At 72.1% G+C, this 56,975-nt stretch carries 51 protein-coding genes and 1 pseudogene (2 of these 52 cut by a window edge); 31 read left to right on the top strand and 21 right to left on the bottom strand.

The window, feature by feature from the left end; genetic code table 11:
• Window positions 1-743, top strand: the 3' portion of a protein-coding gene (cydC, locus tag ABD332_RS18090) for a thiol reductant ABC exporter subunit CydC (RefSeq protein WP_344503113.1). The gene continues 829 nt to the left of window position 1, outside the view; 743 of the gene's 1,572 nt are visible here — the last part of the coding sequence; its start codon lies beyond the left edge, outside the window; it ends in the stop codon at window positions 741-743.
• A gap of 132 nt (window positions 744-875) precedes the next feature.
• Window positions 876-1,559, top strand: a complete 684-nt coding sequence (locus ABD332_RS18085; protein ID WP_344503112.1) for a permease prefix domain 1-containing protein — start codon at window positions 876-878, stop codon at window positions 1,557-1,559.
• Window positions 1,560-1,562: 3 nt separating this feature from the next.
• On the opposite strand, the gene ABD332_RS18080 is transcribed toward ABD332_RS18085, so the two are convergent.
• A complete protein-coding gene (locus tag ABD332_RS18080) occupies window positions 1,563-1,895 on the bottom strand; it encodes a PadR family transcriptional regulator (protein WP_344503111.1) in 333 nt (110 codons plus the stop codon).
• Between the two features lie 184 nt (window positions 1,896-2,079).
• Between ABD332_RS18080 and ABD332_RS18075 the strand changes: the two genes are divergently transcribed.
• Window positions 2,080-3,402: a hypothetical protein gene (locus ABD332_RS18075; RefSeq protein WP_344503110.1), complete on the top strand. Its 1,323-nt coding sequence runs from the start codon at window positions 2,080-2,082 to the stop codon at window positions 3,400-3,402.
• A gap of 10 nt (window positions 3,403-3,412) precedes the next feature.
• On the opposite strand, the gene ABD332_RS18070 is transcribed toward ABD332_RS18075, so the two are convergent.
• The 4 genes from ABD332_RS18070 to ABD332_RS18055 form a co-directional block, all read right to left on the bottom strand.
• Window positions 3,413-4,267: a hypothetical protein gene (locus ABD332_RS18070; RefSeq protein WP_344503109.1), complete on the bottom strand. Its 855-nt coding sequence runs from the start codon at window positions 4,265-4,267 to the stop codon at window positions 3,413-3,415.
• A 64-nt stretch (window positions 4,268-4,331) separates the two neighbouring features.
• Window positions 4,332-5,234: a CPBP family intramembrane glutamic endopeptidase gene (locus tag ABD332_RS18065; RefSeq protein ID WP_344503108.1), complete on the bottom strand. Its 903-nt coding sequence runs from the start codon at window positions 5,232-5,234 to the stop codon at window positions 4,332-4,334.
• Between the two features lie 5 nt (window positions 5,235-5,239).
• A complete protein-coding gene (locus ABD332_RS18060; RefSeq protein WP_344503107.1) occupies window positions 5,240-5,950 on the bottom strand; it encodes a CPBP family intramembrane glutamic endopeptidase in 711 nt (236 codons plus the stop codon).
• Window positions 5,951-6,029: 79 nt separating this feature from the next.
• The gene (locus tag ABD332_RS18055) at window positions 6,030-7,274 is read right to left on the bottom strand and encodes a L,D-transpeptidase (protein ID WP_344503106.1); all 1,245 of its coding nucleotides are present in this window, start codon (window positions 7,272-7,274) and stop codon (window positions 6,030-6,032) included.
• Window positions 7,275-7,722: 448 nt separating this feature from the next.
• Between ABD332_RS18055 and gltB the strand changes: the two genes are divergently transcribed.
• The 9 genes from gltB to ABD332_RS18010 all read left to right on the top strand — a co-directional run bounded on the left by gltB (window position 7,723) and on the right by ABD332_RS18010 (window position 20,789).
• Complete coding sequence (gene gltB / locus ABD332_RS18050; RefSeq protein WP_486303842.1) at window positions 7,723-12,273, top strand: glutamate synthase large subunit; 4,551 nt, start codon at window positions 7,723-7,725, stop codon at window positions 12,271-12,273.
• The gene (locus tag ABD332_RS18045) at window positions 12,266-13,738 is read left to right on the top strand and encodes a glutamate synthase subunit beta (RefSeq protein WP_344503104.1); all 1,473 of its coding nucleotides are present in this window, start codon (window positions 12,266-12,268) and stop codon (window positions 13,736-13,738) included. Before gltB ends, ABD332_RS18045 begins: the two co-directional genes overlap by 8 nt.
• Window positions 13,739-13,796: 58 nt before the next feature.
• Window positions 13,797-14,573 carry a neutral zinc metallopeptidase gene (locus ABD332_RS18040; RefSeq protein ID WP_344503102.1) on the top strand — a complete coding sequence of 259 codons (777 nt, stop codon included), beginning with the start codon at window positions 13,797-13,799 and terminating at the stop codon, window positions 14,571-14,573.
• Window positions 14,574-14,745: 172 nt separating this feature from the next.
• Window positions 14,746-15,150, top strand: coding sequence for a hypothetical protein (locus ABD332_RS18035; protein WP_344503101.1), 405 nt, complete (start codon window positions 14,746-14,748; stop codon window positions 15,148-15,150).
• A complete protein-coding gene (locus tag ABD332_RS18030; protein WP_344503100.1) occupies window positions 15,150-16,229 on the top strand; it encodes a hypothetical protein in 1,080 nt (359 codons plus the stop codon). The genes ABD332_RS18035 and ABD332_RS18030 overlap by 1 nt, the downstream gene beginning before the upstream one ends.
• Window positions 16,230-16,267: 38 nt before the next feature.
• Window positions 16,268-17,296, top strand: a complete 1,029-nt coding sequence (locus tag ABD332_RS18025) for a S8 family serine peptidase (RefSeq protein ID WP_344503099.1) — start codon at window positions 16,268-16,270, stop codon at window positions 17,294-17,296.
• 151 nt (window positions 17,297-17,447) lie between these two features.
• Window positions 17,448-18,521, top strand: coding sequence for a WXG100 family type VII secretion target (locus ABD332_RS18020; RefSeq protein ID WP_344503098.1), 1,074 nt, complete (start codon window positions 17,448-17,450; stop codon window positions 18,519-18,521).
• The gene (locus ABD332_RS18015) at window positions 18,518-19,597 is read left to right on the top strand and encodes a S8 family serine peptidase (protein WP_344503097.1); all 1,080 of its coding nucleotides are present in this window, start codon (window positions 18,518-18,520) and stop codon (window positions 19,595-19,597) included. The genes ABD332_RS18020 and ABD332_RS18015 overlap by 4 nt, the downstream gene beginning before the upstream one ends.
• Before the next feature lie 31 nt (window positions 19,598-19,628).
• Window positions 19,629-20,789, top strand: a complete 1,161-nt coding sequence (locus ABD332_RS18010; RefSeq protein WP_344503096.1) for a mechanosensitive ion channel family protein — start codon at window positions 19,629-19,631, stop codon at window positions 20,787-20,789.
• Here ABD332_RS18010 and ABD332_RS18005 read toward each other — a convergent pair.
• Entirely contained in the window at window positions 20,786-21,892 is a 1,107-nt protein-coding gene (locus tag ABD332_RS18005; protein WP_344503095.1) for a low temperature requirement protein A, read from the bottom strand. The genes ABD332_RS18010 and ABD332_RS18005 overlap by 4 nt on opposite strands.
• 102 nt (window positions 21,893-21,994) lie before the next feature.
• On the opposite strand from ABD332_RS18005, the gene pyk reads away from it, so the two are divergent.
• The 4 genes from pyk to ABD332_RS17985 all read left to right on the top strand — a co-directional run bounded on the left by pyk (window position 21,995) and on the right by ABD332_RS17985 (window position 25,410).
• On the top strand, window positions 21,995-23,425 hold the full coding sequence (gene pyk / locus ABD332_RS18000) for a pyruvate kinase (RefSeq protein ID WP_344503094.1): 1,431 nt from the start codon (window positions 21,995-21,997) through the stop codon (window positions 23,423-23,425).
• Window positions 23,426-23,444: 19 nt separating this feature from the next.
• On the top strand, window positions 23,445-24,323 hold the full coding sequence (locus tag ABD332_RS17995; RefSeq protein ID WP_344503093.1) for an acyl-CoA thioesterase: 879 nt from the start codon (window positions 23,445-23,447) through the stop codon (window positions 24,321-24,323).
• 3 nt (window positions 24,324-24,326) lie between these two features.
• Window positions 24,327-24,782 (top strand): RrF2 family transcriptional regulator, encoded by a 456-nt coding sequence (locus ABD332_RS17990; RefSeq protein WP_344503091.1) that lies wholly within the window; start codon window positions 24,327-24,329, stop codon window positions 24,780-24,782.
• Between the two features lie 127 nt (window positions 24,783-24,909).
• Window positions 24,910-25,410 carry an NADPH-dependent FMN reductase gene (locus tag ABD332_RS17985; protein WP_344503090.1) on the top strand — a complete coding sequence of 167 codons (501 nt, stop codon included), beginning with the start codon at window positions 24,910-24,912 and terminating at the stop codon, window positions 25,408-25,410.
• A gap of 60 nt (window positions 25,411-25,470) precedes the next feature.
• Here the strand turns inward: ABD332_RS17985 and ABD332_RS17980 are convergent, their stop codons facing one another.
• Both ABD332_RS17980 and ABD332_RS17975 read right to left on the bottom strand, forming a co-directional pair.
• On the bottom strand, window positions 25,471-25,695 hold the full coding sequence (locus tag ABD332_RS17980) for a hypothetical protein (RefSeq protein ID WP_344503089.1): 225 nt from the start codon (window positions 25,693-25,695) through the stop codon (window positions 25,471-25,473).
• Between the two features lie 49 nt (window positions 25,696-25,744).
• Window positions 25,745-26,200 carry an RrF2 family transcriptional regulator gene (locus tag ABD332_RS17975; RefSeq protein ID WP_344503088.1) on the bottom strand — a complete coding sequence of 152 codons (456 nt, stop codon included), beginning with the start codon at window positions 26,198-26,200 and terminating at the stop codon, window positions 25,745-25,747.
• Between the two features lie 224 nt (window positions 26,201-26,424).
• On the opposite strand from ABD332_RS17975, the gene ABD332_RS17970 reads away from it, so the two are divergent.
• The 3 genes from ABD332_RS17970 to xylB all read left to right on the top strand — a co-directional run bounded on the left by ABD332_RS17970 (window position 26,425) and on the right by xylB (window position 30,366).
• Complete coding sequence (locus tag ABD332_RS17970; RefSeq protein WP_344503087.1) at window positions 26,425-27,654, top strand: ROK family transcriptional regulator; 1,230 nt, start codon at window positions 26,425-26,427, stop codon at window positions 27,652-27,654.
• Between the two features lie 134 nt (window positions 27,655-27,788).
• A complete protein-coding gene (gene xylA / locus ABD332_RS17965; RefSeq protein WP_344503086.1) occupies window positions 27,789-28,949 on the top strand; it encodes a xylose isomerase in 1,161 nt (386 codons plus the stop codon).
• Between the two features lie 4 nt (window positions 28,950-28,953).
• On the top strand, window positions 28,954-30,366 hold the full coding sequence (gene xylB, locus ABD332_RS17960; protein WP_344503085.1) for a xylulokinase: 1,413 nt from the start codon (window positions 28,954-28,956) through the stop codon (window positions 30,364-30,366).
• Between the two features lie 451 nt (window positions 30,367-30,817).
• On the opposite strand, the gene ABD332_RS17955 is transcribed toward xylB, so the two are convergent.
• The 4 genes from ABD332_RS17955 to ABD332_RS17940 all read right to left on the bottom strand — a co-directional run bounded on the left by ABD332_RS17955 (window position 30,818) and on the right by ABD332_RS17940 (window position 34,672).
• Window positions 30,818-31,078, bottom strand: a complete 261-nt coding sequence (locus ABD332_RS17955; protein ID WP_344503084.1) for a DUF4235 domain-containing protein — start codon at window positions 31,076-31,078, stop codon at window positions 30,818-30,820.
• A complete protein-coding gene (locus tag ABD332_RS17950; RefSeq protein WP_344503083.1) occupies window positions 31,075-31,461 on the bottom strand; it encodes a DUF3618 domain-containing protein in 387 nt (128 codons plus the stop codon). Before ABD332_RS17950 ends, ABD332_RS17955 begins: the two co-directional genes overlap by 4 nt.
• Complete coding sequence (locus ABD332_RS17945; RefSeq protein ID WP_344503082.1) at window positions 31,458-31,937, bottom strand: phage holin family protein; 480 nt, start codon at window positions 31,935-31,937, stop codon at window positions 31,458-31,460. Before ABD332_RS17945 ends, ABD332_RS17950 begins: the two co-directional genes overlap by 4 nt.
• Window positions 31,938-33,181: 1,244 nt before the next feature.
• The gene (locus tag ABD332_RS17940; RefSeq protein WP_344503081.1) at window positions 33,182-34,672 is read right to left on the bottom strand and encodes an MFS transporter; all 1,491 of its coding nucleotides are present in this window, start codon (window positions 34,670-34,672) and stop codon (window positions 33,182-33,184) included.
• Window positions 34,673-34,721: 49 nt separating this feature from the next.
• Here ABD332_RS17940 and ABD332_RS17935 point away from each other — a divergent pair, with 49 nt between their 5' ends.
• From ABD332_RS17935 to ABD332_RS17925, 3 genes are all read left to right on the top strand, one after another.
• A complete protein-coding gene (locus ABD332_RS17935; RefSeq protein ID WP_344503080.1) occupies window positions 34,722-35,549 on the top strand; it encodes a TetR/AcrR family transcriptional regulator in 828 nt (275 codons plus the stop codon).
• Window positions 35,546-36,100 (top strand): hypothetical protein, encoded by a 555-nt coding sequence (locus ABD332_RS17930; protein WP_344503078.1) that lies wholly within the window; start codon window positions 35,546-35,548, stop codon window positions 36,098-36,100. The genes ABD332_RS17935 and ABD332_RS17930 overlap by 4 nt, the downstream gene beginning before the upstream one ends.
• 152 nt (window positions 36,101-36,252) lie before the next feature.
• Window positions 36,253-37,092 carry a DUF1028 domain-containing protein gene (locus tag ABD332_RS17925; protein ID WP_344503077.1) on the top strand — a complete coding sequence of 280 codons (840 nt, stop codon included), beginning with the start codon at window positions 36,253-36,255 and terminating at the stop codon, window positions 37,090-37,092.
• A gap of 10 nt (window positions 37,093-37,102) precedes the next feature.
• Here ABD332_RS17925 and ABD332_RS17920 read toward each other — a convergent pair whose 3' ends face one another.
• Window positions 37,103-37,990 carry a LysR family transcriptional regulator gene (locus tag ABD332_RS17920; protein ID WP_344503076.1) on the bottom strand — a complete coding sequence of 296 codons (888 nt, stop codon included), beginning with the start codon at window positions 37,988-37,990 and terminating at the stop codon, window positions 37,103-37,105.
• An 87-nt stretch (window positions 37,991-38,077) separates the two neighbouring features.
• On the opposite strand from ABD332_RS17920, the gene ABD332_RS17915 reads away from it, so the two are divergent.
• A complete protein-coding gene (locus ABD332_RS17915) occupies window positions 38,078-39,544 on the top strand; it encodes an aspartate aminotransferase family protein (RefSeq protein WP_344503075.1) in 1,467 nt (488 codons plus the stop codon).
• On the opposite strand, the gene ABD332_RS17910 is transcribed toward ABD332_RS17915, so the two are convergent.
• Window positions 39,541-40,164, bottom strand: coding sequence for a response regulator (locus ABD332_RS17910; RefSeq protein ID WP_344503074.1), 624 nt, complete (start codon window positions 40,162-40,164; stop codon window positions 39,541-39,543). The genes ABD332_RS17915 and ABD332_RS17910 overlap by 4 nt on opposite strands.
• Window positions 40,154-41,617 (bottom strand): GAF domain-containing protein, encoded by a 1,464-nt coding sequence (locus ABD332_RS17905; protein ID WP_344503073.1) that lies wholly within the window; start codon window positions 41,615-41,617, stop codon window positions 40,154-40,156. The genes ABD332_RS17910 and ABD332_RS17905 overlap by 11 nt, the downstream gene beginning before the upstream one ends.
• Before the next feature lie 125 nt (window positions 41,618-41,742).
• On the opposite strand from ABD332_RS17905, the gene ABD332_RS17900 reads away from it, so the two are divergent.
• The 4 genes and pseudogenes from ABD332_RS17900 (at window position 41,743) to ABD332_RS17885 (ending at window position 45,401) form a co-directional block, all read left to right on the top strand.
• A complete protein-coding gene (locus tag ABD332_RS17900; protein WP_344503072.1) occupies window positions 41,743-42,402 on the top strand; it encodes an SDR family NAD(P)-dependent oxidoreductase in 660 nt (219 codons plus the stop codon).
• Window positions 42,399-43,424, top strand: a complete 1,026-nt coding sequence (locus tag ABD332_RS17895) for an S-adenosylmethionine:tRNA ribosyltransferase-isomerase (protein ID WP_344503071.1) — start codon at window positions 42,399-42,401, stop codon at window positions 43,422-43,424. Before ABD332_RS17900 ends, ABD332_RS17895 begins: the two co-directional genes overlap by 4 nt.
• A 969-nt stretch (window positions 43,425-44,393) precedes the next feature.
• Window positions 44,394-44,597, top strand: a pseudogene (locus ABD332_RS17890) (hypothetical protein); the annotation flags it as partial.
• 417 nt (window positions 44,598-45,014) lie between these two features.
• Complete coding sequence (locus ABD332_RS17885) at window positions 45,015-45,401, top strand: RidA family protein (protein WP_344503070.1); 387 nt, start codon at window positions 45,015-45,017, stop codon at window positions 45,399-45,401.
• Here the strand turns inward: ABD332_RS17885 and mug are convergent, their stop codons facing one another.
• Window positions 45,402-45,971: a G/U mismatch-specific DNA glycosylase gene (gene mug / locus ABD332_RS17880; protein ID WP_344503069.1), complete on the bottom strand. Its 570-nt coding sequence runs from the start codon at window positions 45,969-45,971 to the stop codon at window positions 45,402-45,404. It lies immediately after the preceding gene.
• Window positions 45,972-46,019: 48 nt separating this feature from the next.
• On the opposite strand from mug, the gene ABD332_RS17875 reads away from it, so the two are divergent.
• Both ABD332_RS17875 and ABD332_RS17870 read left to right on the top strand, forming a co-directional pair.
• Window positions 46,020-46,445 carry an ester cyclase gene (locus ABD332_RS17875; RefSeq protein ID WP_344503068.1) on the top strand — a complete coding sequence of 142 codons (426 nt, stop codon included), beginning with the start codon at window positions 46,020-46,022 and terminating at the stop codon, window positions 46,443-46,445.
• A 16-nt stretch (window positions 46,446-46,461) separates the two neighbouring features.
• On the top strand, window positions 46,462-46,872 hold the full coding sequence (locus ABD332_RS17870) for a RidA family protein (protein WP_344503067.1): 411 nt from the start codon (window positions 46,462-46,464) through the stop codon (window positions 46,870-46,872).
• A gap of 106 nt (window positions 46,873-46,978) precedes the next feature.
• On the opposite strand, the gene ABD332_RS17865 is transcribed toward ABD332_RS17870, so the two are convergent.
• Window positions 46,979-47,644, bottom strand: coding sequence for a pentapeptide repeat-containing protein (locus ABD332_RS17865; RefSeq protein ID WP_344503066.1), 666 nt, complete (start codon window positions 47,642-47,644; stop codon window positions 46,979-46,981).
• Window positions 47,645-47,752: 108 nt separating this feature from the next.
• On the opposite strand from ABD332_RS17865, the gene hrpA reads away from it, so the two are divergent.
• The gene (gene hrpA, locus ABD332_RS17860; protein ID WP_344503065.1) at window positions 47,753-51,847 is read left to right on the top strand and encodes an ATP-dependent RNA helicase HrpA; all 4,095 of its coding nucleotides are present in this window, start codon (window positions 47,753-47,755) and stop codon (window positions 51,845-51,847) included.
• Between the two features lie 257 nt (window positions 51,848-52,104).
• Here hrpA and ABD332_RS17855 read toward each other — a convergent pair whose 3' ends face one another.
• The 3 genes from ABD332_RS17855 to ABD332_RS17845 form a co-directional block, all read right to left on the bottom strand.
• Window positions 52,105-53,304 (bottom strand): MFS transporter, encoded by a 1,200-nt coding sequence (locus ABD332_RS17855; RefSeq protein ID WP_344503064.1) that lies wholly within the window; start codon window positions 53,302-53,304, stop codon window positions 52,105-52,107.
• A gap of 38 nt (window positions 53,305-53,342) precedes the next feature.
• On the bottom strand, window positions 53,343-54,347 hold the full coding sequence (locus tag ABD332_RS17850; RefSeq protein WP_344503063.1) for a hypothetical protein: 1,005 nt from the start codon (window positions 54,345-54,347) through the stop codon (window positions 53,343-53,345).
• Between the two features lie 134 nt (window positions 54,348-54,481).
• Window positions 54,482-55,024, bottom strand: coding sequence for a hypothetical protein (locus tag ABD332_RS17845; protein WP_344503062.1), 543 nt, complete (start codon window positions 55,022-55,024; stop codon window positions 54,482-54,484).
• 210 nt (window positions 55,025-55,234) lie between these two features.
• On the opposite strand from ABD332_RS17845, the gene ABD332_RS17840 reads away from it, so the two are divergent.
• Window positions 55,235-56,788: a hypothetical protein gene (locus ABD332_RS17840; RefSeq protein WP_344503061.1), complete on the top strand. Its 1,554-nt coding sequence runs from the start codon at window positions 55,235-55,237 to the stop codon at window positions 56,786-56,788.
• A gap of 68 nt (window positions 56,789-56,856) precedes the next feature.
• Here the strand turns inward: ABD332_RS17840 and ABD332_RS17835 are convergent, their stop codons facing one another.
• Window positions 56,857-56,975: the end of a GNAT family N-acetyltransferase gene (locus ABD332_RS17835; RefSeq protein WP_344503059.1), read on the bottom strand. The gene runs 430 nt beyond the window's last position; the window shows 119 of its 549 coding nt (coding positions 431-549); its start codon lies off the right edge, out of view — the gene reads right to left on this strand; its stop codon occupies window positions 56,857-56,859.

Below are 56,975 nucleotides of genomic sequence, written 5' to 3'. Positions count from 1 at the left end.
CCGCCGTCCGGCAGACCGAGCTGCGCGGCGGCCTGCACCGGGTCCGTGCCCTGCTCGCCACCACCGTCGACGACCTGCCTTCGGACGAGCACGACGGGCCGCTGGCCGGCACCGTGGACCTGGCGCTGCGGGGCGTGACCGTCCGGTACGGCGACGACCTGCCGCCCGCCCTCACCGACGTCGACCTCGCGCTGCCGGCGGGGAGCCGGGTCGCGGTCGTCGGGGCCAGCGGGTCCGGCAAGTCGACGCTCCTCGCCGCGATCGCCGGCCGGGTGCCCCTCGCGTCCGGCACCGTCGACGGCATGCCCGGCGGGGCAGCGGCGTGGCGGGTGGCCGGGGGCGTGTTCGCCGACGCGCACGTCTTCCACGCGACGGTCCGCGACAACCTGCTCCTCGGCCGCGACGGGTTCGACGACGCGGCGCTCCGGCAGGCGCTCGTGGACGCCGGGCTGCCCGAGTACGCCGACCGGCTCGACGACCTCGTCGGCGAGGACGGCGGGAAGCTCTCCGGCGGCCAGCGGCAGCGGCTGCTCCTGGCGCGGGCGCTGGTGGCGGCGCCGCCCGTGCTGCTGCTGGACGAGCCGACCGAAGGCCTCGACGCCGGCGCGGCCGACGCCGTCCTCGACAGCGCGCTGCGGGCGGCGGGGGAGCGGACCGTGGTCGTCGTGACGCACCGCGCGGCGGAGCTCGGCCGGTTCGACCGCGTCGTGCGCGTGGAGGAAGGCCGGACGACCAGCGGCTGACGCCGCCGGGACCGTGCGCGTCGGCAGAAGGCCTGACGAGCGGCGGGTGGGACGTGCGGGTCAGGAGAAGGCCGGACGAACGGCGGTTGACGCCGGACAACCACCATGTGGGAACCTTGAGCGGTGGACGGGGTGACCCATGGAGCCGGCCCGATCGACGTCTATGTCGACGGCCTCGCCGCAGCGCTGCGTGGGCCGCGCCGGCACCGGCAGGAGATGATCACCGAGGCGCGGGACAGCCTGTTCGACGCCGCCGAGGCCTACGCGGACGAGGGCCACGACCCGCTCGACGCGCAGCGCCTGGCCGTCGCCGACTTCGGCACCCACCCGCAGGTCGTGCCCGGCTATCAGACCGAGCTCGCCGCGCTGCAGGGCCGCCGCACCGCGACGTGGATCGCGCTCGTGCTGCCGGTCATGACGCTGCTCGAGCCGCTCATGTGGTGGAACACGAAGTGGAGCTCCGACGAGCGCGCCAGCCACGTCTACTGGGTGCTCGTCGACCACTTCCAGTACACGTCGTTCCTCGCCGCGGCGGCCGCCGGGCTCGCGATCGTCGGGTTCGGGTGGGGCAGCCGGTTCCTGCGCGACGGCATGCGGTATGCCCGCCTCGTCGGCCAGGCGACGGTCGTGTTCCTCGGCATGCACGCGCTGCTGGGCCTGACCGTCTTCGCGTTGAGCCTCCACCAGTGGCCGGCCGCCGCGACCTGGCCGCCGGTGCTCATCGGCATGGCCGTCAACACCGCCGCGTTCGGCTATGCGGGGTGTCTGGCGATCCGGTGCGTGTCGGCCACCAGTACATCGGCGGCAAGGGCCTGAGGGTCAGGCCGTCGCGGGCGGTGGGAGGAGGACCGCGCCGATCGTGGCCGTGAACTCCTGCCACGCCGACCGCTCCTCCGCCAGGACCTTCCGGCCGGCGCTGGTCAGCCTGTAGGTGCGGCGCTCGCGACCGCCGACCGTGGACCAGGCGCTCTCCACATACCCCGCGCGCTCCAGCCGGCGCAGCGCGGGATAGACCGTGCCCGTCGGCAGCGCCAGCGAGCCGCCGCTGCGCTCCTGGAGGGCCTCGATGATCGCATAGCCGTGGCGGGGCTCGCCGTCCAGCACCGCGAGCAGGAGTGCGTCGAGATGCCCGCGCAGCGCGTCCGCCTTCATGTGTAGCGAGTCTACGGGTTTGGCGCCCCCGACGCCATTTCCCGGCGCCCCCGGGCCTGGCCGTTCCCGGCGTCCGGGACCGGCCACCTGGCTTGGCCGGACGTGGTTTACCGGGGGCGCGTCTGGGAAGACCGCGGTTGGGTGATCGGGTGACCGGTGGACGGACCGGAGGTCGAGGAGCGGTATGAGGCGGCGGGTCGAAGCCACGCAAGACGTCGAGGCGCTGTGGCCGAACGGGCTGGGCACCACGCTCGCCATCGCGTCGGGCCGCGCGCTCGCGTACCGTGGCGGCGTCGCCCGCCCGGTCGTCGCCGCTCCACAGTGGACAATGGATCGGTCGGGCCGGATCGGCGCCCCGCCGGGCAGCCGGTCCGACGGCGCCGGCCGGCACGCCCGCCGCGAGCTCGACGCCGAGGACGTCGCCGCGTGGTTCGTCGGCCAGCTCCCCGAAGGCTCCTACAACGGCCTCGTCGTCGGCTCCCCGCACGGGGCCGCCGTCCACCTCGCGATGGCCCTCGGCGTGCCGTGGCTGCCGGTCGCGTTCGAGGTGCCGACCCCCGAGGTCGCCGCCGGCGAACGACCCGCGCAGGACGGTGAGCGCCTCGCCCGGGACATCCTCACGGACAACCCCGATGTCGGCATCCGGCAGGTGTACGACCCGGTGTGGCGCGGCTGGTCGGGTGCCGCGACCGCCTACGCGGTGGTGCGCTGGCGCCGGCTGCCGCTGGCGTACCGCCGGCTCATCGCCGAACGCCTGAACCCCGACGCCCCGATCGTCGTGGTCCGGGACGTCAGCCGCTGGCAGACGTCCGCCGGTGACGACGGCTACTCCTTCCAGCTCGGCAGCCGCGCCAGCGGCCTCGGCCCCGGCGACTACCGCGACGACCGGTCACTGCGCGGCCGGTCCCCGCGCGCCGACAGCGACGGCGAACGTGCCGTCGACCGCGGCCTGGTCGAGGACCTTCGCCGGTACGGCTCAGCGCACGGCCACCCCATCCGCCAGGTCCTCTACCGCCACCCCGACGTGCTCAGCGGCGCCGTCGCCGACCTCTACCGGGGCTGGCTGCGCGCCGGCACCCGCACCGCCGCCCGCCTCGTCGTGGAATGCGGCCGGCTCCTGGACCCCTGGCACGTCCTGCGCGCCGGCCTCGTCCCGTACTGGTGCGAGCACCCCCTGCGCTCGGCGGTCCGCTCCCTGTCGTGGTGGCTGGCCGGCAGCGAACCCTTCACCTCCGTCGACGTCTTCGCCGAACCCCCGGGCATGCCGCTGCCGACCGTCGCGCGGCTGGAGGAGTGGCAGGCCGTCGCGGCCTTCGCCACCCGCCACGGCCTCGTCGACCGCCGCTGCGCCCGCGCCTACCCTTCGGGCGTCGTGCCGGGCCACCACGCCACCCAGGTCCTGCGGATGCACCCCTACGACCTGCCCTACCTGCCGTTCCTGACCGTCCCGGCGGCCCTGTCCGCCATGACCCACAGCGCCCAGACCGACGGCCTCCTGGTCCTCTGACCGCGATGCGTCAGGGGGAGTCCTCGGACTTCTCCTTGTTCTTCTGGACCTTGCTGATGACGTCGTGGAGGGGCTTGGTGCCGCTGCCGACGACGATGCCGGTGACGATGGCGTCGATCCAGACGGGGATGCCGTCCCAGGACTCGCCGGCGATGGAGTGCAGCAGGTACAGGCCGCCGGCCGAGGACGCGACGGTGGCCACGGCGGTGGCGATGCCCCAGGAGACGAGGCCGCGGCTGGCCCGGCCCTTCTCCATCATGGACTTCGCGTGGGCGACCTGGATCAGGTCGTCGAGGGTCGCGTCGTGGTACTTGTTGGCGAGGTTGGCCACGGCGGCCTCCAGCTCGCCGCGGGCGTGCTTGCCGGGCAGGAACCTGGCGAACGGCTCCAGGATCCGCTCGACGGCGGTGGCGAACGCGAACAGCACCGCGAAGAACGTCGTCGCGTCGGGCAGGTGGATCGCCTGGGCGTTGATCTTGTAATGCCAGAGCGCCCAGGAGCCGAGGCCGCCGGCGGCGACCAGGAGGAACGCCGACACCAGGGAGAGCACCGACGCGGGCTGCGGCGGGACCGCGGCGGCCTCGCCGCCCGGCGTGGGCTCGGGCGGGCCGGCCGCGGCGATCGCGATCCCCACCTCGTCGCCCTGCACGGCGGCCCCGGCGCCCTGCACGGCATCCCCGGCGCCCGGCGCGGCGGCCTCGGCGCTCGCGGACTGGGTGGAGGCGCCCGGTGAGAACGGGGCGGACTGGGCGGGCACGTGGGCCCGGCCGACGGCGGGAGCCTCGGCGGCGGGCGTCACCGAGGCGGCCGCGACGACGCGGCTGGAGTGGGGACCGAGCACGTTCGTGCGACGGACGAGAGCCATGGCCGAGACGCTAGCGCCGCATCGATCAGCATGCGATATCCGATTGCCGATATCGACCCGGCGCTCACTCCGGCGTCGCGCTGCGTAACGTCAGCGGCCCCGGGTTGACAGCCGGCGAGGCAGCAGGCGAGGCAGCCGGGGCGGCGGCCGGGGCGGCGGCAGGCGAGACGGCGGCAGGCGTGGCGGCCGGTGCGGGGGCAGGCGATGGAGGCCGGCGTTCGACCCACCGCGCCACCAGCGGCCCGGCGACCAGGGCGGCCACGTCGAACACGGAGTGCACGACGATCGGCGCGAAGAGCCCCCCGGTGAGGTCGTACAGCAGCGTGAACAGCGACCCGAGCACCGTCGCGCCCAGGGCGCCGCGCCAGCCCTGGTACAGGTGGGCGGCGCCGAACAGCAGCAGCGACAACCCCGCGGCCACCCATGCGTCCAACCCGAGGATCCCGACGCCGGCGGCGATGAACAGCCCCCGGTACACCACCTCCTCGCCGATGCCCACGGACACGGAGAGCAGGCCCGCCAGCCAGCGCTCGGCCGCCGTGACCGGCTGCAGGAACCGGATTCGCGCCAGGGTCTCCTCGCCGCCGCGCCGGCCGAGCATGCGGGCGCCGTCGCGGCGGGCCCGCGCGAAGCGGGCGTGGTTGACGACCACGACCAGCGTGAACCACGCCGAGAAGCCGGCCGCGAGCGCGACGTCGCCGGCCCCGATCGGGCGTAGACCCAGGGCGGCGAGGCCGACGCCGTCCGTCGCCGCGACGGCGGACGCGGTCAGCGTCAGCGTGATCGAGGTGATGATGCCGCCGCGGTACAGGCGGATCCTGCCGCCCGGGGTGGCGACGAGGCGTTCGCGGGCGGCGCGGGCCTTCGCCGTCGCCGCGCGGATGCCGCCGGCGGTGGTCACGAGCGCGACGAGCAGCACCAGGACGGTGGCGGCCGGATCGAACCCGGGGGTGACCCATTCGAACATGCCGTTCATGATGCGGCCGCCCGCCGGGCGAGCAACATCGGCACGAGCAGCAGCGACACCAGGTCGACCGTGATGTGCAGGGCGATCGGCACGAGCAGGTTGCCGGTCAGCGCGTAGAGGACGGTGAACACGACCGCCGCCCCGGTGGTGGCGACCACGCCCCGCAGGCCCTGGTAGCGGTGGCCGAGCCCGAACAGCAGCGCCGAGAGGACGGCCGCCGCCCACGCGGGGAGGCCGAGGACGCCGACGCCGGCGGCGATGAACAGGCCACGGAACACGATCTCCTCGCCGGTCCCGGCCGCGACGGCCCCGGCGGCCGCCCAGCGTCGCTCCAGCGGCGTCGTGGGCCGCAGGAACGCCAGCGGATCGTCGTCCGGGTCGATGGGGCCGGCGCGGACGGTCAGCACCGCGGCGGTGCCGGCGGCCGCGGCGGACAGGGTCAGCGCGATCGCGGCGTCGCCGAGGGTCACGGGCCGCAGGCCGAGGTCGGTGAGGGTCAGGCCGGGGCCGACGAGGACCGTCTCGAGGGCGATGAGGGCGGTCAGGGTGTTCGTCGCCGCCGACCGGCGGAACGCCGTGACGAGGCCGCCGGCGGCGATCCGCGCCCGCATCCGGTCCGGTGATGCCCGCAGGACCGTGACGGTCAGGACGGCGATCACCAGCACCGTGAGGATCACCTCGGTGGCGTGGAACGTCGGGTCGATCCAGTCGAGCACGGCAGCCATCATGAGACAGCGAAGGGGCCGCTGTCAGCCCACCGTCGCGGTGGGCGGGACAGCGGCCCCTTCAAAGGCGTCACGCGGAGGGCGACACGGTCACCGAAGGACTGGCGCTCGGGTCCGCGGCCGGCGCGGCCGGCGGCGGGAGGGCGCTGCCCTTGACGTACTCGTCCCAGGTCTTGTCCCAGTCGGTCCAGCCGTTGCCCCAGGCGAGCTTGCGCGGGGTGTTCTTGACGATGTGGATGTCGCCGATCTTCGTCAGGTCGAACAGGAACTTCGCGTTCTTCTGCGAGACGTTCGTGCAGCCGTGCGAGACGTTGCGCTTGCCCTGGTCGCCCTCGGACCACGGGGCCGCGTGGATGTACTCGCCGCCGCTGGTCATGCGCTGCGTCAGGTACACGGTCTCGCGGTAGGGGTCGGACGGGTCGGTCGACACGAACAGCTCGGACTGCTGCTTGTCCATGATCACCATGGCGCCGCTGGAGCTCGGCGTCTTGGCCTTGCCGAGGCTCACCGGGATGGTCTTGATGACCTCGCCGTTCTTCTCCACCGTCATCTGGTGGGTCTTGTCGTCGGTGACCATGACGATCTTGTCACCGATGGTGAAGTTGGTCGTGACGTCCTTGGTGCCCCAGCCGGTCTTGGTCAGCTGCAGGCCACCCGTCGCCAGGCGGACGCTGACCTTCGTGCCGGTCTGCCAGTACTCCTTCGGGCGGAAGTGCACCTCGCCGCCGTTGAACCAGTACCAGGTGCCGACCTGCGGAGGCGTGCTGGTGACGAGCAGCCGCTTCTCGACGCTCGCCCGCAGCTCCTGAGGGACGCTGGAGCCGAAGCGGACGACGATCGGGATGGCCACCCCGTAGACCTTGTTGTCGGACAGGGCGGTCGACACGTTGACCGTCTTGCCGGGCTTCGCCATGGTCGTGAACGAGACCTTCTTCCCGGCGGTGTCGCCGGCCGAGGTCACGGTCGCCGTGTACTGCGTGCCGTATTTGAGCTGCTTCGCCGGGATCCAGGTCGTGCCGTCGGAGCGCAGGCCGCCGTCGACCGCCGCACCGGAGGCGTCCGTCAGGGTGACCGACGCATTCGCGCCGGGCGCCGCCTGCAGGGCGAGCTCGGTGGCGGTGGAGACGCCGGTCGCGCCGTCGGCGGGCGCGGTGAGGGTCGCGGTTGGCTGCGCGGCGGACGCGGAAGCCGAGGGGCCGCCGGCACTGTTGCTGTTGTCGCTCCATTTGGGCTTTTCGTCAGCGCTGCAAGCAGAGAGAGCGATCAGGCCGGCAAGGGCGGTGATCGTGGCCAGTGCGCGTGCGGAGACTCCCATGTCCACACCTCCTTCGTTGGGCTAGCGTTGTTGAGGTCGAGCATGCGCCGGTGAACTACGCCGGTGTATCCCAGGTTTGTGCCAGCCGGTTCAACTCGTCGCCGAACTGGTGGCGGGCGATCTTGCCGTGCATCATCGTAGGAAGTAACGGACGGCCCGAGCCATCCGCTCCTTGGACGTGTTCCAGACTGCCGGAGGTTGCGTCCCGATTCGGTAACGGACCATCCGCAGCGCCCCTACCTGCGGCTCGTGGGATTTGTCACGATCTCACGTTGTAGGCCGTCCGGCGGTACAGGCGGTACGTTGGTCGGCATCGTGCGTGGCGGCCGGTCGGGACAACACATGAGGATCGCGCCGCAATCTTCGCGTACACTGGCAAGACTGCTCCGTAAGGTGTTTTTAGGGCCGACGTTGTCCCGACTCGCAATCGATGACGTCAGGAGGCCCGATGGGTTACCCGGGACCGCAGCCGCAGGGTCTGTACGACCCTGCTTTTGAGCACGACGCCTGCGGGGTCGCGTTCGTGGCCGATATCCACGGCCGCCGGTCCCATGACGTCGTGCACAAGGGGCTGTCCGCGCTGCTGCGCATGGACCACCGAGGTGCCCGCGGGGCCGAGCAGAACACCGGCGACGGTGCCGGCATCATGATCCAGATCCCGGACGCGTTCCTCAGGGACGTCACCGCCGGGACCGGGATCGACCTGCCGCCCGCCGGCTCCTACGCGACCGGCCTGGCGTTCCTGCCCGTCGACGACGAGGCCGCCCAGCGCGCGATGCGCGTCCTGGAGAAGTACGCCCTCGTCGAGGGTGCCCACGTGCTCGGCTGGCGCGACGTCCCGACCGACGCCTCCGACCTCGGCGCGACCGCGCTCGCCGCGATGCCGCGCATCAAGCAGGTCTTCATCAGCGCGGAGAGGCTCGGCGCGCCTGGCGCCGTGCTGTCCGACCTGGACCTGGACCGGGTCGTCTACTGCGTGCGCAAGCAGACCGAGCGGGAGACCCGCGAGCGCGGCATCCAGCTCTACCTGCCGTCGCTGTCCTCGCGCACCATCACCTACAAGGGCATGCTCACCCCCGACCAGGTCGTGTCGTTCTTCCCCGACCTGTCCGACGAGCGCGTCACCTCGGCGATCGCGCTGGTCCACTCCCGCTTCTCGACCAACACGTTCCCCTCGTGGGAGCTGTCGCACCCGTACCGGCTGATCGCCCACAACGGGGAGATCAACACCATCCGGGGCAACCGGAACTGGATGGCGGCCCGCGAGGCCCTCCTGTCGACCGAGAACCTGCCCGGCAACATCCGCCGGCTCTTCCCGATCTGCACGCCCGAGGCATCCGACTCCGCCAACTTCGACGAGGTGCTCGAGCTGCTGCACCTGGCGGGCAGGAGCCTGCCGCACGCGGTGCTCATGATGATCCCCGAGGCGTGGGAGAACGACCCTCGGATGGACCCGCTCCGCAAGGCGTTCTACCGCTTCCACGCCTGCCTGATGGAGCCGTGGGACGGCCCGGCGAGCGTCGCCTTCACCGACGGCACGGTCGTCGGCGCGGTCCTGGACCGCAACGGGCTGCGCCCCGGCCGCTGGTGGCAGACCGCCGACGGCCTCATCGTGCTCGCCAGCGAGGCGGGCGTGCTCGACCTCGACCCGGCGACGATCGTGGCCAAGGGCCGCTCGGCGCCCGGCAAGATGCTGCTCGTCGACACCGCCGCCGGCCGCATCAAGACCGACGACGAGATCAAGTCCGAGCTGGCGCAGGCCGAGCCCTACGAGGACTGGCTGCACGCCGGGCTCATGGACCTCGACACGCTGCCCGAGCGGGAGCACGTCGTCTACACGCACGACTCCGTGCAGCGCCGCCAGCAGACCTTCGGCTACACCGAGGAGGAGCTGAAGATCCTCATCGGGCCGATGGCGCGGGCCGGCGCCGAGCCGCTGGGCTCGATGGGCACCGACACGCCCGTCGCCGTGCTCTCGACGCGGCCGCGGCTGATGTACGACTACTTCACGCAGCTCTTCGCCCAGGTCACGAACCCGCCGCTGGACGCGATCCGCGAGGAGATCGTCACCAGCGTCGCCGCGACCATCGGCCCCGAGGGCAACCTGCTCAGGCCCGGCCCGGCGTCCTGCCGGCAGATCGCCCTGCCGTACCCGGTCATCGACAACGACGACCTCGCGAAGCTGCTGCACATCGACGACGACGGCGACCTGCCCGGCTTCAAGGCCGTCCGGGTGTCCGGCCTGTACCCGATCCGCGACGGCGCGACCGGTCTCAAGCGGCGCCTCGTGGAGATCATGCGCGGCGTGTCCGAGGCGATCGAGGACGGCGTGCGGGTCCTGGTCCTGTCCGACCGCGACTCGACCGTCGACCTGGCGCCGATCCCGTCGCTGCTGCTCACCGCCGCCGTCCACCAGCACCTGGTGCGCGAGCAGACCCGCACCCAGGTGTCGCTGGTCGTCGAGTCCGGCGACTGCCGCGAGGTGCACCACGTCGCGCTGCTGTCCGGGTTCGGCGCCTCGGCGGTCAACCCGTACCTCGCCTTCGAGAGCGCCGAGGACCTCATCGCCACCGGCGCGCTGCCCGGCGTCGACCCCGAGAAGGCGATCTACAACTACGTCAAGGCGCTCGGCAAGGGCGTCCTGAAGATCATGTCGAAGATGGGCATCTCGACCGTCAGCTCGTACTGCGGCGCCCAGGTCTTCGAGGCCGTCGGTCTCGACCCGCGCCTCGTCGAGCGGTACTTCACCGGCACCCCGAGCAAGATCGGCGGCATCGGCCTCGCCGAGATCCACGCCGAGATCGCCGCGCGGCACGCCCGCGCCTACCCGGCCAACGACGCCGAGCGGGCGCACCGCCGGCTCGAGGTCGGCGGCGAGTACCAGTGGCGCCGCGAGGGTGAGCTGCACCTGTTCAACCCGGAGACGGTGTTCCTTCTCCAGCACGCGACCCGGTCCAAGCAGTTCGACGTCTTCCAGCGGTACACCGCGAAGGTCGACGAGCTCGCGGGCCAGGCCGGATCCCTGCGCGGCCTCTTCGAGCTGCGCACCGGGGTCCGCCCCGCCGTGCCGATCGAGGAGGTCGAGCCGGCCACCGAGATCGTCAAGCGCTTCGCGACCGGCGCCATGTCCTACGGCTCCATCTCCATGGAGGCGCACGAGACCCTCGCCATCGCGATGAACAACATCGGTGGCAAGTCCAACACCGGCGAGGGCGGCGAGGACGCCGAGCGGCTGCACGACCCGCGCCGCCGCTCCGCCATCAAGCAGATCGCCAGCGGACGCTTCGGCGTGACCACCGAGTACCTGGTCAACGCCGACGACCTGCAGATCAAGATGGCCCAGGGCGCCAAGCCCGGCGAGGGCGGCCAGCTGCCCGGCAACAAGGTGTGGCCCTGGATCGCCAAGACCCGCCACGCCACCCCCGGCGTCGGGCTGATCTCCCCGCCGCCGCACCACGACATCTACTCCATCGAGGACCTCGCCCAGCTGGTCTTCGACCTGAAGAACGTCAACCCGGCGGCCCGCGTCCACGTGAAGCTGGTCTCCGAGGTCGGCGTCGGCACCGTCGCCGCCGGCGTGGCGAAGACCAAGGCCGACGTCATCCTCATCTCCGGCCACGACGGCGGCACCGGCGCCTCGCCGCTCAACTCGCTCAAGCACGCCGGCACGCCGTGGGAGCTCGGCCTCGCCGAGACCCAGCAGACGCTGCTGCTGTCGGGGCTGCGTGACCGGGTCAGCGTCCAGGTCGACGGCCAGCTCAAGACCGGCCGCGACGTCGTCATCGCGGCGCTGCTCGGCGCCGAGGAGTTCGGCTTCGCGACCTCGCCGCTCATCGTGTCGGGCTGCATCATGATGCGCGTCTGCCACCTCGACACGTGCCCGGTCGGCATCGCCACCCAGAACCCGGCGCTGCGCAAGAAGTTCAACGGCTCGCCCGAGTTCGTCGAGAACTTCTTCTGGTTCATGGCCGAGGAGGTCCGCGGCTACCTGGCCGAGCTGGGCTTCCGCACGCTCGACGAGATGATCGGCCACACCGAGCTGCTCGACGTCCGCTCGGCCGTCGACCACTGGAAGGCCGGCGGGCTCGACCTGACCCCGCTGCTGCACGTTCCTCCGCTCGCCGACGACGCCGCCCGGCGCCAGACCACCAAGCAGGACCACCGCCTGGAGCGGGCGCTGGACAACCAGCTCATCGCCGCGGTCACGCCCGCCCTCGACGAGGGCACGCCGATCAAGCTGGAGATCGCCGTCCGCAACGAGCACCGCTCCGTCGGCGCGATGCTCGGCGGCGAGATCGTCCGCCGGGTCGGCGGCGCGGGCCTGCCCGACGGCACCGTGGACGTCACGCTGCGCGGCACCGCCGGGCAGTCCTTCGGCGCCTGGGTCCCGCACGGCGTCACCCTCCGGCTCCTCGGCGACGCCAACGACTACGTCGGCAAGGGCCTGTCCGGCGGCAAGCTCGTCGTGACCCCCGACCCGACCGCCACGTTCGTCGCCGAAGACCAGATCATCGGCGGCAACACGGCCCTGTACGGCGCCACCGGCGGCACCCTGTTCATGCGCGGCAAGGCGGGGGAGCGGTTCGCCGTGCGCAACTCCGGCGCGACCGCCGTCGTCGAGGGCGTCGGCGACCACGGCTGCGAGTACATGACCGGCGGCACCGTGGTCGTGCTCGGCCCCACCGGGCGGAACTTCGCCGCCGGTATGTCGGGTGGCGTCGCGTACATCTGGAACCTCGACCAGACGCTGGTCAACGCCGAACTGGTGGACCTGGAGCCGGTCACCGACACAGCCCTGCTGCGGTCGCTGGTCGAGTCGCACCTCGCCGAGACCGGTTCTGCGGTGGCCGGGCGCATCCTGGACAATTGGGACACTTCCGTGGCAGCCTTTACGGCGGTCGTGCCGCGCGACTACAAGCGCGTCATGGAGGCCAGGCGGTCCGCCGAGGCGGCCGGCCGCGACGTCGACGAGGCGGTCATGGAGGTGGCGCGTGCCTGACCCGAACGGTTTCCTGCGGTACGAGCGGCGCCTGCCCGCCCGCCGCCCCGTCCCGGTCCGGCTGCGCGACTGGCGCGAGGTGTACCCGCCCGCGTCCGACGAGCTAATCGCCGAGCAGGCGACCCGCTGCATGGACTGCGGCATCCCGTTCTGTCACGACGGCTGCCCGCTCGGCAACCGCATCCCCGACTGGAACGACCTCGTCCGCACCGGCAACTGGGACTTCGCCATCGAGGCCCTGCACGCGACCAACAACTTCCCGGAGTTCACCGGGCGGCTGTGCCCCGCGCCGTGCGAGGCCGCGTGCGTCCTGTCGATCGCCGGCGGCCAGCCCGTCACGATCAAGCAGGTCGAGGTCGAGATCATCAACCGCGCGGTCGCCGCCGGCCGGGTCACCCCCCGTCCGGCGCCCGAGCGGTCCGGCAAGAGTGTCGGCGTCGTCGGCTCGGGCCCCGCGGGGCTCGCCGCCGCGCAGCAGCTGGCCCGCGCCGGTCACGACGTCGTGGTGTACGAGCGGGACGACGCCCTCGGCGGGCTCCTGCGCTACGGCATCCCCGACTTCAAGCTGGAGAAGGGGCACATCGACATGCGGCTGGACCAGCTGCGCGCCGAGGGTGTCCGCTTCGAGACCGGCGTCAACGTGGGCGTCACCGTCTCCGTCGACGACCTGCGGGCCCGCCACGACGCGCTCCTGCTCGCCTGCGGCGCCCTGGCCGCCCGCGACGTCGAGATCGAGGGCCGCGGGCTTTCCGGGGTACACCTCGCGATGGAGCACCTCGTCGAGGCCAACCGGGTCGTCGCCGGGCGCGTGCCGTCCGCGTCGATCTCCGCCTTCGACAAGAACGTGATCATCATCGGCGGCGGCGACACGGCGGCCGACTGCCTCGGCGTCGCGCACCGGCAGGGCGCGAAGTCCGTGCTGCAGCTCGACCAGTACCCGGTGCCGCCGTCCACCCGCGACGAGGCGCGCGACCCGTGGCCGACGTGGCCCTGGATCCTGCGCAACTACCCCGCGCACGAGGAGGGCGGCGCGCGCGCCTTCGCGGTCGCCGTCACCGCCTTCGAGGGCAACGACGACGGCGAGCTCACCGGCGTGCGCATCGCCGAGGTGCAGGTGTCCAGAGTGGACGGCCGGCGGGTCGTCACCGAGATCGCCGGCACCGAGCGGCTCTACCCCGCGGAGCTGGTCCTGCTCGCGATCGGCTTCGAGGGCACCGAACCCGGCCCGCTGCTGACCAACCTCGGCCTGACCCGCAACCGCCGCGGCGGCATCGACACCGACGCCGACTGGCAGTCGGCCACGCCGGGCGTCTTCGTCGCCGGCGACATGCACCGGGGCGCGTCACTCATCGTCTGGGCCATCGCCGAGGGCCGCTCCGCGGCGGCGTCGATCCACGCCTACCTCGGCGGCGACGGCACCCTGCCGGCACCGGTCGAGCCGAGCGCGGGCGCCCTGACCGCCTGACGGGTTGCTAATCGGGAGCGGTCCTGTTCGCGGGGCCGCTCCCGGGTACCCCTCGGCCATGAAACGCCCGCTCATCCTCTCGCTGCTCGTCGTGGGCCTCGCGGTGCTCCCCTCCGAGGCCGCCTTCGCCGACACCACACCGTTCTGGGCGCCGACCATCCCGTCCGCGCCGCCGTTCCCCGCTCCGCGTCCCTCGTCCACGCCGGGTTATCCGGGTTATACGGCGCCCACGTACTCCTCCCCGCCACCCGTGCGGGCCGCGGCGCCCGACTCCACGTTCGCCAACGACGTCCGCATCGCGGTGAAGGTCGTCGAACGCTACTGGAGCTCCCGGATCGTCGGCTTCAAGCCCGTCTCCCGCATCGTGCCCTACCGCATCGACGGCGAGGTCATGTGCGGCTCCCAGCCGATCCCGACGCAGAACGCCGCCTACTGCCCCATCGGCGACTTCATCGCGTACGACGTGAACTGGTCGGAGGAGGTCTACAAGGACCTCGGCGACGCCTTCGTCTTCTACCTCCTCGGCCACGAATACGGCCACGCCATCCAGCAACGCCTCGGCATCGAGTACGCCTTCACCATCTACCAGGAGCTCCAGGCCGACTGCTTCGCCGGCGCCTACATCGGCGACTCCATCAAGGTCGGCGACTTCACCCTCGAGGACGGCGACCTGGACGAACTGCGCAACGGCCTCCTCTCCGTCGCCGACCCCGACGACGAACCCTGGTTCCAGGAAGGCGCCCACGGCTCAGCCGCCCAACGCACCGGCGCCTTCTTCGACGGCTACGAACAGAGCCTCGAAGCCTGCGACATGCCCTCCTCCTACCACGGCTGACCCTGCGGTACCGCTCTGCGGGTTGCGCTGTCACGCTTTGCGGGTTTGCGCTGTCACGCTTTGCGGTTTGCGCTGTCACGCTTTGCGGTTGGTGCGAAACGGGGCGTCTTGAGGTTCTGAACGTGCGGTACCGTCACGTCTGTCTATTGCACATCGTGGCGGGGAGGACGCGGTGAGTGATCATGCGGCGGGGTTCAGCGTCGACCTGGAGGCCGTCCGGTCGTTCGGAGCCGGCTTGCGGGCCGATCTGAGCGGCCATCTGTCGCCGGAGCACGACCAGATCCTGCGCACGTTCGTCGACACCCCGACGTTCGGGACCCGCACAGCCAGCCCAGACGTGCAGGCGGCGGCGACCCTGTACCACCGGAAGCTCATCGAACTCCTGGACCTGATGGACGCCTTCATCCACAACGGCGCGGTGTTCGTGCAGGCCGCCGAGGAGGTCGCGGCAGCGTACTCCCACGCGGACACACTGAGCGGCGACCAGTTCAAGACCGCGCTGGCCGTCGCCTCAGCCAAGGTCGACGACGCGCTGTGGGCCGCCCAGCACGACCCGAGGACTGGCAGGTCACTCTGATGGCCGAGTCGTACCAGCGCTGGCGCCTGCCCCAACTCTGGGAGATGCTGACCGCCGACGACCCCGAACATGCCCACCTGCACCTGGCCACCTTGCGCCGCCAGCAGACCGCCCTGGAAACCCAACGCGACCGCCTGCGGCTCCTGCGAGACCACCTCGCCGAAGGGTGGCCTCCGGAGAAGAGCGAAGCGGCGAGCGCGTTCATCCAGCGACTCAACGACATGATTCGAGCCATGTCTCTGACCGCGGTGGGTGCGGCGGAGGTGCGGAGCCGGGTGGCTCTCGTCGTTGATGCGCTGGGTCAGGCTCGCGCTGAACTTGCGCCGCTGGCTGAGGAGTATCGGCGAACGGAGCATCTGCCCGACCAGCGGGTGGGGGAGCAGGCGCGGAGGCTGCTGGACGAGCACGCTCGGCGCATTCTCAGGGAAGCCGATGCGGCGGTGGCGGATCCTGCGGCCGGGATGGATGTCCAACTGCCTGTCTACGAGCCGTTCGGGATGCAGACCGATGTCGTTGCTCCGCCAAGTGGTGGGGTGGGTGGCGGAGGCGCCACAGGTGGAAGTGTCGCGAGGCTCGGGGGAGGCGTTCCTGCGATGCCGCGGTTCGATCCGCCCCGGCCCGCTGTGACTCTGCCCGGGGAGGAGTTCGGGCTGGCGGTCGGGCCTGCGGAATCTGTACAGGCGACGCCGAGAGACATTCTTCCTGCGGCTGGCACGGCTGCGGGACCCGGTGGTCCGGCCGCGCCGTCGCTGTTGGGTCCGGGACGGGTGCTGGGCGGTGTGAGGCTTCCGGTCGAATCGACGATGCCGGGTTCGGCCGCGGCGGGTGGCATACGCGGCGTCAACAGCGGTGGGGGACTGGCCGGTCGGCCGGTGGCGGGTGCGCCAGGGGTTGGTGGCGCGGCCATGCGTGGAGCGGCCGGCGTCGGCAATCGCGACAGCTCCGCCAGCACGCGTCGCGCACCACGGGAGGGTGCGGGCGAGCAATGGTCGGTGGAGCAGGGGGTGCCGCCGGTGATCGATGTTCCGCCGGTCCGTGCGCATGATCCGGGCCCGGGCGTCCTCGGACTTGACCGTTGAAGGCGGTTCGCTGGGCAGTGGTGCTCTGCCTGTTGTCGGTGACGACCGTCGTCGGGTTTCAGCGGCTCGCGGCGGCTGACAGCATTCGTGACCGGCAGTGGCATCTGCAGGCGCTGCGGATTTCGCAGGCCCAGGCGATCAGCCGGGGTGCGGGGGTTGTTGTCGCGGTCACGGACACCGGTGTCGACGACCGCCACGGAGAGCTGGCCGGCGCGGTACTCAACGGCAAGGAGTTCGGAGAGCAGCCGACCGGCAACGGCAAGGCTGACACGGACGGACACGGCACGGCCATGGCCGGCCTCATCGCCGGGCGTGGCCTTCCCAACAACGCCGGAGTGCTCGGTATCGCGCCGGAGGCGACCATTCTGCCTGTGCAGACGCTGCACAGTGAGTTCGGTGGTTCGCCGATCGATCTGGCGGACGGCATCATGTGGGCGATCGGCCAAGGCGCGAAAGTCATCTGCATCGCGGCAGGGACCAGCGAATATTCGCAGGTGAAGGATGCGGTCGCGGCCGCTGCCAAGGCGGATGTCGTGGTGGTGGCGGGGGTTGGTAATGCGCCGAAGAGCAAGCAGGTGGGGTTTCCGGCGAAGTTGCCCGGGGTGGTGGCGGTGGCGGGGACGGACAGGGACGGCAACCATGCGGCGATCTCCGCTGTCGGGCCGGAGGTGGTGTTGGCGGCGCCGGCGGTGGAGATCGTTTCGATCGGGGCGTTCGGGAAGTACGTGGCAGGGGATGGGACGAGCAACGCGACGGCGATTGTGGCTGGGGTGGTGGCGTTGGTGCGGGCGAAGTTTCCGCGGTTGTCTGCTGGGGAGGTGGTGCGGCGGTTGACGGCTACCGCGACGGATCGGGGGAAGCCGGGGCGGGATGAGGAGTTCGGGTTCGGGATTGTCGATCCGGTGGCGGCGTTGACGGCTTCGGTGCCGAGTGTGGTGCCGTCGGTGGCTTCGTCTGGGGTGGGGGTGCCGGAGGAGCGCGCGGGGTGGTCGGGGGTTGTGTGGTTGGTTGTCGGTGGTGGGGTGCTGCTGGTGTTTGTGGGGCTACTAATCAGGCGGCGGCGGTAGCGGGTGTCGCGCTGTGCGGGTGGTGCGAATCGAGGGCGTTGTGAGGTTCTGAGCGTGCGGTACCGTCACCGTTGTCTATTGCGCATCGTGGCGGGGAGGACGCGGTGAGTGATCATGTGCCGGTTGGGTGGTGTGTGGTGGGGCCGGTCTGATGGGTGAGACGTACAAGCGGTGGCGGTTGCCGCAGTTGTGGGAGATGGTCGCGGCGGACGACGAGGCCGATGCTCACGTGCACCTGGCGACGCTGCGTCGTCAGCAGACCGCTCTGGAGACGCAGCGCGACCGCCTGCGGATCCTGCGGGACCAGCTCGCCGAAGGGTGGCCTCCGGAGAAGAGCGAAGCGGCGACCGTTTTCGTCCAGCGGCTCAACGACATGATCAGGGCAATGTCGCAGACGGCGATAGGCGCGGCGGATGTCCGCACGAATCTGAGCCTGATCGTCGATGCGATGCATGAAGCGCGCACGCAGCTGGACTCTCTGATGCAGGAGTTTCAGAAGACCGCGAGCTTCCCGGATCCGCGGGCCAGGCAGCATGCCCGCACGGTGCTGGACGAGCGCGCACGCCGGGTTCTCATTGCTGCCGATGAGGCTGTTGTCGAGCCTACGGGTGGTCTCGATGTCGCGCTTCCCACCTATCAGCGGATCGACCTTCAGGCAGAGATTCCGCCGCCGTTGGTTGCCCCGGGTGGACCGGGCGTGGGACGTCCGGCCGCAGGTGGCGGGGGCAGCGGCTTGGGACCCCTGCGGTTCGATCCGCCTGAGCCGATCGTTGGACCGTCGCAAGATGGGACGGTGGTGCTTACCGGTGGAAGCTCGGACGCGGTGGGGCGTGGTCCGGCCGTCGTGTTGCCGGGTGTGGTCGATGGCACGCAATCGCTGGGTAGTGCCGGGAGTGCGTTCGGTCCGGGTCGGGTCCCGGGTGCCGTCCCTGTGATGAGGCCAGGGGTGCAGGGCGAGAACGGCGCCGCGAATGGCGGGCAGCTGCGAGGCGTGATCGGTGGGTCTTCGGGGGAGGCTCGGGCTAACAGGGCGCCGCTGACATCGCCGATTGGTCGCGCCGGAGGGCACCGGGACACGTCATCCGAGGGGTATGCGGATCGTCGGAGCAGTTCTCAGGGTCGCGGCGAGGCGTGGTCGGTTCCCAGTGGCGTGGCTCCGGTGATTGAGCCACCGGAAGTCCGTCGCCATGAATCGGGACCAGGTGTGCTTGGAATCGACCGTTGAGAGCGGCGCGTCCGGCGGCGATAGCGTGCGCGGTCGGATTCCTCGGCGGGGTTCTGGCACCAGTGCCGGCGGCGGCTGACAGCATCCGCGACCGTCAGTGGCATCTGGCGGCGCTGCGGATCTCGCAGGCTCATGAGGTGAGCCAGGGGGATGGGGTGTTGGTCGCCGTCACCGACACCGGCGTGGACGATCGCCACGCGGAGCTGGCCGGTGCGGTGATTGCCGGCAAGGAGTTCGGTGAGCAGCCGACGGGCAATGGCAAAGCGGACACGGATGGCCATGGCACGGCCATGGCCGGTCTCATCGCGGGCCGAGGGTTGCCCAACGGTGGCGGAGTGCTGGGTATCGCACCGAGGGCGATCATTCTGCCGGTGCAGACGCTGCACAGCGAGTTCGGAGGATCGCCCGTCGATCTTGCCGACGGCATCACGTGGGCGGTCTCGCAAGGCGCGAAGGTCATCTGCGTGGCTGCCGTCACCGGCGAGTATCCCGAGGTGCGTGTGGCGATCGAGCGTGCGGTCAAGGCGGATGTCGTGGTGGTGGCGGGGGTCGGTAATACGCCGAAGAGCAAGCAGGTGGGGTTTCCGGCGAAGTTGCCCGGGGTGGTGGCGGTGGCGGGGACGGACAGGGACGGCAACCATGCGGCGATTTCGGCTACCGGGCCGGAGGTGGTGCTGGCGGCGCCGGCGGTGGAGATCGTTTCGATCGGGGCGTTCGGGAAGTACGTGGTTGGTGAGGGGACGAGTGACTCGACGGCGATTGTGGCTGGGGTGGTGGCGTTGGTGCGGGCGAAGTTTCCTGAGCTGTCCGCGGCTGAAGTGGTGCGTAGGTTGACGGCGACGGCCGTCGATCGGGGGAAGCCGGGGCGGGATGAGGAGTTCGGGTTCGGGATTGTCGATCCGGTGGCGGCGTTGACGGCTGAGGTGCCGGCGGGTGGGGCTCAGGTCACGGGGGTGCCAGAGGCGGGTCGGGAACGAGGGCCGACGGGTGGGGGTGGAGGTGTCGGGTGGGTCGTGGTGGCGGTGGTGGCGGTTGGCGGGGTGGTTGGCTGGTGGGTGCGACGCAGGACACGTTAGGCGGCCAGGGGGCCCGGGTACTTAGCGCCGAATGCGAGACACGCTCATCGACACGCTCAAGCCGCTGGGGATTGCGCTCGGGGCGGCGCTCGTTGCGTTGGTGGTGGTGCAGGGGGTGCATCTGGTCCTGCTGTGGGTGGGGCGGCGGTCGGGGTTGCTGACCGAGCTGGCGAACAGGGCGCACCGGCCGACGCAGTGGGTGGTGGTGCTGTCGGTGATCTACTTCTCGGTTCGCTGGACGGCGGACGGGGCGGACTGGCGGCCCACGTTCCTGCACGTGGAGCAGCTGCTCATCATCGGTACGGCGGCATGGCTGGTCGCCGGGTTGCTGGTGGTGGCGGAGGATGCGGCGCTGGCGCGGTTCAGGACGGACGTGCCGGACAACCGGCAGGCGCGGCGGGTGCACACGCAGGTGGTGATGATCCGGCGGGTGACGGTGGCGACGATCGCCGTGATCGCCGGTGCGGTGATGCTGATGACGTTCCCGCAGGCGCGGATCCTCGGGACCAGCGTGCTGGCGAGTGCCGGGTTCATCGGCATCATCGCGGGTCTGGCGGCGCAGAGCGTGCTGCGGAACCTGTTCGCGGGGCTGCTGTTGGCGTTCAGCGACGCGGTGCGGCTCGGGGACGTCGTGATCGTCGAGTCGGAGTGGGGGCGGATCCAGGAGATCACGCTCTCGTACGTCGTGGTCCACGTGTGGGACGACCGGCGGCTGATCCTGCCGACGTCGTACTTCACGGAGAAGCCGTTCCAGAACTGGACGCGGACGGAGGCGGCGCTGCTCGGGGACGTCATGCTCGACGTCGACTGGTGGCTGCCGGTGCCGGAGGCGCGGGAGGAGCTGCGCCGGGCACTGGAGTCGACGGACCTGTGGGACGGGCGGGTGTCGGTGCTGCAGGTGGTGGAGGCCACCGGCACCGCGATGCGGCTGCGGGCGCTGGTGAGCGCGACGGACGCACCGAAGCTGTGGGACCTGCGGTGCTTCATCCGGGAGCACATGGTGACGTGGATCCGGGACGCGCACCCGTCGTCGCTGCCGCGGACGCGGGCGGAGGTGACGTCGGCGCTGCCGCTGCACGCGACGCTGACGGGGCAGACGCACACCGCCGACGGCGACGCGCGGGTCTTCAGTCACAGCGTCGACGGCCGGGCCCGCGCGGAGGCGTTCACCGGCGGGGAGCGCGAACACTAACAGCGCTGGGCGACGCGCGAGCGCAGCAGGATCAGCCGGGCGGCCACCAGTACCGACGCCACCACCGCTGTCACGACCAGCGACGGTCCCACGAAGGTGGCGGCCAGGATCAGCGCCGCGGCGGTGGGCTCCAGCCAGGTGCGTGGGCGGATGTGCAGGAACCACAGCGCCATCAGCAGTGTGGCCACCGGGATGGTGACGGGCGCGCCGGAGAGGTCGGGCCGGTCGACGATGACCGCGATGCCCGCCCCGATCGCCGCCGCCGACGCGAACACGACGTAGTGCCCGTATCCCCAAACGAACGCGTGCCGGTTGTCGACGAGGATCCGGTGGGCGGGCTGATCGAAGTACAGCCACCAGAACGCGAACACGATGACCAGCCCGCTCGCGGCCACCCACCACAGCCGGTCCTGCACGAAGCCCGCCTGGACCGCCACGGTCGTGGACAGCACGATCTCGCCGAGCACGATGATGAACAGCAGTCCGTAGCGCTCGGCGATGTGGTGCGGGTGCCACGGGGTGGGGTGGTAGCGCTCCGCCCACATGGGCACGGCCAGCTCCGCGGCGACCATGACGACGAAGAGCACCAGGTGCATGGTGCCGTGGGTGAGCAGGATCAGCGCCCAGCCCACCATGCAGGCGGTCACGCCGAACGCCATCCGGCGGGCCGTGCGCCGGGTCTCGTCCCGGGCGGACGCCCTGAGCCACTGCGTGACCAGGGCGGCGCGCATGATGACGTACCCGACGGTGACGGTGCCGAAGTGCCCGTGGAACGCGTCGGTGACGCCGGCGGCCAGGACGAGCACCCCGGCGATCTGCACGAGGGTCGTCAGCCGGTACGCGACGTCGTCGGTGTCATAAGCGGACGCGAACCAGGTGAAGTTCATCCAGGCCCACCAGATGGAGAAGAACACCGTCAGATAGGCGACGATCCCGTGCGCCACGTCACCCTCGGCGATCGAGTGGTGCAGCAATTGCCCCGCCAGCGCGATGGCGACCACGAAGCACAGGTCGAACAGCAGTTCGAGCGGCGTCGCGACGCGGTGCGGCTCGTGGGTGTCGCGGATGCCCATCGGCCGGTGCCACTGGGAGCTGGATGACATCGTCCGATTATCTCCGGGAACGGCAGGTGGACGGTGTCTCAACTGATGGCGCCACCGTGGGTCGGCCGAATCGTCACCGGGCGGAGGGGCTAGCCTCAACGTGTGACTCGACGCGCAAAAATCGTCTGTACGCTCGGACCCGCCACATCGTCGCCCGAGCGGATTCGCGGCCTCGTCGACGCCGGGATGGACGTCGCGCGGCTCAACTTCAGCCACGGCAGCCATGAGGACCACGCCGCGGTGTTCACCCTCGTCCGTGAGGCCGCCGCTGCCGCCGGCCGTTCCGTGGGCATTCTCGCCGACCTCCAGGGTCCCAAGATCCGGCTCGGTCGCTTCGCCAACGGACCGCACGAGTGGCGCACCGGAGACACGGCCGTCATCACCAGCGACGACGTGATCGGCACCGCCGACCGGGTCTCGTGCACCTACACCAAGCTGCCGCAGGAAGTGAAGGCCGGCGACCGGCTGCTGATCGACGACGGCAAGGTCGCCGTCGAGGTCACCAGCGTCGAAGGCAACGACATCACCGTCCTCGTCACCGAGGGCGGCATGGTCTCCAACAACAAGGGCGTCTCGCTGCCCAACGTCGCGGTGAGCGTCCCCGCCCTGTCCGACAAGGACGCCGAGGACCTCCGGTTCGCGCTCCAGCTCGGCGCCGACTGGATCGCACTGTCGTTCGTGCGCTCACCCGACGACATCAAGCTCGTCCACGAGATCATGGACGAGGAGCGGGTGCACCGCCCGGTCATCGCCAAGGTCGAGAAGCCGGAGGCGGTCGCCGCCCTCGAGCAGATCGTCTCGGCCTTCGACGGCGTCATGGTCGCCCGCGGCGACCTCGGCGTCGAGATGCCGCTCGACCAGGTGCCGCTCGTGCAGAAGCGGGCCGTCCAGCTGTGCCGCGAGTCGGCGAAGCCGGTCATCGTCGCCACGCAGATGCTCGACTCCATGATCGAGAATGCCCGCCCGACCCGCGCCGAGGCGTCCGACGTCGCCAACGCCGTGCTCGACGGCGCCGATGCCGTCATGCTCTCCGGCGAGACCAGCGTCGGGCGCTACCCGATCCTGACCGTCTCCACGATGGCCCGGATCATCGCGACCACCGAGGGCGGCTCGCTGTCGGTGCCGCGGCTGCAGCACGACCCCCGCACCCGCGGCGGCGCGCTCACCTCGGCCGCGTCCAACATCGCCCGCAACATCGGCGCGAAGGCGCTCGTCGCCTTCTCGCAGACCGGTGACACGGTCCGCCGCCTCGCCCGGCTGCACTGCGAGCTGCCGCTGCTCGCGTTCACGCCCGAGCCGACGGTGCGCAACCAGCTGGCCCTGTCGTGGGGCGTGCAGACGTTCGACGTGCCGTTCGTCCAGCACACCGACGAGATGTTCCAGCAGGTCGACATGGCCATGGTCGGCCTGCCCTGGCTCAGCGCCGGTGACGACGTCGTCATCGTCGCGGGCTCCCCGCCCGGCACCCCCGGCTCGACCAACACGCTGCGGGTCCACACGCTGGGAGCACTGTCACACGACCAGAGCGAGTAGGAACCTCTAGATTGCAGGAGTGGACGAGCATGCGACTGGACAGGCGGCGGTAGACGCCCTCGTCCGACTCCTTGACCTGGAAGCGCTGGGGGACGACCGGTTCCTGGGCATGAGCCCGCCGGTCGGCCCCCAGCGTGTGTTCGGCGGGCAGGTCGCCGGCCAGGCGCTCGTCGCCGCCGGCCGCACCGTCGACCCGGAGCGCCAGGTGCACTCGCTGCACGGGTACTTCGTCCGCCCCGGCGACCCGGCGGAGCCCATCACGTACGCGGTGGAGAACATCCGCGACGGCCGCACCTTCTCCGTGCGCCGCTCCGTCGCCCAGCAGCACGGCAAGGTCATCTTCTTCATGTCGGCGTCGTTCCACGTCCCCGAGGACGGCCTGGACCACCAGGAGGCCGCGCCCGCCGACGTGCCCCCGCCGGAAGAGGTGCCGACCATGGCGGAGCGCCTCGCCAAGTACCCGGAGCGCGCCGGCATCTGGTCGATGATCCAGCGCCCGATCGACGTGCGCTATGTCGGCGAGCCCGGCTGGGTCCGCCCCGGCGACCGCCCCGCCTCCCCGACGCAGCGCGTCTGGATGCGCCTGGACGGCAAGCTCCCCGACGACCCGCTGCTGCACGCGTGCGCGCTCACGTTCGCCTCCGACCTCACCCTGCTGGACTCGGTGCTCGCCGTGCACGGCGCCGTCTGGGGCCCAGGCGGCTACGGCGGCGCCAGCCTCGACCACGCCCTGTGGTTCCACCGCGGCTTCCGCGCCGACGAGTGGTTCCTCTACGACTCGATCAGCCCGTCGGCCTCCGACGCCCGCGGCCTCGCCACCGGCCGCATGTTCACCCGCGACGGCCGCCACATCGCGACCGCCGTGCAGGAAGGCCTGTTGCGGCGCGTGGGAGGATGAGTCATGCGCCTTTCAGCCCGGGTCGACTATGCCCTCCGCGCGGTGGCGGAGCTGGCGTCCTCGGCCGGTGACGGCAAGCTGGTGACCGCCGACCGTCTCGCGTCGGCCCAGCAGATCCCGCCCAAGTTCCTCGAGAGCATCCTCCTGCAGCTGCGCCGCGGCGGCATCGTCGTCGCCCAGCGCGGCCCCGAGGGCGGCTACCGGCTGGCCCGCCCCGCCGGCGAGATCAGTCTCGCCGAGATCATCCGTGTGATCGACGGCCCCCTCGCCAACGTCCGCGGGCAGCGCCCCGAGGACCTCGGCTACCACGGTGCCGCCTCCGCCCTGCAGGACGTGTGGATCGCCCTGCGCGCCAACGAGCGACTCATCCTCGAAACGGTCACCATCGAGGACGTCGTCACCGGCGAGCTCCCCGAGCGCGTCCGCGACCTCGTGGCAGACCCGAGAGCCTGGGTCTGATCGCTTTTCCATGATCCGGAAGACTTTGTGTCGTCATAGCAGCACAAAGTCTTCCGGATCATGAGGAAGAGGCCACAAACGGTAGACGCTATTTCCGATCGGTGCGGTAGGAGATAGGATCGGCGGCATGATCGTTGTGCTTTCGGGGAATCCGCGGCCGCACTCTCGTACGTTGCACCTGGCGGAGGAGGTCGGGGCGGCGCTGGCGGAGCGGCTCGGGCAGCCGGTGCCGCACACCATCGACGTGGCCGCCCTGGGCACGCGGCTGCTGCAGACCGGGGACGGCGCGGTCGCCGACGCGCTCAGCAGGCTCCGGCGGGCGAGCGTGCTGGTGGTGGCGACGCCGACGTACAAGGGCACGTACACGGGCGTCCTGAAGGTCCTGCTCGACCAGCTGCCCGCCGAAGGTCTCAAGGACGTCGCCGCGGTGACCGTCGTGACCGCCGGCGTCCGCCCGCAGGCCGACGCGACCGAGCGGCACCTGCGCGAGCTGCTCGGCGAGCTCGCCGCGGTCCCGGTGACCCCCGGCCTGGCCGTCGTCGAGTCGGAGCTGGCCAACGCGGGCACCGCCGCCGCCGAGTACGTCACCCGGATCGCCGACGAGTTCACCGCCGACACGACCGCCTGAGCGCCGGAAGACGACACGACCGCCTGGGCGCCGGAAGACGACGCGGCCGGGAGGCGCGGGTCAGCGGCTGATGAGGTTGCCCGCCATGGCGAGCGGGGAGTCGTCGGCGGTGTCGGCCTGGTCGCTGAGGACGTTCAGCGAGCGGGCGATGCTCACCAGCGCGTAGGTCTGCGTGACCTGCAGCGTCCGGTCCATCTTCAGGTCGTCGGCCATGTCCAGCTCGTCGCGGATGGCGTGCAGGAAGCCCTCGGCCGCCTGCAGGTAGGGGTCGTGCGCCTTAGACATGACCTGAGCGTAGGGCGGGAACCCGCCGCTCACCCGCTGTTCAGGAGTTTCAGCGCGGCTGCCAGGCCTGCGGCGGGGTGGTGAGCCGCCTGATGTGGGCGGGCATCCGGCCGCGGACGACGTCGGCGAGGCTGACCTCGTCGAGGACGTTGCGGACGGCGGCGCGGACCGCGACCCACAGCTGCTGCAGGTGCTCGGCGGTGCCCGAGTACATGGCCTCCTCGGGCCGCACGCCACGGACCTCGGCCAGGGGGCCGTCGACGGCGCGGAGCACGTCACCGACCATGATCTCCGATGGCTGGCGGGTCAGCACGTACCCGCCGTCGACGCCGCGCTGGCCGCGGACGAGGCCGGCCCGGCGCAGGTCCCCGAGGACGGCCTCGAGAAACTTTCGTGGCATCTCCTGCTCGTCGGCGAGGCCGGCGGCCGAGACGACCGCGGGATAGGCGGCCGCCAGGCCGAGCGAGGCGCGCACCGCGTAGTCGCCGCGTGCCGAGATGTGCATGACTGAGACTGCCTTCCCGCAGAGAGTGTCGCCGTGCCCGCGACGGGCCGTCGGAGCCTGCCGCGGGGCCAGCTTTGTGGAGCTAGCCGGTGGGGAATGTCCGATACCAATGTAGGGTGCGCGCCTCCGGGTGATCGCCGGGGTAGCGTTGTCGGATTATGCGACCAGACGAACGTGTGGGTGAGCGCTCACCCGAGCCCCGCCGCGGTGCCGATCACAACGTGATGCGCGAGGTCAACCGTTCGCTGGTGCTGGCACTGGTCAAGGAGGGCGGGCCGGTCTCCCGCGCGAGCATCGCCAGGTCGACGACCCTCGCGAAGCCGACGGTGTCGGCGATCGTCGACGAGCTCATCGCCGACGGGCTGGTCCGCGAGATCGGGCCGGGGTCGACCGCGGTGAGCGGCGGGCGCCCGCCGATCCTGCTGGAGTTCAACGCCCGCTCCCAGTTGGTGGTCGGCGCCCACATCGGCGCACGGCGCACCACGGTCGCGATCGGCGACGCCGCGGGGGAGGAGATCGCCCGGCGGGAGTTTCCTACTCCGACTGCGCTCGCGGCCGGTACCGACGCCGCAACCGCGACAGGAGGCGGGGTGGCGCCCGCGGAGGCGCTGCGGATGGTGGCGGCCGAGGCGCGCGCCGCGATCGAGAGCACGGCGCTGCCGTCGGCCCGGCTGGCGGCGGTCGGCGCGGTGCTGCCCGGGCTCACCGACTTCCACACCGGCGTCTGCCTGCTCGCGCCCAACCTCGGCTGGCGTGACGTGCCGGTCCGCGACATCCTCGCCGCCGAGCTCGGCGCCCCCGTCTACGTGCACAACGCGGGCCAGGCCGCCGCCGTCGCCGAGAACCTGGAGGGTGCCGGCGGCCGCGTCGGCGATCTGGCGCTGCTGTACGCCGGGACCGGCCTCTCCGCCGGCGTCCTGTCCGACGGCCGGGTGTTTCACGGCGTCGGCGGCACGGCCGGCGAGATCGGCCACAACGCCGTCCCCGGCAACGAGGAGCCCTGCAACTGCGGCAACGTCGGCTGCCTGGAGACGGTCGCGTCCGGCCCGGCGATCGTCCGGGCCGTGCGGCGGGCGCTGAAGGACGGCGCGACGTCGAGCCTGGCGGACCTGGAGACGTTCGACGCGCGCGACGTGACCGCGGCGGCCCGCGCGGGCGACGCCCTGGCCGCGTCGGTGATCGCCGAGGTCGGCGCGCACCTGGGCCTGGCCGCGTCGTGGCTGATCAATGCGTACAACCCGGCGGTCGTCGTGGTCGGCGGCGGTCTCGCCCCGATCGGCGACCTGCTGCTGGACCCCCTGCGGGCCGCCGTGGCCCGGCACGCCCTGGCGCCGGCGCTGCGCGGCGTCGAGATCCGCGCCTCGGTGCTGGGCCCGGATGCCGAGGTGCGGGGCGCGGTGCTGCTCGCGTTGCAGCACTCGGAGACGTACTACAGAGTCGTCTTTCGGGCCTGAAACGCGGTAAAACCCGAAAAAAGGGATAGTGGGAGACGTCTGAAACAGGTTAGTTCTGTTATTGAACTAACCCCGTCCGGCGGCGTAGGGTGCAAGGCGTCCGCCAACGAAACACCCCCGCTAAGAGGTAGCGAATGAACGATTACCAGCCCACCCGTGACGACAAGTTCTCGTTCGGGCTGTGGACCGTCGGCTGGCAGGCGCAGGACGTCTTCGGCGGGCCGACCCGGGCGCCGCTCGACTCGGTCGAGGCCGTGCACCGCCTGTCCGACCTCGGCGCCGCGGCCGTCACGTTCCACGACGACGACCTGTTCCCGTTCGGCAGCGACGACGCGACCCGCGACCACCTGATCAACCGGTTCAAGGACGCGCTCAAGGCGACCGGCATCCGGGTCGAGATGGTCACCACGAACCTCTTCAGCCACCCGATCTTCAAGGACGGCGGGTTCACGTCCAACGACCGCGCGGTCCGCCGGTTCGCGATCAAGAAGGTGCTGCGCAACATCGACCTCGCGGCCGAGCTCGGCGCCGAGACCTACGTGCTGTGGGGCGGCCGCGAGGGCGCCGAGTCCGGTGGGGCCAAGGACGTGTCGGCGGCGCTCGACCGGTACCGCGAAGGGCTCAACCTCCTCTGCGCGTACGTGCGCGACCAGGGCTACGACATCCGCTTCGCTCTCGAGCCGAAGCCCAACGAGCCCCGCGGCGACATCCTGCTGCCGACGATCGGTCACGCCCTCGCGCTGATCTCCACGCTCGACGAGCCGGACCGGGTGGGCCTCAACCCCGAGGTCGGGCACGAGGAGATGGCCGGGCTCAACTTCGCCCACGGCATCGCCCAGGCGCTCTGGCACGGCAAGCTCTTCCACATCGACCTCAACGGCCAGCACGGTCCCCGCTTCGACCAGGACCTGCGCTTCGGCGCCGGCAACCTGCGCGGCGCGTTCTGGACCGTCGACGTGCTGGAGACCGGCGGCTACACCGGCTACCGCCACTTCGACTACAAGCCGCCGCGCACCGAGGACTACGACGGCGTGTGGGAGACCGCGCGGGCCTGCATGCGCAACTACCTGATCCTCAAGGAGCGGGTCGGGTCGTTCCGGGCGGACCCGGAGGTCGCGGCGGCGCTCGAGGCGGCGCGGGTCAACGAGCTCTACGAGCCGACCCTCGGCGAGGGCGAGACGATCGAGTCGCTGCGGGCCGAGGAGTTCGACGTCGACAAGCTCGCCGCCCGTGGCGGCGCGTTCGAGTACCTTGACCAGCTGGCGATGGAGCACCTGCTGGGCGTCAGGTCATGACGGCATGACCCGACGTCTCGTGGCGGGCGTCGACACGTCCACGCAGTCGACGAAGGTGCTCGTCTGCGACGCCGACACCGGTGAGGTCGTGCGGGAAGGTCGCGCCGGGCACCCCGACGCGACCGAGGTCGACCCGGCCCACTGGTGGCGGGCGTTCGGCGAGGCGACCGGCGACGGGCTCCTCGACGACGTCAAGGCGATCGGCGTCGGCGGGCAGCAGCACGGCATGGTGCTGCTCGACGAGGCCGGCGACGTCGTCCGCGACGCCTTGCTGTGGAACGACACCAGGTCCGCGGCGGCCGCCACCGACCTGATCGCCGAGCTGCCCGGCGGGGCCGCCGACTGGGCCGCCGCGACGGGGCTCGTGCCGGTCGCCAGCTTCACCGTCACGAAGCTGCGGTGGGTCGCCGAGCACGAGCCGGACAACGCCGCCCGCGCGGCGAGCGTCCTGCTGCCGCACGACTGGATCACCGACCTGCTGCGCGCCGACCGCGGTGCGGGTAGCCCGACGACCGACCGCGGTGACGCGTCCGGGACGGGGTACTGGTCGCCGGCGGACGGCTCGTACCAGATGCGGCTCCTGCAACTCGCGTTCGGCAGGGAACTGGCCGTGCCGCGGGTCGCCGGGCCGGCCGAGGTGGTGGGTGAGACGGTCGCCGGTGCTCTTCTTGCGCCGGGCACCGGCGACAACATGGCCGCGGCGCTCGGGCTCGGACTGCGCCCGGGCGACGTGGTCGTGTCGCTGGGCACCTCGGGCACCGTCTTCGGGGTGTCGGAGCGGCCGGTCACCGACGTCAGCGGGACGGTCGCCGGGTTCGCCGACGCGACCGGCCGGCACCTGCCGCTCGTCGCGACCCTCAACGCGGCCCGGGTCCTGTCGACCGCCGCCGCGCTGCTCGGGGTCGACCTGTCCACATTGGACCGGCTGGCCCTCTCGGCGGCGCCGGGGGCGGGCGGGCTGACGCTGCTGCCCTACCTCGACGGCGAACGCACCCCGAACCTGCCCGACGCCCGTGGCCTGCTCAACGGCATCACCCGCGGCAACGCGACCCCGGCGAACCTGGCCCGGGCCGCGGTCGAGGGGATGCTCTGCGGGCTCGCCGACGGCATCGACGCGGTGCGCGCCCTGGGCGTGCCGGTGGAGCGGGTCCTGCTCATCGGAGGTGCGGCGGCGTCGGCGGCGGTACGGGAGGTCGCTCCCGCGCTGTTCGGGGTGCCGGTCGGCGTGCCGGATCCGGGGGAGTACGTCGCGCTGGGAGCCGCCCGGCAGGCGGCGTGGGTGCTGGACGGGGGCGCGGAGCCGCCCGCGTGGCGCGTTCCGGGAGCGGCCTCGGCCGATGCACCGGCGCCGCAGTCGGCGGAGACCCGGAAGGTGTACGCCGACGTCCGGGACCGGGCTCAGGCGCTGCTGCGGTAAGCGGTACTGCCCGCGGGTGTTTGGTGAGGCACCCGATGGGGAGGCGGGCCGGGACGGTTTGTTGGGGCGTCCCGGCCCGAGCCGCGCGTCTGGCCGGCCCTGTGTCTTCCTGCTCGACCCGCCGGACCGGTGGTGCCGCGTGTCTGGGGTTCCGGTGCCGGACCGTCCGCCCGAACGGCCCGGCACCGGACTCCCGCGCGCCGGCACCGCTCCCTCGTGCGGTGCCGGCGCTGGATCACGCTTGCAGGACAGACTCTGGGCCGCTCGTGTTGCGCGGGACGGTTCGAGGACGGGAGTGCGTGCGTTGCCGGCTTCTTCGTGTCCTCCGGGCGGTGGACACGAAGAAGGGCCTCCCCGCTCGGGGGAGACCCTTCTCACGCATGCCTGTTCAATCGGGCCGGTCGCCGGTTCGGTCGGGCCGGTCGCCGGTCGCCGGTCGCCGGTCGCCGGTTCAGTCGGGCCAGTCGCCGGTGAGGCGCCGTACGCCCGCCGCGCCGCCGCGGTCGATCGCGGCCTTCACGACGGCGAAGATCGCGCCCTGCAGCGCGGCCGCGGCGAGCACCTCGCCCCAGCCGTAGTCCCGCGAGGTCGCCTGCGGTGCCTCGTCCTCACCGGAGAGCCGCTTCCAGATCTGCTTGAACACGATCCCCGCCGCGACGCCGCCGGCCACGCTGAACGCGATGCTGAACGGCTTGTACAGGACCTTGTTCACTCGTTCCCCTTCCGGTAACCGACCAGCGCGGCCAGGATGAGCAGCCCGGACGCCACCACCCACGGCGCGGGGCGATCCCGGACCGACTGGACCATCCGCTGCAGCGTGAGCTCCAGCGTCAGGCGAGGGTTGGTCCGCAGCTCGCGACTGGCGTACGCGGCGTTGACCGCGACCTGCTCCACACCCTCCCGCATCCGCAGCTTCGCCGCGTTCACGGAGGTGGAGACGGCGTCCTGCGCGCGGGTCTTCACGTCGGCCTTGGCCGCGAGGGCCTCGACGGTCTCACCCAGCCCCGCCCGGGTCCGGGCGATCTCCTGCCGGAGCGCCTCGGGATCGGTGGGGGCGTGCCCGTCGTGACTGTTCTTCGAGTGCGTCGCGGTCATCGGTGCCCCCCGTTCTTCACGGAGTGCGTGATCGTGTCGATGTCCGCCTTGACGCTGGCGACCGCGTCCTGCGGCACCGGCGACCCGGCCTTGCTCACCTGCGACTTGCCGAGCAGCGCGAGGACCCCGGCGACGGCCAGCAGGACCACACCGACCAGCAGGGCCGACAGCCACGCCGGAATGACCGCGGCGAGAGCGATGATGACGGCGGCGAGGACAGCACCCACGCCGTAGAGCGCAACGAGGCCGGCTCCACCGAACATGCCGACACCCATCCCGGCCCGCTTGCCCTTCTGCGCCAACTCGACCTGGGCCAGCTTCAGCTCGTCCCGCACCAGGGTGGAGACCTGTTCGGCGGCAAGCTTGACCAGGTCCGCCGTCGAGCGGTGGTCCGTTGCCGAGGTGGCAGTCCCCGCGATGGTCGGGGGTTGCACGCGCGGCGCGGTGGCCGGCCGGTCGTTCACGGTGTACGTCATGGCTTCTCCTCTCGCCCGCATGTACGTGTTTCCCCGCGAACGCCCGGGTTAACCCACGTCACGCCACCTCCCGGACCGGACGGGGAGCCCCTGTCCGAGGCCGCCGCGCCGCCCCTCCGGACGATGAGCAGGCCGCTCAGGCAGGGCGTGGGCGGGTGCCTCGGACCGGGTGAGGCAGCCCGCTCGGTGCGGGTGAGGCATGCGCCTCCAGCCGGGTGTAGGCCGGCGTCTCGGACCGGATGTGGGCGTGGTCCGGCGCCTCCGGCGACGTGCGGGGATCTGCCCGCCGCCGATGGACTGGGCAAGCCCGGCGTCTCGGGCGGGGCGTGGGTGAGGGCCTCGGGCGGGGAATGGTCAGGGGTCTCGGGCCGGCCGTGGGCGGACGCCTCGGACCGGGTGAGGGCAGGCCGCTCGGGCTGGGTGAGAGCACGCGTCTCTGGTCGGGTGTACGCCGCGCCTCGGGCTGGATGTGGGCGTGGTCCGGCGCCTCCGGCTAAGTGCGGGGCCTTGCCCGCCGCCGACGTCCTGGACCAGCCGGCATCTCGGGCCGGGCGTGGGCCGGCAGGAAGAACGACAGGTCCGCGGCGAGTGCCGGCAGCCCGAGCTCCAGCCACAGCACCCGCCGCAGTCCCCCGGATGTCCCCGTGAATATCGGGGTTACCCACGTCACGCCACCTCCGTGCCCGCCTCCCGGACCGGGTGGGGAGCCCCGGCCCGAGGCCGTCGCGCCCGCCGCCTCCAGACTCGGGCCTGGTGCGGGCGGGCGCCTCGGGCCGGGTGAGGGCAGGCTGTTCGGGCTGGGCGTGGCTGGCGCCTCCGGCTAAGTGCGGGGGACCTGCCCGCCGCCGATGGCCTGGGCCAGCCGGCGCCTCCGGCTAAGTGTGGGAACCCTCGGGCTGCGTGTGGTCCGGCGTCTCGGGCCGGGCGCGGGCGTCCAGGAGGATCGACGGGCCCGCGGCGAGTGCCAGCAGCCTGAGCTCCAGCCACGGCACCTGCCGCAGCTCCGACTCTCCCGTGAATGCCCGGGTTAACCCACGTCACGCCACCGCCCCGCCCGCCTCTGGACGGGCGGGGAGACCCTGTCCGAGGTCACCGCGCTGCCCCCTCCGGACGAGGGCCGGCCGTGGGCAGGCGCCTCGGACTGGGCGTGGGCAGGCCGCCTCGGACCGGGTGAGGGCCGGCGCCTCCGGCTCAGTGTGGGGACCTGCCCGCCGCCGATGGCCTGGGTCAGCTGGCGTCTCCGGCTAGGTGTGGGCCGGCGCATCCGGCCGGGCTTGGGTGAGCGCCTCGGGCTCGATGTGGTCAGGGGTCTCGGGCCGGGCGCGGGCGGGCAGGAGGAACGACAGGCCCGCGGCGAGCGCCAGCAGGCCGAGCTCCAGCCACAGCACCTGCCGCAGCCCCGAGTCGAAGTCGCCGCCCGCCCAGGCGAAGAACGCCGTGCCGAGCGCGGCCACGCCGATCGCGCCGCCGACCTGCTGGGCGGCGGTCAGGGTGCCGGACGCCGAACCGACCTCGTGCTCGTCGACGGCAGCCAGGACGATGTCGAAGTACGGCGCCATCGAGCAGCCCATGCCGACGCCCAGCACCAGCAGCGAAGGCAGCAGCGCCACGGACGACACCGGACCGTCGGTGACCGTCAGGGTGACCAGCAGCGCGACCACCCCCGCGGCCAGCACGGCGGTGCCGCCGACCAGGAGCCGCCGGCCGCCGAGCTTGGCGCTGAGCACGTGCCCCGCCACCGCGCCGACGGCCGTGCCGAACGCCCACGGCGACTGGGTGAGACCCGCGCGCAGCGGCGAGAAGCCGAGGCCCAGCTGCAGATAGATGCTGAGGATGAGGGTGAGGCCCATCAGGCCGGCGAAGAAGATCAGGCCGACGAGCAGGCCGGCCGTGAACCGTTGCTTGGCCAGCAGGCTGGGCTCGATGAGCGGGCTGCGTCCCTCGCGGTGCAGGCGCTGCTGGTACCGCTGAAACACCCAGAACATGGGAACGGCCAGCGCCATCATCGCCCAGGCCCACCAGGGCCAGCCGAGCTCGCGCCCCTGCACCAGCGGGAAGACGAGCAGCAGTAAGGACGCGCTGAGCAGGACCGTGCCGGTCAGGTCGAGCCGGAGCTTCGCCTCGTCGCCGGGGGTGGGCCGTGGCAGCACCAGCCAGGCGCCGATCAGCGCCGCGACGCCGACGGGCAGGTTGATGAGGAAGATCATCCGCCAGCCGGTGCCGAACAGGTCGGCGTCGACGAGGACGCCGGCGAGGATCGGGCCGCAGACCGCGGACAGGCCCATCACGGGGCCGAACGCGCCGAACGCCGCGCCGATCTGCTCCGGCGGGAACGCCGCTTTGATCAGCCCCAGGCCCTGCGGGATGAGGACGGCGCCGGCGAGGCCCTGCAGGATCCTGCACACCACGAGCGACGCCGGGCCGGGCGCGATGGCGCACAGCAGCGACATCAGGGTGAATCCGGCGGCACCGGCGAGGAACATGCGGCGGCGGCCGAAGATGTCGCCGAGTCTGCCGCCGGTGACCAGGCCGACGGCGAACGCGAGGGTGTAGCCGGCGGCGAGCCACTGCAGGAAGGCGGTGCCGCCCTCGGGGCCCACCAGATCGGCGCGTATGGACGGGCCGGCGATGGCGATGATCGTGGCGTCGAGAAGGTCCATGACCTCGGCGGCGAGGACCACGGCGAGGACCGCCCAGCGCCAGCGGTACGTTTTCGAACGCTGTTCGTTGTTCACGAACACCGTTCTACTCGCGAACACTGTTCGTGTCAAGTACGATTGACGGGTGCCATCCGTCCCCGATTCCAGTGCCGTGCCCTCGTCCAGCGCCGTGGTGGAGACCAGCGCTCTGCACGGATCGGCGGTGCCGGCGCCGCCCTGGCGGACCCGGCGGAAGGCGCCTGCGGCGCGGCAGCCGCTGAGCGCGGAGGCGGTGATCGAGACCGCGCTGCGGCTCGTCGACCGGGACGGGCTCGACGCGCTGAGCATGCGGCGGGTGGCGCAGGATCTCGGGACCGGACCGGCCTCGCTGTATGCGTATTTCGCCAACAAGGATGAGCTGCTGGAGCAGCTGCTCGACCGGGTCGTCGGCGAGATCCCGCTGCCGGTGCTCGACGCGTCCGGCGACTGGGCGGCGGTCGTGAAGCGCAGCTGCTGGGACAGCCGGGCGGTGTTCCTCGCCCACCGCGACCTCGTCAAGGTTGCCCGGGCCAACATCCCCGTGGGGCCCAACTCGTTGCGCTACACCGAGGCGATGCTCGCCGTCCTCCGCGGCGCCGGCATCCCCGACAAGGTCGCCGCGTGGGGCATGGACCAGATGTCGCTGGTGATCGTCGCCGACGCCGTCGAGACCTCGATCCACGTCAGCCACGGCCGGCAGTCGGAGGCGGACGCCGCGCCGTACCTCGCGCAGATCCGGGACTACTACGCGTCACTGCCGGTGGATCGCTTCCCCAACCTGGTCGCTATGGCGCCGACGATGACCGAGGGGAGCGGCGACGAGCGGTTCGCGTTCGCGATCGACCTCATGGTGGACGGCCTCGCGCGGCACGCCACCGGGCGTGTGGTTGAGTCGTCTCGGGTCTCGGGTTTCGTGGGCGGGGGCGGGAAATGACGGCGATCGTGGGGCTGGTGCACTCGGGCACCGTGTACATCGGCGGCGACAGCGCGGGCGCTTCGGGGTGGAGCCTCACCGTCCGCGCCGACAGCAAGGTGTTCCACAACAACGGCTACCTCTTCGGGTTCACCACCTCGTTCCGGATGGGGCAGCTCATCCGGTACGCGCTGAAGCCGCCGAAACCGGTCGGTGACATCGAGCGGTTCATGGCGACGCGCTTCATCGACTCCGTTCGCGAGGCGCTGAAGGCCGGCGGATGGGCCCGCCGGGACAGCGAGCGCGAGGAGGGCGGCACCTTCCTCGTCGGCGTGAAGGGGCGGCTGTTCACCGTCCACGACGACTACCAGGTCGCCGAGGCCGCCGACGGGTATGCGGCGGTGGGCGTCGGCGACGAGATCGCCCTCGGGGCGCTCTTCGCGACCGCCGGCTCCCGGATGGCGCCGCAGCGGCGGGTCGAGGTGGCGCTGCGGGCGGCGGAGCGCTTCAGCGCCGGGGTGCGGGGGCCCTTCGTCTGCCTCTCCCAGCCGCCGGGCGCGCTGCCGACCTGAGCGTGTGCTGCGGACCGCCATGCCGTTCTGCTTGCGGTTTTTCCGCATGTACGGCGGTTCGTGGCCGGGCGGGCCGGTTGTCAGTCCGGCTCACGGCGCCGTTCGAGGTGCGATCGGGCCGGGGTCTTACCGGTTCCGTTACGGTGTGCGCCATGACGTTCTCGATCGTCGGCCGGTCCGCTGACGGGCAGTCCCTCGGTGTCGCCGTGGCCAGCAAGTTCCTCGCCGTCGGCGCGGCCGTCCCCGCCGCCCAGGCCGACGTCGGGGCGCTGGCCACACAGTCGTTCGCGAACCTGGCGTACCGCGTCCAGGGCCTGGCGCTGCTCGGCACCGGCACGACGGCCGCCGACACCGTCGCCGGGCTCACCGCCGCCGACCCGGGCCGCGCGTCCCGGCAGCTCGGGGTGGTCGGCCGGTCCGGGGACGGGGCCACGTTCACCGGCGACGAGTGCTTCCCGTGGGCCGGTGGCGTGGCCGGCGACGGGTACGCGATCCAGGGCAACATCCTCACCGGCGCCGACGTCGTCCGCGACATGGAGGCCGCCTGGCTCGCCGACCCGGCCGCCCCGCTCGCCCGGCGGCTGCATGCGGCGCTCGCCGCGGGGGACCGGGCCGGCGGCGACAGTCGCGGCCGGCAGAGCGCGGCGTTGTTCGTCGTCCGGCGCGGTGCCGGGTACGGCGGCCTCAGCGACGTCGAGGTCGACCTGCGCGTCGACGACGACCCCGACCCGGTCACGCGGCTGGGCACCCTGATCGGCCTGTGGGAGCTGTACTTCCAGAAGCCGGACCCGGCGACGCTGCTGCCGCTGACGGGCGAGCTGGCCGCCGAGGTGGCGGAGCGGCTGGCGGCGCTGGGCTTCGCCGACCTGGCCGGCTGGGCCGGCGTGGAGAACCTGGAGGAGCGCCTCGTCGACGACGCCATCGACCCGCTCGTCCTGGCCCACCTGCGTGCCGGTTCCCCGTCGTCCTCACCTTCACAGGATCGTCCGTAGGGGTCTCTTGTCAGTTGGCGGCTCGGCGGAGGCTCTCGACGACCGTCGCGATCGAGGGCCGCGCCGCGGAGCTGCGCCGGACGGCGGCGGTGATCCGGCGCCGCATCGGGTCGCGGACCGGCCGCGCGGCCACCCGGTACCGCGGATCGACGGCGAGCTCAGGCAGCAGCGTCACCGACAGGCCCGCCTCGACGTGCGCCAGCAGCGGACCGTAGGAGGCGAAGCAGCCCACGATCTCGGGCTCGAACCCCGCTCGCCGGCAGGCCGTCGTCACGAGGTCGAACGTCCACGTGCCCGGCAGCTCGACGCTCCACGGGTGCCGCGCGAAGTCGGCCAGGTCCACCGTCCCGCGGCTCGGCCCCGCCGTGACCAGCATGATCTCGTCGGTGGCGAGGACGGTGTGGACGACGTCCGGCACGATCGCGGCGTCGCCGGAGCCGAGGTCGGCCGTGACCACGACGTCGCACTCGCCGCGCTGCAGGGCCGCCACGCTCTCGGCCGGGTCCAACTCCCACACCGTGACCCGCAGCCGGGGATGGTCCCGTCCGAGGTCCCGCACCGCGCCGAGGACGAACGTGTTGAGCGCACTCGTGAACGCGCCCAGCCGGACCCGTCCGGCCAGCCCACCCTCCACGGCGTCGAACGCGGCCAGCTCCTCGTGCGCGGCGCCCATCTGGTCGAGGATCACCCGCGCGTGCCGGGCCAGCGCCGCCCCCGCCGGCGTGAGCCGCAACCGGCGCCCGGCGCGCTCGAACAGCTCGGCGCCGGCCTCCCGCTCGAGCACGGCCAGCTGCTCGGACACGTTCGACGGACTCAACCGCGCCGCCTCGGCCACCGCCCGCACCGTGCCCAGGCTCTCCAGCAGCGTGAGCAGCCGCAACCGCCACGGATCCAGCACGCCGGCCTCCTGTTGTCCGGTGGTCCCGAACAGTATGTGCGGAATGATGCGCTGGAGCCTGACAATGCGCGCGCCTACCGTCGACCCATGAGCGACGACGACTTCTGGCAGGACGTGCGGCGGCATGTCATCCGGTACGGCGGAACGTTCACGCCGGAAATCATCGACCGAGCCGAAGGCAGCTACGTCTACACCGAGAGCGGTCGCCCGATCCTCGACTTCACCTCGGGCCAGATGAGCGCCATCCTGGGCCACTCCCACCCGGACATCGTCGCCACCGTGCGCCGCCAGGTCGGCACGCTCGACCACCTCTTCAGCGGCATGCTGTCCCGCCCGGTCGTCGAACTCAGCCGCCGCCTCGCCGCCTCCGTCGAAAAAGCCGCCGCCTCAGCGCTGCTGGACGGCTCACCCGCTGGCGTCTCGGCGTTGTCGGACGGCTTGACTGCCAGGGGCACGGTGCTGCCGGACGGCTTGACTGCCGGGGGCACGGTGCTGCTGGACGGGTCGTCGGCCGGGGCGTCGGGGCTGCCGGGCGCGTCGGCCGGCGGCGGACCCCTGGACAAGGTGCTCCTCCTGACCACCGGCGCCGAGGCCAACGAGGCCGCAGTCCGCATGGCGAAGCTCGTCACCGGCGGCCACGAGATCGTCTCCTTCGCCAAGTCCTGGCACGGCATGACGCAGGCCGCCGCCGCCGCGACCTACAGCGCCGGCCGCAAGGGCTACGGACCGAACGCCCCCGGCAACATCGCCATCCCGACACCGAACGCGTACCGGCCGGACTTCACCACGCCGGACGGCTCCCACGACTGGCGCCGACAGCTGGACGTCGCCTTCGACCTCGTCGACGCCCAGTCCGTCGGCAGCCTCGCCGCCTGCCTCGTCGAGCCGATCCTCAGCTCCGGCGGCGTCATCGAACCACCGCTCGGCTACTTCGCCGCGCTGCACCGCAAGTGCCGCGAGCGGGGGATGCTGCTGATCCTCGACGAGGCGCAGACCGGCCTGTGCCGCACCGGCACCTGGTACGCCTTCCAACGCGACGGCGTCGTCCCCGACATCCTCACCCTGTCCAAGACGCTCGGCGCGGGGCTGCCCCTCGCGGCGGTGCTCACCAGCGCCGAGATCGAGGAACGCGCCCACGACCGCGGCTACCTCTTCTACACCACCCACGTCTCCGACCCGCTCGTCGCCGCCGTCGGCAACACCGTCCTCGACGTCCTCGAACGCGACCAGCTCGACCTCCGCGCCGCGACCCTCGGCACCCGCCTGCGCAACGGGCTCCTGGACATCCAGCGCCGCCACCCGGTCGTCGCCGACGTCCGCGGGCGGGGACTCCTGCAGGGCATCGAGCTGAAGGACGAGGGCGCCGGCGCGGACCGCATCGGCGCCGCCGTGACCCGGCGCTGCCTGGAGCTCGGCCTGCACGTCAACGTGGTGCAGCTGCCCGGGATGGGCGGAACCTTCCGGATCGCGCCGCCACTGACCAGCACCGACGAGGAGATCGACCAGGGCCTGGAGATACTGGACCAGGCGATCGGCGACACCGCGCAGCATTAGGCACCATCCAGGCCGGAGCGGACGGCGTACAGGGCGGCCTGAGTGCGGTCCTGCACGCCGAGCTTCGTGAGGATGGCGCTCACGTGGGTCTTCACCGTCTTCTCCGCCAGCCCGAGGACGCGAGCGATCTCCCGGTTGGACCGGCCACGGGCCATCTCGGCGAGCACCTCCCGCTCCCGGGCGGTCAGGTGCGCCAGCTCCGGCGCCGGCCCGCTGTCCGCCAGCAGCCGCGCGACCTCTGGATGCAGCAGCACGTGCCCGGCGTGGACGGCCCGGATCGCCGAGGCGAGCGCCGGCGGGTCGATGTCCTTGTACACGTATCCCGCTGCCCCGGCCCGGATCGCCGGCAGCACCGCCGACGGGTCGGTGAAGCTGGTGATGACGAGCACCTTCACCCCACGCAGTCCAGGCAGCGCCTCGACCCCGTCACCGCCGGGCATCTTCAGGTCCAGCAGCACCACGTCAGGCGACGTCTCAGCCGCCGCGGCGACGCACGACGCGCTGTCCTGCGCCTCACCGACCACCACGATGTCGTCCTGCAGATCGAGGAACGTCCGCAACCCCTGCCGCACCACCGGATGGTCGTCGACCACAAGCACCCTGATCGGATCAGCAGCCACCGGGCACCTCCATGGTGACCGTCGTGCCGGCCCCCGGCTCGGACGACACCGTCAACCTGCCGCCCACGCTGCGGGCCCGCTCCCGCATCGACGCGAGCCCGAGCCGGCGCTGAGCGCCGGCGCCCGTGGCGGAGCCGCCGCCGTTGCCAGACCTGGCCACGCCAGCCCCCTTGCCGGCATCAGCACCAGCGCCGACTGCTCTGCCCCTACTGACTGCTCTGCCCGCGTCGACCGCTCTGCCTGCGCTGACTGCTCTGCCCGCGTCGACCGCTCTGCCAGCGCTGACTGATCCACCCGCGTCGACCGCTCTGCCAGCGCTGACTGATCCACCCGCGCTGACTGCTCTGTCTGTGTCGGCTGCTCTGCTTGCGCCGGCTGCTCTGCCTGTCTCGGTGGCACTGCCTGCGTCGGCTGCTCTGCTTGCGCCGGGCGATCTGCCTGTGCCGGAGCCGCTGTCGAAGCCCGCGCCGTCGTCCGTGATGCGCAGGACGAAGCCGCGGCCGGAGCGGCGCAGGTGGATGTCCACGTGGCGGGGGTCGCCGTGGCGCAGTGCGTTGTGCAGGGCTTCCTGGGCGACCCGGTACGCCGCCTCCTGACGCTCCCCGGACAACTTCGGCAGCTGGTCGCCGGTGAACCGGATCCTCGCGGTGTGGACCCGGTCGAGCAGCTCTGCCTGCCGCTGGAGCGCCGCTGCGAGCCCGTCGCCGTCGAGGTCGGCGGGGCGCAGACCGACCACGATGGCCTTGAGCTCGGCGGTCGCGTCCGCGGCGAGCCGGCGCACGGTTTCCAGCTCGGCGAGAGCCCGCTGCGGGTCGCGGGTCACCAGCGCGGCCGCCGCGTCGGTGGTGAGCCGGAGGCTGAACAGCTTCTGCGTCACCGCGTCGTGCAGCTCTCGTGCGATCCGTTGCCGCTCCTCCACGATGGACAGCTCACGGCTGCGCTCATACAGCCGCGCGTTGACGATCGCGATGGCCGCGTGCGCGGCGAGCAGGCGCAGCAGCTCCTCGTCGCGGGCGTCGAAACCACCGAACCGTGGAAGGCAGCGCTTGTTGGCCAGGAAGATCTCGCCGAGGATCTCGTCGCCGTCGACGATCGGCATGCCGAGGAAGTCGGACATCACCGGGTGCGCGGCCGGCCAGCCCTCGAACTGGGGATGCGTGCGGATGTCCGCCGAGCGGACCGGGTTCGGGTCGTGGAGCATCGCGCCGAGCAGCCCGTGGTGGCGGGGGATCGGCCCGATCGCCCGCCACTGGTCGTCGGACAGCCCGTCGGCGAGAAACTCGCGGAACGAGCCTTGGCCGTCGGGGATGCCGAGCGCCGCATACTCGGCGTCCAGGAGCCGCCGGGCGGCGGAGACGATCGTCTGGAGCACCTCGCGGACCGACAGGTGCGCGGTGACGGCGAGAACCGCCGCGCTCACCTCGCGGAGCTCATCGCGGTCGTAGGTGCTCATGGCTTCGACAGTACCGACGTCGGCGCGCTCTCCGCCTCGGCTCATGGACCTAGGTCGAAAGACCGGGACCAGAGCCCGTCCGATGCCCGATGTCGCCGGCCGCGGCGCTGCATAGCGTCGGTGACATGCCAACTGCCATCATCACCGGCGCCTCCCGGGGGCTCGGACAAGCGCTCAGCACCGCCCTGATCAAGGCCGGCTGGACCGTCGTCGCCGACGGCCGCACCCTGGCGGACACGCCGTCGGATGCGCTGCCCGCCGAGGTGATCCGGGTGCCCGGCGACGTCACCGACCCCGCGCACCGGGCCGCACTCGTCGAGGCGGCGCTCGCCACCGGCCGGGTCGACCTGCTCGTCAACAACGCAGGCATTCTCGGCCCCAGCCCGCAGCCGCCGCTGGCCGACTATCCACTCGAGACGCTGCGCGAAGTCTTCGAGGTCAACGTCGTCGCGCCCCTCGCCCTGACCCAGCTCGCGCTGCCCGCGCTGCGCAAGGCCGACGGCGCGGTCGTCACCATCACGTCCGACGCCGCGGTCGAGGCGTATGCGGGGTGGGGCGGTTATGGAGCGGCCAAGGCCGCCGCCGAGCAGGCAAGCAACGTGCTCGCCACCGAGGAGCCCAACCTGCGCGTCTGGTGGGTCGACCCGGGAGACCTGCGCACCCAGATGCATGCCGAGGCGTTCCCCGGCGAGGACATCAGCGACCGCCCGCTGCCAGAGACGGTGGCCCCGGCGTTCGTCGACCTCGTCACCACACGCCCCGAGTCGGGGAGGGTCCGGCTGTGACGGCCGCCGAGCTCGCCGCACCCGGCATGGACTTCGAGCTGCCGCCCGAGCTCGAAGCGCACGAGCCACCCGAGGCGCGCGGCACTCCTCGAGACGGTGTGCGGCTGCTGCACGGCCAGGGGAGCACGGTGTCGCACCACCGCTTCACCGACCTGCCCGGCCTGCTGCGTGCCGGCGATCTGCTGGTCGTCAACACGTCCGGCACGCTGCCCGCGTCGGTGCCGGTCGCCGGTGCGCCGCTGCGGGTCCACTTCTCGACCGAGCTCGCCGACGGGCGGTGGCTGGTCGAGGTCCGCGGCGCCGACGACCTCGGCCGGCGCCCGGGGCAGCCCGGCCCGCTGCGACTGCCCGGCGGCGGCGCCGTCACGCTGGAGGAGCCTTACTCGCGGGGCAGGCTGTGGTTCGCCTCCGTCAAGACCCGCACCTCCGTCATCGACTTCCTGCATCGGCACGGGCAGCCGATCCGCTACCCCTACGTGCGGCGCCAATGGCCGATCGAGGCGTATCAGACGGTGTTCGCGACCCAGCCGGGCAGCGCCGAGATGCCGAGCGCGGCGCGGCCGTTCACCGACCGGGTGGTGACCAGGCTCGTCTCGGCAGGCGTGCAGATCGCGCCACTGGTCTTACACACGGGGGTGGCGTCGCCTGAGGCGCACGAGCGGCCGTATCCGGAGTGGTTCCGCGTGCCGCCAGGCACGGCGCGGCTCGTCAACGAGACACGGGCCGCGGGCGGCAGGGTCGTCGCCGTCGGCACCACGGCCGTCCGCGCCCTGGAGACGGTCGCCGGCGAGGACGGCCGGGTCGCCGCCGGCGAGGGCTGGACCGACCTCATCGTCACGCCCGCCCGCGGTGTTCGTGCGGTCGACGGTCTGCTCACCGGCCTGCACGAGCCGAAGGCATCGCACCTGGACCTGCTCGCCGCGGTCGTCGACCGCGACCTGCTCGCCCGCTGCTACGCCGAAGCGGTCCGCGCCGGCTACCTCTGGCACGAGTTCGGCGACGTCAACCTCCTGCTGCGATGAAGGAGACACGACGTCCTGCTGCGATGAAAAGAGACACGACGTCGCTGCGGTGCGGACGTACGGCGGGTCCCGGTGGCGGCAATGCGGCGCCGACCTGGAGCCCGGCGTCGGCTCGGCGCGGTGTGGCTGGAGCAGCGTGGGTGGGTCGGAGGGCGCGAGTGGGTCAGAGCGGTGGGTCGGAGCGGCGGGGTGGGTCGGACTGCGTGGGCGGGTCGGAGCGGCGCGGGGCGGGTCGGAGCGGCGGGGTAGGTCGGGCAGCGCGGGGCGGGTTGGAGCGGCGCGGGTGGGTCGGGGCAGCGCGGGTGGGTCGGAAACGGCGCGGTGGGTGGGAATGCCGTGGCGCTGGGTGGCGTGGACCTGGTGCTGTGGGACCGGGGTGCGGGTTAGGGTCGCTGGATGACGGTGCGGTGGTCGGGTGCGACGGTCGGTGAGGTTGCGGCTGCGGTGGAGGAGTTTGCTCGCAGGATCGCGGTGTTCGACGCGCCGTCCGACGGCGGCCACGGTGGTCATGGCAGCGGCCGGGGCTATGACGGGCACCGTGGGGACGGTGGCTACGGCAGGCACAGCGAGGACGGTGGCTACGGCGAGGCCAGTGGTCACAGCGGGCACGTGGATCGTGGCAGCGACCGCGGCCTTGAGGGGCACCGTGGGGACGGTGGCGGCGATGGCGGGGATGGTGGCTACGGCGGGGACGGTGGCAGTGGCGGGCACAGGGAGGACGGCGGTTTCGGCAGGCACGGCGGGGAGGGTGGCTACGGCGGGGAGGGTGGCTACGGCGGGGAGGGTGGCTACGGCGGGGAGGGTGGCAACGGCGGGGAGGGTGGCAACGGCGGGGAGGGTGGCTACGGCGGGAAGAGTGGGCATGGTGAGGGGGCCGGTAATGGCGGGGGTGGCGGTGGTGTGTCGGGGCGTGGAGCGGGCGGTGTTGAGGTGAAGGTCGGCGATGCCGTTGTGCGGCTGTCGCCGGGGGTGGCGCGGGCGTTTGTGGAGGCGTTGGTTTCGTATCAGGACCCGCGGGATCGGGGGGCCTGTGATCACTGTGGTGGGGCGCGGCTGGACGACAACTTCGTCTGTGCGGACTGTGGGCAGCCGAGTGGGTTGTTCGGACAGTTGCTGCGGGAGCGGGCTGCCAGGTTTGAGGGGCCTGCCGGGGAAGTGGGGTCGGCGTTGTGAGACGTGTGGGTGGTGGGCGAGCGACGGCTCTGGTCAGTGAACGCTGCGGGCAGCCGAGTGACGCTGTGGGTGGCCGAGTGAGGGTTGGTCAGAGGGAGCGGGAGGTGGGTTGTCAGGGCCGAGGGGCCGGAGCGTGGGGACGGGTCCGTAAGGCAGCGGGCGGGTTGGCGTTCAGGTGCAGTAGGGGTGGGGGCGACAGGGCAGCGGGTGGGTTGGTGTCAGGTGCGGTCGGGGCGGGGTGTCAGGTTTGGCGGGGCGGGCGGTGGGGCGGGGGGCGCGTCGGAGGAGGTCGGGCCGGCGGTGACGGACCGGTGCAGGGTGGCGAACTCGGTGGCGAGCTTGTCGAGGGTGAAGTGGGCGTTCAGGCCGCTCGAAGTGCGGAGAGCTGCACCCAGTGTGGGCAGTTACGATTCTTCGATGGACATGATCGCCCGTAATCCTGCAGACGGTGTATACCCGGCGACCGGCGATTATGTGCACGCCATCGAGGTGCGGGGGGCGGAGCGGCTGCTGTTCGTGGCGGGCACGATGGGGCTGGACGCCGCGGGAGTGCCCGGCGCCACGCTTGCTGAGCAGCTCGACCTCGTGTGGGGCAACATCCGCGCGATTCTGGCGTCGGCTCAGATGACCGTCGACAACATCGTGCGGCTGACCAGCTACCTCCGTGATGCGGCGTACGCGGAGGCCAACGCGGCTGCTCGGGTCGCGGCGCTCGGTGGCCGGGTTGTTCCGACGACGGCGATCGTCGCGCAGACCCTCGACACCAACTGGCTGGTGGAGATCGAAGTCATCGCCGCCGCGTGATCAGCCCGAGGTCACCACGTCGTGGAGGCGGGCGAACTCGGTGGTGAGCTTGTCGAGGGTGAAGTGGGCGTTCAGGCCGCTGGGGTTGGGCAGGATCCACAGGCGGGCGCCGGCGAAGTGCGGGGCCTGGGGGCCGACCTGGACGCGTGCGGCGCCGAAGGCGGTGCGGAAGGCGGTGACGCCGAGGACGGCGAGCCACTTCGGGGCGAAGCGTTCGACCTTGTCGCGGAGGATCTCGCCGCCGGTGGTGAGCTCCTCGCGGGTCAGTTCGTCGGCGCGGGCGGTGGCGCGGGCGGCCAGGTTGGTGATGCCCAGGCCATAGCCGGGGAGCAGGTGCTGCTCGTCGGGGCGTAGCTGGCGAGGGGTGAAGCCGCCGAGGTGCAGGGCGGGCCAGAAGCGGTTGCCGGGGCGGGCGAAGTGGTGGCCGGTGGCGGCGGACCAGAGGCCTGGGTTGATGCCGCAGAGCAGGACGTCGAGGCCGGGTGCGATGACGTCCGGGAGGACCTTGTCCGCCGCGGCGGCCAGGTCTGCACGGCTCGGCCGGTCGGGCCGGTTCAGTGTCGACGCCATGCGGACAAGGATGCCAGCGGGGGCGTGCGGGCCGGGCAGAGTGGCGGGGTGGAGAACTCTTCGAAAGCTGTCGACCTCGATGCGGTGCTGGCGCTGTGGGATCAGCCTGTCGAGAGTCGTACCGACGCCGCCGACGACTTCAGGAAGTGGTATGCCGATCCGGTGCCGGTGAACGGCAGCCCGGTGACCGCTGAGGCTCTCGCGGAACGGGCGCGGGTGTTGCAGGCGGCGTTCGCGGATCGGCGGACCGAGCTGGTGCATCGGGTGGAGACCGCCGGGCGGCTGGTGATCGGGTTCTTCATGCATGTGCGGCATGTGGGGCCGTACGACACGCCGCTCGGGCGGGTGGAGGCGACCGGGCGGCAGTTGAAGATCCGGGTGACCGACATCCTGACCGTGGAGGACGGGAAGATCACTGAGATCTGGGTCATGTCGGACGAGGTGGACGTGATGCGGCAGCTCGGTGTCATCTGACGCTAGCGTGTGCGGCATGAGTGAGCGGCGGTTGATCTCCAGCGGGTCGACGTTCGAGCGGGAGATCGGGTACTCCCGGGCGGTCGTGGACGGTGACTGGGTGCACGTGTCGGGGACGACGGGGTTCGACTACTCGTCGATGACGATCTCCGACGACGTGGTGGCGCAGGCGCGGCAGTGCTGGGTGAACATCGACGCGGCGCTGCGGGAGGCCGGGGCGGGTGTCGGGGACGTGGTGCGGGTGCGGTACCTGCTGCCGGACGCCGCCGACTTCGAGCCCTGCTGGCCGGTGCTGCGCGAGTGGCTCGGCGACGTGCGCCCAGCGGCGACGATGCAGGTGTGCGGGCTGTCCGACCCCCGGATGCGGATCGAGATCGAGGTGACCGCCCGCCGCCGGAAGGGCGGCAACCTCGGCTGGCCCAGCTGAAAGCGCCCAGCTGAAAGCGCCCAGCCGAAGCGCCCAGCCGAAGCGCCCAGCCGAAGCGCCCAGCACGCGAAGACGACCGGCAAGCCGGCAAGAGGGCCAAGAAGAGCTAGTCCGAGATGGTGATGTTCAGCGCCGCGGCCAGGGCGCGTGACAGCGTGACCAGGTCGCCGGTGCTGATCGTGGCGCCCGCGAAGCTGGTCACGCCGCCCACGCCGGACAGGACGCAGTCGGTCAGCCGGGTGCCGTCCATGCTCGCGCCGGAGAACTGGGCGCCGGTCAGGTCGCAGCGGGCGAAGGCCGCACCGGTCAGGTCGGCGCCGGTGAAGTCGGCGCCGGTCAGGTTGCAGTCCTCGAAGAGGACGGTGGCGAACCGGGTGGCGCGGAACACCGACAGGTCGATCCGGCAGTCGCTGAGCGTGACGTCGCGCAGCACGCCGTCGAGCCAGTGCAGGCCGGTCAGCCGCGAGTCCTTGACCGCCACCCGCAGCAGGGTCGACTGGTCGCCGTGCACGTTGGCGAAGTCGCTGCTCTCGACCAGGCAGTCGGTCAGCGACACCTTGACCAGGGAGGACTCGCTCAGGTCGGCGTGGTTGAAGCGGCACTGGTCGAACTCGGCGCCCTTGGCCGAGCGGGCGGTCAGGTCCAGGTCGTAGAAGCCGACCCCGCGGTAGGAGGCCTCGTCGTGGAGGTCGTCCTCGTCGACGGTCGCCAGCTCCAGCGCCTTCGGCGGCCGGGGCGCGGCGGGCGCCGTGAACGCAAAACGAGAGGGCATACGTGTGACGGTAGTGGCAGAAGTGACGATCCGCCGAGAATCGCGGAACCCGCGGAGCGGAAAATCACGCGGCAATCGCGGCGACGCGCGCCTATCCTTGCGAACGTTATGTCTGACGTGCCCCAGCCCACCGGCGTGACCGAGCCCAGCAACGAGGGCGGCGGCGAAACAAGCGACAAGACCGGCGTCCAGAGCAGCGCCAGGAGCGGCGACAGAAGCAGCGCCAGGAGCGGCGACAAGAGCGGCGACAAGAGCGGCGGCAAGAGCGGCGGCAAGAGCGGCGGCAGGCAGAACCGGAGACGGTCCGGAAGTCGTACAAACGCGGAAATAGCACCTGAGAACACCGCGGGTCAGGAGCTTCTGCGTGAGCTCCGCACGCGGCTGTCCGCGCTGATGCCGCAGGACCAGCACCGGCTCCGGCGCCGCATCGAGGGGGCGAAGAAGTCCCCGCACGCCCAGGCGATCGCCGAGGCCATCCGCGCCGACGTGGAGCGCGCCGAGCAGCGGGTCGAGGTCCGCCGGGCCGGGGTTCCGAAGATCACGTATCCGGAGCAGCTGCCGGTCAGCCAGCGCAAGGACGACATCCTCGCCGCGATCCGCGACCACCAGGTCGTGATCGTCGCCGGCGAGACCGGCTCGGGCAAGACGACCCAGCTGCCGAAGATCTGTCTCGAGCTCGGCCGGGGCGTGTCGGGGCAGATCGGGCACACGCAGCCGCGGCGGATCGCGGCGCGGACGGTCGCGGAGCGCGTCGCGGAGGAGCTGGGCAGCGAGCTCGGCGCCACGGTCGGGTTCAAGGTCAGGTTCTCCGACCAGTCCGGCGACCAGACGATGGTCAAGGTGATGACCGACGGCATCCTGCTCGCCGAGATGCAGCAGGATCGGCTTCTGCGCCAGTACGACACGCTGATCATCGACGAGGCGCACGAGCGCAGCCTCAACATCGACTTCATCCTCGGCTACCTCAGGCAGCTGCTGCCGAAGCGCCCGGACCTGAAGGTGATCATCACCTCGGCGACGATCGACCCGGAGCGGTTCTCCCGGCACTTCGGCGACGCCCCGATCATCGAGGTGTCCGGCCGCACGTATCCCGTCGAGGTCCGGTACCGCCCGATCGAGGCCCCCGACGAGGGCGAGGACGAGCGCGACCAGATCGACGCGATCTGCGACGCAGTCGAGGAGCTGCAGGCCGAGGGCCCCGGCGACGTGCTGGTGTTCCTCAGCGGCGAGCGCGAGATCCGCGACACCGCCGACGCCCTCGCCAAGCTCGACCTGCGCAACACCGAGATCCTGCCGCTGTTCGCCCGGCTGTCGTTCGCCGAGCAGCACCGGGTGTTCCAGTCGCACGCCGGCCGCCGGGTGGTCCTCGCCACCAACGTCGCCGAGACGTCGCTGACGGTCCCCGGCATCAAGTACGTGATCGACCCCGGCACGGCCCGCATCTCCCGCTACAGCCACCGGCTGAAGGTGCAGCGGCTGCCGATCGAGCCGGTGTCGCAGGCGTCGGCGAACCAGCGCAAGGGCCGCTGCGGCCGCACCTCCGACGGCATCTGCATCCGGCTGTACAGCGAGGAGGACTTCGAGGGAAGGCCGGAGTTCACCGACCCGGAGATCCTGCGGACCAACCTCGCGTCCGTCATCCTGCAGATGATCTCGCTCGGCCTGGGCGACCTGGCCGCGTTCCCGTTCATCGACCCGCCGGACCGCCGTAACGTCACCGCCGGCGTGCAGCTGCTGGAGGAGCTCGGCGCGCTGGAGAGCGGCCAGCGGCTCACCCCGCTCGGCCGCCGGCTGTCGCAGCTGCCGGTCGACCCGCGACTGGCCCGGATGGTCCTCGAGGCCGAGCGCAACGGCTGCGTCCGCGAGGTCATGGTCATCACCGCCGCGCTGTCGATCCAGGACCCGCGGGAGCGGCCCGTGGAGAAGCAGGCGCAGGCGCAGCAGCAGCACGCGAGGTTCGCCGACAAGGACTCCGACTTCATCGGCTACGTCAACCTGTGGAACTACCTGCAGGAGAAGCAGAAGGAGCTGTCCAGCAACCAGTTCCGCAAGCTGTGCAAGGCGGAGTTCCTCAACTACCTGCGGGTCCGGGAGTGGCAGGACATCTTCAGCCAGCTGCGGTCCGTGCTGTGCAGCATGGATGTGGTGCCGAACGAGGAGCCGGCCGCCCCGTACAACATCCACGTGTCGCTGCTCGCCGGGCTGCTGTCGCACATCGGGCTGAAGGACGCGGAGAAGAACGAGTACCTCGGCGCACGGGGCGCGAAGTTCGCGGTGTTCCCCGGCTCGGCGCTCTTCCGCAAGACGCCCCGCTGGGTGATGGCGGCGGAGCTGGTCGAGACGACCCGGCTGTGGGCGCGGGTCGCGGCCCGGATCGAGCCGGAGTGGATCGAACCGCTCGCCCAGCACCTGGTCAAACGCAACTACAGCGAGCCGCACTGGGAGAAGAAGCCCGCGGCGGTGATGGCGATGGAGAAGGTGACGCTGTACGGCGTCCCGATCGTCAGCTCCCGGAAGGTGAACTACGGCCGGATCGACCCGGCGCTGTCGCGCGAGCTGTTCATCCGGCACGCGCTCGTCGAGGGCGACTGGGAGACCCACCACGCGTTCTTCGCCGAGAACCGGCGGCTGCTCGAAGAGGTCGAGGAGCTCGAGCACCGGGCCCGCCGCCGCGACATCCTCGTCGACGACGAGACCCTGTTCGAGTTCTACGACCAGCGGATCGGCCCGGACGTCGTCTCCGGCCGGCACTTCGACAGCTGGTGGAAGCAGACCCGCCGGGACCAGCCGGAGCTGCTCACGTTCGACCCGGCGATGCTCGTCAACGACACCGCCGGCGGCGTCGCGAAGGACCAGTACCCCGACGCGTGGGAGCAGGACGGCCAGCGGTTCGCGCTGACGTACCAGTTCGAGCCCGGCGCCGACGCCGACGGCGTCACCGTCCACATCGGACTGCCGCTGCTCGGCCGGGTCCGGGACGCGGACTTCAGCTGGCAGGTGCCCGGCCTGCGCGAGGACCTCGTGACGGCGCTCATCAAGTCGCTGCCGAAGGCGCTGCGGCGCAACTTCGTCCCGGCGCCCGACACGGCTCGCGACGCGCTTCTTGAGTTGCCGGTCCGCGACGGGCACCTCCTGGAGGCCCTGGAGCGGGAGCTGCGCCGGATGACCGGCGTGACCGTGCCACGCGACGCCTGGGACCTGACGAAGGTGCCGGAGCATCTGAAAATGACGTTCCGGGTCGTCGACGACGGCGGCGCCGTGCTCGCCGAGAGCAAGAGCCTCCCGCAGCTGCGGGACCGGCTGGCGCCGAAGGTGCAGGAGACTGTGGCCGAGGCCGCGACGGACGTCACCCGTAGCGGCAGTACCAGCTGGGACTTCGGCACGCTGCCGCGCAGCCTGTCGCGGACCGTCGCCGGGCACACCCTCACCGTCTACCCGGCGATCGTCGACGAGGGCACGTCGGTGGCGGTCAAGGCGTTCGACCTGCCGGCCCGGCAGCGGCACGAGATGTGGGCCGGCACCCGCCGCCTGCTGCTGCTCACGCTGCCGCCGGCGGCGAAGTTCGTGCAGGGCCGCCTGTCCAACGAGGCGAAGCTCGCGCTGAGCCGCAACCCGCACCGCAACGCCGTCGACCTGCTCGACGACTGCGCGTCGTGCGCTGTCGACCAGCTCATGACCGACGCCGGCGGGCCGGTGTGGGACAGCGAGGCGTTCGCGAAGCTGCGCGACAAGGTCCGCGCCGACCTGGTCGACCTGACCCTCGACGTCGTCGGCAACGTGCAGCGGATCCTCGCCGCGTCCTATGACGTCGAGCAGCGCCTCGCCCGGACCAAGAACCCGCTGCTGCTTCCCGCGCTCACCGACATGCGCGGGCAGCTGGGGCGGCTGGTGTACCGCGGTTTCGTCACCGACACCGGATGGCAGCGGCTGCCGGACCTCGAACGGTACCTGCGCGGCATCGAACGGCGCCTGGAGAAGGTGCCGACCGACACCGCCCGCGACCGCGACCGGATGCTGACCGTGCAGGAGGTCCAGCGGGAGTACGACCAGCTGGTCTCCAGCATGACCATGAGCCCCGAGCTGCGGGAGATCCGCTGGATGATCGAGGAGCTGCGGGTGGGCCTGTTCGCGCAGGCGCTCGGCACCGCCTACCCGGTCTCCGACGTGCGCATCTACCGGGCGATGGACGCGCTGCCGGCCTGATCGCGGCCGGCCCCGGTGGTGGTGTCGGCCCCCGCTCACCTTCGCGAACATAACCGAAATTTCGGATATGTCCGCGCAGCGGACATATCCGAGCTGTCCAGCCCCTGCCCACCCCCGCGGTGTCCGGCCCCACCCCCGCGGTGTCCAGCCCCTGCCCACCCCCGCGGTGTCCGGCCCCACCCCCGCGGTGTCCAGCCCCTGCCCACCCCCGCGGTGTCCGGCTCCGTGCCGAGCTGTCCGGCCCCGCGGGGAGGGGGCTATCGGGTGACCGGTGTGCGGTCGTGTGACGGTCGGACGGCTGGGGCGAGGACGGCGACGCCGGCGGCCAGCACCGCCAGGGTCAGCAGCGCCCGGCCCATGCCGACCACGTCGGCGAGCGCGCCGATGAGCGGTGGGCCGATCAGGATCGAGCCGTAGCCGATGGTGGTGACGAGCGCGATCGACTCGGCCGGCCGGTCGGTCTCGCCGGCGGCGCTCACGGCGGCCGGGAACACCAGACACACCCCGGCGCCCCACAGCAGCGCGCCGGCGTAGGTCAGTGGCACCCACGGCGACAGGACGGTGATGAGCACGCCGGCGATGCCGAGGAGGCCGCCCGCCCGGACCGCGCCGGCCCTTCCGAGTCTCGCCGCGGCAGGTGTACCGGCGAACCGCACGACCGTCATCGCGGTGGCGAAGACCGAGTAGCCGAGCGCGGCCGACGCCTCCGACAGCCCGCGCCCCGCGTGCATGTACAGCGCCAGCCAGTCGCCGGCGGCGCCCTCGATGACGGTCGCGCACAGCGTGAGCGCCCCGATGAGCAGCAGCGCCCGGTTCCTGACCGGCGGGCCGGTCGGCCGCGCAACGGACTCCTCGAGTGAGGGCGACGGCGATGGCGCGGAGGAGACGCGCTCGTCCACGTACCGCACCAGCCCCGCGAACGTCACGGCGGTCGCGCAGCAGGCGGCCACGGTGAAGTGCAGCGCGATCCCGGTGCCGCCGCGGGCCGCGAGGGAGCCGGCCGCCGCGCCGAGGATCGAGCCGAGGCTCCAGCACGCGTGGTACCGCGGCATCCACTCACGCCCGGCCAGCTGGTCGACGGCGCTGCCCTGCACGTTCATGGCGACGTCCCACGAGCCGTACACCATGCCGAGCGCGAACAGGGCCACCGACAGCCACACCAGGTCGGGCGCCAGCCCGGCGCAGCTGAGGACCACCGCCGCCGCCACCGACATGCACGCGACCCAGGTGCGGCTGCCCAGCCGCCGGCAGACGTGCCCGGTCAGCGGCATCGACAGCAGCGAGCCGATGCCGAGCGCGAGCAGCGCCCGCCCGAGCTCGCCGGCGGTGACGTCGAGCTTGGCGACGACCGCCGGGATCCGCGACACCCACGTGCCGAGCAGCGTGCCGCTCGCCGTGAAGACGAGGGCCGTGCCGAGCGCGGCCGATCGCATCGATGAGGTCCGCTCGCTGCGCATCGCACCATCCTGCCCGATCCGGGCGGGAGCGGCACGGGTCAGAGGTCGTTGGGCCGGCGCATGAGGATGGTCTGGTCGTTGTTCCCCGGCGGCGGCGGAACCGGCGGACCCGACGGCGGACCCAACGGCGGACCGGGAGGACCCGGCGGGAACGGAGGACCGGGAGGACCGGGCGGCGGAGCCGCGGGCGAGCCGTAGACGTTCGACCCGCCCTGATACGGGGGGATCACCGAGGTCGGGTTGTCGCCGCCGGCGTTCGGCAGCTGGTACACGCCGGTGTCCGGCTCGAGGCGGTCCCTGCGGCGGAAGTAGAAGAGGCTGCCGACCAGGCCGAGGGCCGCGACGATGGCCACCACGCCGATCCAGAAGCCGAACGACAGGCCGCCCTCGCTCTTGACCGGGGCGGTCTTCGGCTCCTCGCGCGGGATCGCGCCGTTGCCGGCCTCCGGCGGGGCGATCTCCTCGGTGGAGGTGGCGGCCGGGTCGGCGGAGGCGCTGCGCGAGGACTTCACGGACTTCGACGGGCTCGGGCTGGCGCTGCCGACCACCCGGATCTTGAAGGTGTCGGTGTTGTTGCCCGGCTTCGGGTCGCTGACCTCCTGGTTGGGCGCGAGCCTGGCGACGACCCTGCCCTCGCCCTCCCCGCCGGTGCGCAGGACGAGCTGGACCGAGCCGTTGGCGGACGCGCCGCCCCGGATCGTCGTCGTGCAGGTGGCCGACCTGCCCGAGACCTGGCAGGAGCCGGCGGACTCGATCTGCACGTTCTCCGGCACGGTGACCACGACCACCACCGCGGCGTTGACCTTGCCGTGGTTGGCGACCTGGAAGCCGATGCGGGACTTGTCGCCGGCCTTGCCCTGGACGCCGTTGCCGGCCTTGGCCTCGATGTCGGCCTCGGCGGGTGCCGCGTGGGCGGGCTGGGCGACGGCGAGCGTGCCGAGCACGCCGCCGGCGAAGGCAGCGGCCAGCGCCACCGCCGCGATCCGGCGATGCGCGGCGTCGTGCCGCACCGAGCGTCCCGCGACGCGTGTCGTCGTGCTCATGTCACCCCCAAGCCGGCCCTCGGCGGACAGTAGCAGGATCCGTCAACGCAGCCGCGAGCGCCGCCCACCGCAAGGTCAGGATGCCGTGACGCCGAACACATCCGGCCCGCCGCCGCGCAGCTCAGCCCCGTGCGTCACGCCGGGGGCGGTGCGCTGACGCTCGCCAGGGCCATCAGCAGCGCGATCGCCGCGAATCCGAGGTACGCGAGGCGCCGCCGCCGGACCGTCTCGTAGGCGTGCCACCACGCGATCGCCGCCTCGCACGCCGGCCCGGCGACGAACACGGTGCTCCTGCGCCGCGGCACGAGCATCGGGGCGAGGCGGACGGCGTTGCTCACGTACACGCGGCGCGACGGCGGGGGCTCGTCCGGATGCCAGGCGGTCACCTGGATCTGGTGGTCGTCGTCGCCGGCCCCGTCATCGCCGAGGAACCAGCGCTCGGACCGGCGGGCGAAGACCCGGCCGAGGAAGTCGTCGGCGGCGCCCTCGTGCCCTAGCCGGGTGCGCTGCAGCTCCAGCCAGCTCCACCGGGCCGCGACGTCGGTGAGGACGTCGCCGTACAGATGATCCGCGTCCGCCTCGGCGCCGACGACGCGCACGGCGTCACGCCGCAGCGGCTCCAGGTGCCGCGACACGAACGCGACGTACTCGACCGGCGGCTCCGACGTCATCCGCATCACACCATCGTCGCCGCCCACACCACGGAGCGCCACCCTCCCGTCCCACACCGCGGAGCGCCACCCTCCCGTCCCACACCGCGGAGCGCCACCCTCCCGTCCCACACCGCGGAGCGCCACCCTCACCACCAGCGACGTTCCTGAGGCGCCGAGCGTCGCCCGCCGTTCGCGCAAGGTCAACTGTTGCGTGCGGATGCGATGATCGGCCCCGTGGGCTCCGCGTTACCCGTCGGCCGGGAGGTCCTCATCCCCCGGCAGCTGTCGGTCGCCATCGACGAGGGTGGCATCCGCACGGCTTCCGGCATGCTGCCCGCACTGCTGTACACGACGGAGGGGCTGGAGCGGCACGGCCAGCGGGAGATGGTGTTCGCCGTGGTCCGCACCGGGGCGCCCGCCCCCGGCTATCCGCTGTCGATGGCGCGCACCGTCCACCGGCTCGCCGCCGAGGGCAGGCTCGTCGAGGCCGGCGACGTCAGCGTCTTCAACCAGCCCGGCATCGACATCGACGGCCGGGTCACCGGGTTCGTGTACGCCGCCGCCCCCGAGGACATCCCGTCGACCGTGACCTTCGAGCGCCCGCCGCTGGTCGCGCTGCCGCTGCTGGCCGGCGAGACCGCGGTCGTGCAGCGCTTCGGCCACGCACGGGTCCTGTCGCTGCTCGGCGCGCAGGAGCGGTACTACCCACACCCCTGGTGGTTCCGCCCAGGCCGCGCCCCGGTCGTCGACGACGCCGAGTTCCGGGCCGCGACGATGCTGTCGAAGGCGCCCGCCTACAACCTGCCGTTCCTGCGGGTCGTGCACATCGGCGACCGGCTCGAGCTGACGATCACCGCGGGCGACCCGACCTCATACATCGGCGGCGCCGACGAGGAGCTGGAGGCGTTCGAGGAGGCGCTGCGCGAGGCCGACGACGTGTGCGCGTTCCTGCCCGGCCTCGCCGACGCCCCGCAGACCTACGTGTGGACCCCCGGCCAGCGCGGCCCGGCCGCGATCGTGGCGCCCGGCGGCGAGCGCTCGACCCGCATCGGCTGCAACTTCCTGCTCCTGGTCCGCGGCACCGCCGAGCCGACCGCCCGCCAGGTCGAGGACGGCTTCGCGGTGCTGCTGACCGGCGCGATGTACGCCCGGCTGCGGCAGGCGGTCGAGGCGGGCCGCTCGATCGAGATCGGCCTGCCCGCCGGCGCCGTCAGCACCCTCGCGCTGCGGCTGGAGCCCCGCCCCGGCCCCGCGACGCGTCAGGTGGCGGAGGTGCGCCCCGGCCCCGGCGGCCACTGGCCCTCCGGCAACGGAGGCGGCGGAGGCAACGGAGGCGACGGAGGCGGCAACGGCGGCGACCACAACGCCGGTGAGCGGTACCGCACCGGCGAGCTCACCATCTACCACCCGCCGCGCGCCGAGGAGGCGGCTCCGGCCACCGCCGACGGCCGGACGCTGCGGCACGTCGACCGGGGCAAGATCGTGCTGCTCACGCCGGAGGAGCAGCTGCGGCAGGCGACGACGGCGGCGGAGCTCGGCGACTTCATCGACCGTGCGAGGGGCATCGTCGACCGGGCGTTCACCGGGGTCCGGCACGGCACCGAGGAGCTCATGGTCGAGTTCCGCCTGGGCCCGTCGCGGCCGGTCGGCGTGCGGATCATGGCCCGGCCGGAGGCGCCGCCGCGCGAGCTGCAGGTGGTCCTGGAGCGCCAGCTGCTGGCGCTGCGCCCGCCGACGATCCGGTTCACCGAGGTCGCCTTCCAGCTGCACCTGCGCCTGTACGGCTGAGCCCGCCGCAGCCTGTGCCGCCAGGCCCGCCGCAGCCTGTGCCGCTGAGCCTGCCGCAGCCTGTACCGCTAAGCCCGCCGCAGCCGGTGCAGCACGTGCGGGGCCAGCGGGTGGTCCGGCGCCAGGCTCGGGTGCAGGAAGTCGTCCGCCGGGTCGCGGGTCATCCCGATCCGCCGCATCACCGCCT

This window comes from Dactylosporangium maewongense (assembly GCF_039531485.1).
Classification (GTDB): domain Bacteria; phylum Actinomycetota; class Actinomycetes; order Mycobacteriales; family Micromonosporaceae; genus Dactylosporangium; species Dactylosporangium maewongense.
The sequence above is the reverse complement of the archived record's forward strand: the minus strand, read 5'-3'. Positions and strand labels throughout refer to the sequence as shown.

Coding starts and splice junctions, on each gene's coding strand:
- ABD332_RS18080 (WP_344503111.1), bottom strand. CDS start 1,895: ATGAAGGCGGACGCGCTGCGCGGGCATCTCGACGCACTCCTGCTCGCG.
- ABD332_RS18075 (WP_344503110.1), top strand. CDS start 2,080: ATGAGGCGGCGGGTCGAAGCCACGCAAGACGTCGAGGCGCTGTGGCCG.
- ABD332_RS18070 (WP_344503109.1), bottom strand. CDS start 4,267: ATGGCTCTCGTCCGTCGCACGAACGTGCTCGGTCCCCACTCCAGCCGC.
- ABD332_RS18065 (WP_344503108.1), bottom strand. CDS start 5,234: ATGTTCGAATGGGTCACCCCCGGGTTCGATCCGGCCGCCACCGTCCTG.
- ABD332_RS18055 (WP_344503106.1), bottom strand. CDS start 7,274: ATGGGAGTCTCCGCACGCGCACTGGCCACGATCACCGCCCTTGCCGGC.
- gltB (WP_486303842.1), top strand. CDS start 7,723: ATGGGTTACCCGGGACCGCAGCCGCAGGGTCTGTACGACCCTGCTTTT.
- ABD332_RS18040 (WP_344503102.1), top strand. CDS start 13,797: ATGAAACGCCCGCTCATCCTCTCGCTGCTCGTCGTGGGCCTCGCGGTG.
- ABD332_RS18030 (WP_344503100.1), top strand. CDS start 15,150: ATGGCCGAGTCGTACCAGCGCTGGCGCCTGCCCCAACTCTGGGAGATG.
- ABD332_RS18020 (WP_344503098.1), top strand. CDS start 17,448: ATGGGTGAGACGTACAAGCGGTGGCGGTTGCCGCAGTTGTGGGAGATG.
- ABD332_RS18010 (WP_344503096.1), top strand. CDS start 19,629: ATGCGAGACACGCTCATCGACACGCTCAAGCCGCTGGGGATTGCGCTC.
- ABD332_RS18005 (WP_344503095.1), bottom strand. CDS start 21,892: ATGTCATCCAGCTCCCAGTGGCACCGGCCGATGGGCATCCGCGACACC.
- ABD332_RS17990 (WP_344503091.1), top strand. CDS start 24,327: ATGCGCCTTTCAGCCCGGGTCGACTATGCCCTCCGCGCGGTGGCGGAG.
- ABD332_RS17985 (WP_344503090.1), top strand. CDS start 24,910: ATGATCGTTGTGCTTTCGGGGAATCCGCGGCCGCACTCTCGTACGTTG.
- ABD332_RS17980 (WP_344503089.1), bottom strand. CDS start 25,695: ATGTCTAAGGCGCACGACCCCTACCTGCAGGCGGCCGAGGGCTTCCTG.
- ABD332_RS17975 (WP_344503088.1), bottom strand. CDS start 26,200: ATGCACATCTCGGCACGCGGCGACTACGCGGTGCGCGCCTCGCTCGGC.
- ABD332_RS17970 (WP_344503087.1), top strand. CDS start 26,425: ATGCGCGAGGTCAACCGTTCGCTGGTGCTGGCACTGGTCAAGGAGGGC.
- xylA (WP_344503086.1), top strand. CDS start 27,789: ATGAACGATTACCAGCCCACCCGTGACGACAAGTTCTCGTTCGGGCTG.
- xylB (WP_344503085.1), top strand. CDS start 28,954: ATGACCCGACGTCTCGTGGCGGGCGTCGACACGTCCACGCAGTCGACG.
- ABD332_RS17950 (WP_344503083.1), bottom strand. CDS start 31,461: ATGACCGCGACGCACTCGAAGAACAGTCACGACGGGCACGCCCCCACC.
- ABD332_RS17945 (WP_344503082.1), bottom strand. CDS start 31,937: ATGACGTACACCGTGAACGACCGGCCGGCCACCGCGCCGCGCGTGCAA.
- ABD332_RS17930 (WP_344503078.1), top strand. CDS start 35,546: ATGACGGCGATCGTGGGGCTGGTGCACTCGGGCACCGTGTACATCGGC.
- ABD332_RS17925 (WP_344503077.1), top strand. CDS start 36,253: ATGACGTTCTCGATCGTCGGCCGGTCCGCTGACGGGCAGTCCCTCGGT.
- ABD332_RS17915 (WP_344503075.1), top strand. CDS start 38,078: ATGAGCGACGACGACTTCTGGCAGGACGTGCGGCGGCATGTCATCCGG.
- ABD332_RS17905 (WP_344503073.1), bottom strand. CDS start 41,617: ATGAGCACCTACGACCGCGATGAGCTCCGCGAGGTGAGCGCGGCGGTT.
- ABD332_RS17900 (WP_344503072.1), top strand. CDS start 41,743: ATGCCAACTGCCATCATCACCGGCGCCTCCCGGGGGCTCGGACAAGCG.
- ABD332_RS17885 (WP_344503070.1), top strand. CDS start 45,015: ATGGACATGATCGCCCGTAATCCTGCAGACGGTGTATACCCGGCGACC.
- mug (WP_344503069.1), bottom strand. CDS start 45,971: ATGGCGTCGACACTGAACCGGCCCGACCGGCCGAGCCGTGCAGACCTG.
- ABD332_RS17870 (WP_344503067.1), top strand. CDS start 46,462: ATGAGTGAGCGGCGGTTGATCTCCAGCGGGTCGACGTTCGAGCGGGAG.
- ABD332_RS17865 (WP_344503066.1), bottom strand. CDS start 47,644: ATGCCCTCTCGTTTTGCGTTCACGGCGCCCGCCGCGCCCCGGCCGCCG.
- hrpA (WP_344503065.1), top strand. CDS start 47,753: ATGTCTGACGTGCCCCAGCCCACCGGCGTGACCGAGCCCAGCAACGAG.
- ABD332_RS17855 (WP_344503064.1), bottom strand. CDS start 53,304: ATGCGCAGCGAGCGGACCTCATCGATGCGATCGGCCGCGCTCGGCACG.
- ABD332_RS17850 (WP_344503063.1), bottom strand. CDS start 54,347: ATGAGCACGACGACACGCGTCGCGGGACGCTCGGTGCGGCACGACGCC.
- ABD332_RS17845 (WP_344503062.1), bottom strand. CDS start 55,024: ATGCGGATGACGTCGGAGCCGCCGGTCGAGTACGTCGCGTTCGTGTCG.